General features: G+C 42.7%; 56 protein-coding genes and 1 pseudogene (1 of these 57 running past the window's edge). 45 read left to right on the forward strand and 12 right to left on the reverse strand.

The window, feature by feature from the left end; genetic code table 11:
• Positions 1-40: 40 nt before the first annotated feature.
• Both AC4MCD_RS03095 and AC4MCD_RS03100 read left to right on the forward strand, forming a co-directional pair.
• On the forward strand, positions 41-1,150 hold the full coding sequence (locus tag AC4MCD_RS03095) for an NADH:flavin oxidoreductase/NADH oxidase (RefSeq protein WP_419375226.1): 1,110 nt from the start codon (positions 41-43) through the stop codon (positions 1,148-1,150).
• A gap of 58 nt (positions 1,151-1,208) precedes the next feature.
• Positions 1,209-2,135 carry an AEC family transporter gene (locus tag AC4MCD_RS03100; protein ID WP_419375225.1) on the forward strand — a complete coding sequence of 309 codons (927 nt, stop codon included), beginning with the start codon at positions 1,209-1,211 and terminating at the stop codon, positions 2,133-2,135.
• Between the two features lie 72 nt (positions 2,136-2,207).
• Here AC4MCD_RS03100 and AC4MCD_RS03105 read toward each other — a convergent pair whose 3' ends face one another.
• From AC4MCD_RS03105 to AC4MCD_RS03115, 3 genes are all read right to left on the reverse strand, one after another.
• A complete protein-coding gene (locus AC4MCD_RS03105; RefSeq protein ID WP_159123689.1) occupies positions 2,208-3,005 on the reverse strand; it encodes a tetratricopeptide repeat protein in 798 nt (265 codons plus the stop codon).
• A 274-nt stretch (positions 3,006-3,279) separates the two neighbouring features.
• Positions 3,280-4,005: a CAF17-like 4Fe-4S cluster assembly/insertion protein YgfZ gene (gene ygfZ / locus AC4MCD_RS03110; RefSeq protein WP_312210017.1), complete on the reverse strand. Its 726-nt coding sequence runs from the start codon at positions 4,003-4,005 to the stop codon at positions 3,280-3,282.
• A 115-nt stretch (positions 4,006-4,120) separates the two neighbouring features.
• On the reverse strand, positions 4,121-6,283 hold the full coding sequence (locus AC4MCD_RS03115) for a multicopper oxidase family protein (protein WP_419375224.1): 2,163 nt from the start codon (positions 6,281-6,283) through the stop codon (positions 4,121-4,123).
• A 751-nt stretch (positions 6,284-7,034) separates the two neighbouring features.
• Here AC4MCD_RS03115 and acnD point away from each other — a divergent pair.
• From acnD to AC4MCD_RS03200, 17 genes are all read left to right on the forward strand, one after another.
• Entirely contained in the window at positions 7,035-9,641 is a 2,607-nt protein-coding gene (gene acnD, locus AC4MCD_RS03120) for a Fe/S-dependent 2-methylisocitrate dehydratase AcnD (RefSeq protein WP_419375223.1), read from the forward strand.
• Positions 9,642-9,800: 159 nt separating this feature from the next.
• Positions 9,801-10,022 (forward strand): hypothetical protein, encoded by a 222-nt coding sequence (locus AC4MCD_RS03125; RefSeq protein ID WP_125279096.1) that lies wholly within the window; start codon positions 9,801-9,803, stop codon positions 10,020-10,022.
• Between the two features lie 6 nt (positions 10,023-10,028).
• A complete protein-coding gene (locus tag AC4MCD_RS03130) occupies positions 10,029-10,988 on the forward strand; it encodes a hypothetical protein (RefSeq protein ID WP_312308461.1) in 960 nt (319 codons plus the stop codon).
• A gap of 110 nt (positions 10,989-11,098) precedes the next feature.
• Positions 11,099-11,242, forward strand: a complete 144-nt coding sequence (locus tag AC4MCD_RS03135; protein ID WP_179993182.1) for a zinc ribbon-containing protein — start codon at positions 11,099-11,101, stop codon at positions 11,240-11,242.
• A 120-nt stretch (positions 11,243-11,362) separates the two neighbouring features.
• Positions 11,363-11,941, forward strand: coding sequence for a DUF4126 domain-containing protein (locus tag AC4MCD_RS03140; protein WP_419375333.1), 579 nt, complete (start codon positions 11,363-11,365; stop codon positions 11,939-11,941).
• 196 nt (positions 11,942-12,137) lie between these two features.
• A complete protein-coding gene (locus AC4MCD_RS03145) occupies positions 12,138-12,344 on the forward strand; it encodes a hypothetical protein (protein ID WP_419375332.1) in 207 nt (68 codons plus the stop codon).
• A 128-nt stretch (positions 12,345-12,472) separates the two neighbouring features.
• Positions 12,473-12,694 carry a hypothetical protein gene (locus tag AC4MCD_RS03150; RefSeq protein ID WP_004785142.1) on the forward strand — a complete coding sequence of 74 codons (222 nt, stop codon included), beginning with the start codon at positions 12,473-12,475 and terminating at the stop codon, positions 12,692-12,694.
• Between the two features lie 149 nt (positions 12,695-12,843).
• Positions 12,844-13,092 carry a DUF6868 family protein gene (locus AC4MCD_RS03155; protein WP_419375331.1) on the forward strand — a complete coding sequence of 83 codons (249 nt, stop codon included), beginning with the start codon at positions 12,844-12,846 and terminating at the stop codon, positions 13,090-13,092.
• Between the two features lie 124 nt (positions 13,093-13,216).
• Complete coding sequence (locus AC4MCD_RS03160) at positions 13,217-13,930, forward strand: SIMPL domain-containing protein (protein ID WP_312332738.1); 714 nt, start codon at positions 13,217-13,219, stop codon at positions 13,928-13,930.
• A 747-nt stretch (positions 13,931-14,677) separates the two neighbouring features.
• Entirely contained in the window at positions 14,678-15,133 is a 456-nt protein-coding gene (locus AC4MCD_RS03165) for a hypothetical protein (protein WP_005237111.1), read from the forward strand.
• An 87-nt stretch (positions 15,134-15,220) separates the two neighbouring features.
• Complete coding sequence (locus AC4MCD_RS03170) at positions 15,221-15,886, forward strand: pseudouridine synthase (RefSeq protein ID WP_419375330.1); 666 nt, start codon at positions 15,221-15,223, stop codon at positions 15,884-15,886.
• A gap of 569 nt (positions 15,887-16,455) precedes the next feature.
• A complete protein-coding gene (locus AC4MCD_RS03175) occupies positions 16,456-17,400 on the forward strand; it encodes an SNIPE associated domain-containing protein (RefSeq protein ID WP_419375335.1) in 945 nt (314 codons plus the stop codon).
• Between the two features lie 235 nt (positions 17,401-17,635).
• Positions 17,636-18,031, forward strand: coding sequence for a ribonuclease E inhibitor RraB (locus AC4MCD_RS03180; protein WP_034171734.1), 396 nt, complete (start codon positions 17,636-17,638; stop codon positions 18,029-18,031).
• A gap of 239 nt (positions 18,032-18,270) precedes the next feature.
• A complete protein-coding gene (locus AC4MCD_RS03185) occupies positions 18,271-18,717 on the forward strand; it encodes an SRPBCC domain-containing protein (protein WP_004785131.1) in 447 nt (148 codons plus the stop codon).
• A 124-nt stretch (positions 18,718-18,841) separates the two neighbouring features.
• Positions 18,842-19,180, forward strand: coding sequence for a zinc ribbon domain-containing protein YjdM (locus AC4MCD_RS03190; protein WP_034705280.1), 339 nt, complete (start codon positions 18,842-18,844; stop codon positions 19,178-19,180).
• A 115-nt stretch (positions 19,181-19,295) separates the two neighbouring features.
• On the forward strand, positions 19,296-19,658 hold the full coding sequence (locus AC4MCD_RS03195; RefSeq protein WP_419364647.1) for a 5-carboxymethyl-2-hydroxymuconate Delta-isomerase: 363 nt from the start codon (positions 19,296-19,298) through the stop codon (positions 19,656-19,658).
• Positions 19,659-20,048: 390 nt separating this feature from the next.
• Entirely contained in the window at positions 20,049-20,492 is a 444-nt protein-coding gene (locus tag AC4MCD_RS03200) for a YybH family protein (protein ID WP_180004018.1), read from the forward strand.
• A gap of 113 nt (positions 20,493-20,605) precedes the next feature.
• Here AC4MCD_RS03200 and AC4MCD_RS03205 read toward each other — a convergent pair whose 3' ends face one another.
• On the reverse strand, positions 20,606-21,373 hold the full coding sequence (locus tag AC4MCD_RS03205) for a hydroxymethylpyrimidine/phosphomethylpyrimidine kinase (RefSeq protein ID WP_419375334.1): 768 nt from the start codon (positions 21,371-21,373) through the stop codon (positions 20,606-20,608).
• A gap of 258 nt (positions 21,374-21,631) precedes the next feature.
• Between AC4MCD_RS03205 and AC4MCD_RS03210 the strand changes: the two genes are divergently transcribed.
• Both AC4MCD_RS03210 and AC4MCD_RS03215 read left to right on the forward strand, forming a co-directional pair.
• Positions 21,632-22,279, forward strand: coding sequence for an HAD family hydrolase (locus AC4MCD_RS03210; protein WP_419375329.1), 648 nt, complete (start codon positions 21,632-21,634; stop codon positions 22,277-22,279).
• Positions 22,280-22,426: 147 nt separating this feature from the next.
• Positions 22,427-23,359: pseudogene (locus tag AC4MCD_RS03215) on the forward strand (IS5 family transposase).
• 55 nt (positions 23,360-23,414) lie between these two features.
• On the opposite strand, the gene AC4MCD_RS03220 reads toward AC4MCD_RS03215, so the two are convergent.
• Complete coding sequence (locus AC4MCD_RS03220) at positions 23,415-23,870, reverse strand: hypothetical protein (RefSeq protein WP_419364641.1); 456 nt, start codon at positions 23,868-23,870, stop codon at positions 23,415-23,417.
• Positions 23,871-23,952: 82 nt separating this feature from the next.
• Positions 23,953-24,561 (reverse strand): DUF805 domain-containing protein, encoded by a 609-nt coding sequence (locus AC4MCD_RS03225; protein ID WP_419364639.1) that lies wholly within the window; start codon positions 24,559-24,561, stop codon positions 23,953-23,955.
• Positions 24,562-25,086: 525 nt separating this feature from the next.
• Here AC4MCD_RS03225 and AC4MCD_RS03230 point away from each other — a divergent pair.
• Positions 25,087-25,677, forward strand: a complete 591-nt coding sequence (locus AC4MCD_RS03230; RefSeq protein WP_419364637.1) for a DUF4142 domain-containing protein — start codon at positions 25,087-25,089, stop codon at positions 25,675-25,677.
• An 81-nt stretch (positions 25,678-25,758) separates the two neighbouring features.
• Here the strand turns inward: AC4MCD_RS03230 and AC4MCD_RS03235 are convergent, their stop codons facing one another.
• The 3 genes from AC4MCD_RS03235 to AC4MCD_RS03245 form a co-directional block, all read right to left on the reverse strand.
• On the reverse strand, positions 25,759-27,042 hold the full coding sequence (locus AC4MCD_RS03235; protein WP_004785102.1) for a ribonucleotide-diphosphate reductase subunit beta: 1,284 nt from the start codon (positions 27,040-27,042) through the stop codon (positions 25,759-25,761).
• 138 nt (positions 27,043-27,180) lie between these two features.
• A complete protein-coding gene (locus AC4MCD_RS03240; protein WP_005237071.1) occupies positions 27,181-27,312 on the reverse strand; it encodes a hypothetical protein in 132 nt (43 codons plus the stop codon).
• A gap of 490 nt (positions 27,313-27,802) precedes the next feature.
• The gene (locus AC4MCD_RS03245) at positions 27,803-30,637 is read right to left on the reverse strand and encodes a ribonucleoside-diphosphate reductase subunit alpha (protein WP_419375239.1); all 2,835 of its coding nucleotides are present in this window, start codon (positions 30,635-30,637) and stop codon (positions 27,803-27,805) included.
• Positions 30,638-31,206: 569 nt separating this feature from the next.
• Here AC4MCD_RS03245 and bfmR point away from each other — a divergent pair.
• On the forward strand, positions 31,207-31,923 hold the full coding sequence (bfmR, locus tag AC4MCD_RS03250) for a response regulator transcription factor BfmR (RefSeq protein WP_004785097.1): 717 nt from the start codon (positions 31,207-31,209) through the stop codon (positions 31,921-31,923).
• A gap of 41 nt (positions 31,924-31,964) precedes the next feature.
• Positions 31,965-33,641, forward strand: coding sequence for a sensor histidine kinase BfmS (gene bfmS, locus AC4MCD_RS03255; RefSeq protein ID WP_419375238.1), 1,677 nt, complete (start codon positions 31,965-31,967; stop codon positions 33,639-33,641).
• A gap of 61 nt (positions 33,642-33,702) precedes the next feature.
• Here the strand turns inward: bfmS and AC4MCD_RS03260 are convergent, their stop codons facing one another.
• Positions 33,703-34,059: a hypothetical protein gene (locus AC4MCD_RS03260; protein WP_004785094.1), complete on the reverse strand. Its 357-nt coding sequence runs from the start codon at positions 34,057-34,059 to the stop codon at positions 33,703-33,705.
• A gap of 575 nt (positions 34,060-34,634) precedes the next feature.
• Here AC4MCD_RS03260 and ndhC point away from each other — a divergent pair.
• From ndhC to AC4MCD_RS03350, 18 genes are all read left to right on the forward strand, one after another.
• A complete protein-coding gene (gene ndhC, locus AC4MCD_RS03265; protein WP_004785092.1) occupies positions 34,635-35,180 on the forward strand; it encodes an NADH-quinone oxidoreductase subunit A in 546 nt (181 codons plus the stop codon).
• 6 nt (positions 35,181-35,186) lie between these two features.
• Complete coding sequence (locus tag AC4MCD_RS03270) at positions 35,187-35,867, forward strand: NuoB/complex I 20 kDa subunit family protein (protein ID WP_004785090.1); 681 nt, start codon at positions 35,187-35,189, stop codon at positions 35,865-35,867.
• A 90-nt stretch (positions 35,868-35,957) separates the two neighbouring features.
• A complete protein-coding gene (gene nuoC, locus AC4MCD_RS03275) occupies positions 35,958-37,745 on the forward strand; it encodes an NADH-quinone oxidoreductase subunit C/D (RefSeq protein ID WP_419364630.1) in 1,788 nt (595 codons plus the stop codon).
• Between the two features lie 14 nt (positions 37,746-37,759).
• A complete protein-coding gene (gene nuoE, locus AC4MCD_RS03280) occupies positions 37,760-38,269 on the forward strand; it encodes an NADH-quinone oxidoreductase subunit NuoE (protein ID WP_004785086.1) in 510 nt (169 codons plus the stop codon).
• Positions 38,266-39,597 (forward strand): NADH-quinone oxidoreductase subunit NuoF, encoded by a 1,332-nt coding sequence (gene nuoF / locus AC4MCD_RS03285; protein ID WP_004785084.1) that lies wholly within the window; start codon positions 38,266-38,268, stop codon positions 39,595-39,597. The genes nuoE and nuoF overlap by 4 nt, the downstream gene beginning before the upstream one ends.
• Before the next feature lie 11 nt (positions 39,598-39,608).
• A complete protein-coding gene (nuoG, locus tag AC4MCD_RS03290) occupies positions 39,609-42,287 on the forward strand; it encodes an NADH-quinone oxidoreductase subunit NuoG (protein ID WP_419375237.1) in 2,679 nt (892 codons plus the stop codon).
• Between the two features lie 3 nt (positions 42,288-42,290).
• Entirely contained in the window at positions 42,291-43,301 is a 1,011-nt protein-coding gene (gene nuoH / locus AC4MCD_RS03295) for an NADH-quinone oxidoreductase subunit NuoH (protein ID WP_004785081.1), read from the forward strand.
• Between the two features lie 18 nt (positions 43,302-43,319).
• The gene (gene nuoI / locus AC4MCD_RS03300; protein ID WP_004785079.1) at positions 43,320-43,862 is read left to right on the forward strand and encodes an NADH-quinone oxidoreductase subunit NuoI; all 543 of its coding nucleotides are present in this window, start codon (positions 43,320-43,322) and stop codon (positions 43,860-43,862) included.
• Positions 43,862-44,380, forward strand: a complete 519-nt coding sequence (gene nuoJ / locus AC4MCD_RS03305; protein ID WP_171056685.1) for an NADH-quinone oxidoreductase subunit J — start codon at positions 43,862-43,864, stop codon at positions 44,378-44,380. Before nuoI ends, nuoJ begins: the two co-directional genes overlap by 1 nt.
• A complete protein-coding gene (gene nuoK / locus AC4MCD_RS03310; RefSeq protein ID WP_004280769.1) occupies positions 44,380-44,688 on the forward strand; it encodes an NADH-quinone oxidoreductase subunit NuoK in 309 nt (102 codons plus the stop codon). Before nuoJ ends, nuoK begins: the two co-directional genes overlap by 1 nt.
• Positions 44,685-46,574: an NADH-quinone oxidoreductase subunit L gene (nuoL, locus tag AC4MCD_RS03315; RefSeq protein WP_180105232.1), complete on the forward strand. Its 1,890-nt coding sequence runs from the start codon at positions 44,685-44,687 to the stop codon at positions 46,572-46,574. The genes nuoK and nuoL overlap by 4 nt, the downstream gene beginning before the upstream one ends.
• Position 46,575: 1 nt before the next feature.
• The gene (nuoM, locus tag AC4MCD_RS03320) at positions 46,576-48,189 is read left to right on the forward strand and encodes an NADH-quinone oxidoreductase subunit M (RefSeq protein WP_419375236.1); all 1,614 of its coding nucleotides are present in this window, start codon (positions 46,576-46,578) and stop codon (positions 48,187-48,189) included.
• Between the two features lie 3 nt (positions 48,190-48,192).
• Positions 48,193-49,737: an NADH-quinone oxidoreductase subunit NuoN gene (gene nuoN / locus AC4MCD_RS03325; protein WP_004785070.1), complete on the forward strand. Its 1,545-nt coding sequence runs from the start codon at positions 48,193-48,195 to the stop codon at positions 49,735-49,737.
• A 123-nt stretch (positions 49,738-49,860) separates the two neighbouring features.
• Positions 49,861-50,496 carry a uracil phosphoribosyltransferase gene (upp, locus tag AC4MCD_RS03330; RefSeq protein ID WP_004785068.1) on the forward strand — a complete coding sequence of 212 codons (636 nt, stop codon included), beginning with the start codon at positions 49,861-49,863 and terminating at the stop codon, positions 50,494-50,496.
• An 85-nt stretch (positions 50,497-50,581) separates the two neighbouring features.
• Positions 50,582-50,875, forward strand: a complete 294-nt coding sequence (locus AC4MCD_RS03335; RefSeq protein ID WP_419364623.1) for a cold shock domain-containing protein — start codon at positions 50,582-50,584, stop codon at positions 50,873-50,875.
• A 207-nt stretch (positions 50,876-51,082) separates the two neighbouring features.
• Positions 51,083-51,448 (forward strand): hypothetical protein, encoded by a 366-nt coding sequence (locus tag AC4MCD_RS03340; RefSeq protein WP_419375235.1) that lies wholly within the window; start codon positions 51,083-51,085, stop codon positions 51,446-51,448.
• A gap of 158 nt (positions 51,449-51,606) precedes the next feature.
• Complete coding sequence (locus AC4MCD_RS03345; protein ID WP_058951619.1) at positions 51,607-52,758, forward strand: IS4-like element ISAbe18 family transposase; 1,152 nt, start codon at positions 51,607-51,609, stop codon at positions 52,756-52,758.
• A gap of 103 nt (positions 52,759-52,861) precedes the next feature.
• Positions 52,862-53,443, forward strand: coding sequence for a cold shock domain-containing protein (locus tag AC4MCD_RS03350; RefSeq protein ID WP_180159266.1), 582 nt, complete (start codon positions 52,862-52,864; stop codon positions 53,441-53,443).
• A gap of 45 nt (positions 53,444-53,488) precedes the next feature.
• Here AC4MCD_RS03350 and gigC read toward each other — a convergent pair whose 3' ends face one another.
• Positions 53,489-54,367 (reverse strand): LysR family transcriptional regulator GigC, encoded by an 879-nt coding sequence (gene gigC / locus AC4MCD_RS03355; RefSeq protein WP_180070824.1) that lies wholly within the window; start codon positions 54,365-54,367, stop codon positions 53,489-53,491.
• Between the two features lie 85 nt (positions 54,368-54,452).
• On the opposite strand from gigC, the gene AC4MCD_RS03360 reads away from it, so the two are divergent.
• The gene (locus tag AC4MCD_RS03360) at positions 54,453-55,214 is read left to right on the forward strand and encodes a ferredoxin--NADP reductase (RefSeq protein ID WP_491876577.1); all 762 of its coding nucleotides are present in this window, start codon (positions 54,453-54,455) and stop codon (positions 55,212-55,214) included.
• Between the two features lie 312 nt (positions 55,215-55,526).
• Here the strand turns inward: AC4MCD_RS03360 and AC4MCD_RS03365 are convergent, their stop codons facing one another.
• Complete coding sequence (locus tag AC4MCD_RS03365) at positions 55,527-55,949, reverse strand: hypothetical protein (protein ID WP_005237048.1); 423 nt, start codon at positions 55,947-55,949, stop codon at positions 55,527-55,529.
• Positions 55,950-56,356: 407 nt separating this feature from the next.
• Between AC4MCD_RS03365 and AC4MCD_RS03370 the strand changes: the two genes are divergently transcribed.
• Together AC4MCD_RS03370 and AC4MCD_RS03375 are read left to right on the forward strand one after the other, a co-directional pair.
• Entirely contained in the window at positions 56,357-56,710 is a 354-nt protein-coding gene (locus AC4MCD_RS03370; protein ID WP_491876578.1) for a hypothetical protein, read from the forward strand.
• A 198-nt stretch (positions 56,711-56,908) separates the two neighbouring features.
• Positions 56,909-57,671, forward strand: partial view of a mechanosensitive ion channel gene (locus AC4MCD_RS03375; RefSeq protein ID WP_419374736.1) — the start only. It continues 1,073 nt past the right edge of the window; only the first 763 of its 1,836 coding nucleotides appear in the window; the start codon lies at positions 56,909-56,911; the stop codon falls past the right edge of the window.

The following is a 57,671-nucleotide window of genomic DNA, read 5'->3' on the forward strand; positions in this document are numbered from 1 at the left end:
AAGTTCTGAAAAGCCACTTCACAAAAAGAGGGAATACCGCGTGTCACTACTATTTCAGCCGGTTCAGTTTGGATCATTGCAACTTAAAAATAAAATTGTGATTGCCCCGATGTGTCAGTACTCTGCAACCGAACAAGGTGAAATCACTTACTGGCATGAACAACAATGGGCCAATTATGCCTTATCCGGTGCAGGTCTTTGCATTGTGGAAGCCACCGCTGTACAGCCTGAAGGTCGCATCAGTTATGCCGATTTAGGGCTTTGGAATGACCAGCAGGCCAGTCAGATCAAAACCTTACTGCAAAAAGTCAAATCAATTTCTCCTATGCCTTTTGCCATACAGCTTGCACATGCAGGCCGTAAAGCTTCTACAGATAAACCTTGGGGCGGCAAGGGGCAGTTCGCCCCAGATCATGCACTCGGCTGGCAAACTGTCTCTGCTAGTGATATCCCTTTTCAGGACCATGAACATCCACCTAAGTCTCTAAGTGTGGATGAGATCCAACAAGTGATTCAGGATTTTGCAGCCAGTGCCAAACGAGCGGTTGAAGCAGGCTTTGAACTGATTGAACTACATGCAGCACATGGCTATTTGCTGCATCAGTTCATGTCACCGTTATCGAACCATCGTCAGGATCAATATGGCGATTCATTTGAAAACCGTATTCGTCTGACGCTTGAAGTATTTGAAGCAATTAAAGCCGCAGTACCAGACGGTTTTCCAATTGGTATTCGTATCTCAGCAACGGACTGGATGGATGGCGTAGAAAGCTGGGATGTAGAATCTTCAGTTGAACTATCCAAAGCTCTGGAGAAACTGGGTGCAGTCTATATTCACGTTTCGAGTGCAGGTTTACACGTCGATCAGAAAATTGATGTACATCCGAATTACCAAGTACCTTTTGCTGAAGCGATTAAAAAAGACGTGGATATTCCAGTCATTGCCGTGGGGCTGATTACCGATGCACAGCAGGCAGAAGGCATACTGGAGTATAAACAGGCTGATGCGATCGCGATTGCACGTGCCTTGCTTTATGATCCACGCTGGCCTTGGCATGCCGCAGTAACGCTGGATGAGAAAATAGCAATTTCTCCACAATATTTACGTTCTGCACCGCATGGCTTAAATCAGTTGTTTGAATCGTTTTAAGGCCATTTTTTCTTAGAAAGGTTTATAATAACGCATCTCAAACAACAGGACATTTCATATGATTATTGCGGTAATTGTGCCCATATTTTTATTATTGGCACTAGGTTACCTGAGTGTGAAATGTCAAATTCTAAAAAAAGAACAGGTTGAAATGGTAGGGACCTTTGTCATCAAAGTGGCCTTACCGTTACTGTTCTTTCAGTTTCTAGCCTCTAAAGATCTGCATGAAATCTGGTATTTTGAATACTTTGCGGTCTATACCTCTGTCACTTTATTACTTTATGGTTTCAGCTTCTGGCTGATGCGCCGTCAGTTCCGGAATACCTCTTCACATAGCGCTGTTCTATCCTTGGGGGCAGCGATGTCCAATACCGGATTGATCGGTACAGCAGTACTCACTTTATTGGTGGGACAGCATGCAATGACCTATACCTCTCTGGTGGTCATCATTGAAAGCATGATCCTGATTCCGATGGTGTTGATCCTGGCTGCACTCGGTACCCAACATCAAGCCAATCTGGGTAGTCTTGTGAAAAGTACCATTCTCATGCTGTTCAAGAACCCTTTATTTATGGGGGTGATGCTGGGTATGGCCTGTGCGATTTTTGAAATTCGCCTGCCAATTTATCTGGATCAGGTCTTTGCCATGATTGGACAGACTGCCTCACCTTTGGCGCTGTTCGCGATTGGTGGCGGAATCGTGGGCATGAGCCTGAAATATGTGAATCTGCAAAGTTTCTATTTGGTATTTTCCAGCAATATCCTGATGCCGATTCTGATGTATCTGGGTCTTAGTCGACTGACTCAGCTAAGTCAGGAAATGATTTATGCCGGGACCTTGATCGCAGCACTTCCTATGCCAACGATTTTCGGTATGTTGGGGCAGGCGTATGGCCTCAATGAGCGGACCTTAACCCCTTTATTGATGAGTACTATCGCAGGTTTCGTGGTTGCGAGTGGACTTATTACTTTGTGGTGGAGTTAAACAAGCTGGCTTATAAATCTATAGCCCATAAAAAAGCTCCTGTTGGAGCTTTTTTATTTTGATCAGACCTGATCAACTTTTTTTGGCAGGTGCTTTTTTCTGTTCAGCAATCATTTTATCCACTGCTGCTAGAGATTCTCTGGCCTTAGGAATATTTTCCTGTGCCAGGGCCGCAAAGATCTTTTTCGCTTCAGGCAGGTTTTGCGCAACAATACTACCGTTGGCAAACATATTGCCAATCGCCATCAGGGCAGGGATATAGCCTTTTTTCGCCAGATCCTGAATACTGCTTAAACCTTGCTGGATCGGCTTTTCATTCTTGGTTTTAAAGCCGTTGCTGATGTCATATAAGGCTTTGGCATGAATGGCCGGCATATTACCCTTGCTAATCAGAGGCTGTAATTTTTTCAAAGCCTGCTGGTCAGAAGCTGTTGTCCCTTCAGCAAATAAAAGTATAGCCAGATCTACCGTCGCTTCATCGAAATTGGCTGCCGATGCGCGTTCCAGGTATTGTTTGGCTTTGCCCAAATCCTGCTTAAGACCTAAAGTACCACCGGTATAATTCTTGCCCAGTACATAGTTGGCTACTGGATAACCTTTACTGGCGGCCTGTTCATATAACTGGATGGCCTTCTTTTCATCCTTAGCAGTACCTTGGCCAGTTTGCGTTAAATAGCCTAAGTTATAGATGGCCTGTGCATTTCCCTGGCTGGCCAGTTTGCTTAAAGCATCGTAGGCACCCTTGAAATTCTTGGCATTCACCATCTCTTCAATTTTGGCAAATTGAGGATCGACTGGGGCATTTGAAGTGTTTGCGAGGGCAAATTGACTGGACACTGCAAGAATTGCAGCAAGTACTAATTTTTTCATTGTTCCGATAACCTTAATTTTTCTAACACCTAATTCCATGGTGCGATTTTTGTCGTTTTCATCTACATCATAAGACGATTTCAGGCTTTGTAAATACTGAATATGTGACTAATTACAAATTATTTGAGAATCATATAGGAGATGAATCAATAAAGGCATGTCCGGTTTAAGATGCATTTTATTCAGTTAATCTTTTTCTATTTAACTGTTTATTCTAATAAAAATAAAAAAAGCCAGAATTGAATTCTGGCTTTTGCATCAAGAGAACTGTTGGTTATTGTGGACGTGCTACATCACCACTTAAAGCTTCAGGTAATTCCAGAACCTGTACGTCCAGCTCAGCCAATGCTTCAGGTTTGGCAACCACTAAAGCCTGATAACCCTCATCTGTACCAATACTATTAACCACTTCGACGTCATTGTGCAGCTTGGTCGCAACAGCAGGTGCTTCGCCTGTACCTTGAATCAAATGCAACCAGTGTTTTGGCTTGGCTTTAAACCATAAGCGAGCAATCACTTCCTGACCCAGATAACAGCCTTTGTCATAGTGAATGCCTTCACGTTGATGCAGACGCAATTCCTGTGGCTGGAACAGGGTTGCAGTAGCTGCCTGAATCCAGGCCTGACCTGAGGCAATAGCTTGCTGTTGCCAAAGGGTAATATCCGTTTCAGTTTCAACAAAATCAGTCTGGATATCATTGATAACTGGATAAACCGGGCCAACCTGCTCCAGTTTCATTTTTGAAAAAGCGCCAAACTTTTTAATATGGCTGGCCAGTTCTGCTGCCTGATCTTCAGGGCTGACAATTTCGAAGCTTTCCGGATTAATTTTTTTCAGCCAGATACCAAACTGGATACGTCCTTTCAAGCTACAGATCGCTGTATAGCGAGTCAGGTTTTCAGCCAGAGTTTCGACATTTAAAGTAACTTGACCCTGAAGGAATTTTTGCGCATCTACCCCATTCAGCGTAAATAAGGTAAAAGCAGGAGATGTTGCCATGATCAGCCTCAGTTTGAATACTCAAAATCAATCAAGCTATTGTGCAGCAAGCATTTAATAGAGGCAAACAAAAAAGCCAACAATCGGGATCGTTGGCCTTTTCAGGAGTGTCTAATTAGTGATGATGAGATGAGGTTGGCAGAGGTGAATCACAAGGGAATTTACCTCCACAGACCCGTACCGTTTCCATCATGCCCTGATCTTCATGATCGAGAATATGACAGTGCTGTACAAAATCACCTTCAAATTTCTTGTAATGACTTCGAAGAATAAATTTATAGTTCGCCTTGATAAACAGGGTATCCTTGAATTGTCCTTTCATACCACGATATTGCACATCATCTGTATCATTATCATCAGGCGCTAATTCACTCACATCAACTTCTTTGGATTCGCCATTAGGGCCAGTGACAGTTTTTAAGATTTTAACAATCTGGAATGGATTAACATGAATATGGAAAGGATGGCCACCAAAAGCTTCGGTCGTCAGTTCCCATTCATCCGTCTGTCCAATTTGTAACTGACGCACATATTCACGATCCGGGTCTTTGGCATGAGTCCGACCGACTGATCCTTCGCCATCAAATGCATCTCCAAAACTGAGTAAGTCACCATCTTCTTTATGACGGAAGCCAAATTTAAGGCCATTTGCGAAAGCCAGTTCAAATTTACTGTATTGTTTCGGTCTGGAGGCAACCAGCTTGTCAATTGCTGGAGTCATCAATGATGGATGATCAGTAAAGGCAGTAAGATCAAGCTTGGATAACTGAGTCTGAATCTCTTTGCTTAAACCAATTTTTTTTGCACGCTCTTGCAGGAACTGGGCCGGAGTCTGCGCTTTTGTTTTGCTTGCCTGTACATTGACCCATCCCAGTAGTTGGGCATTGAAAGGATGGTTCGGGGCAAGTTGAGGGGTAATTTGACTCGTTGGGATCGGTGTATTCACTTCATCCTCAATATTTAATTTGGAGTCATAAATGCAGTATTTGTTGGTGGTTGGGAAGGTGACCATTGCATCATGACGATAACCAGGCTGGAACACAGATAGGGTTCTGCGCTGTACCTGAGTCATGGTCAAACCATCTTGAGCAATCGTATAAACAGGTAAGCTTTTTAAACTCTCATTAAACTCTTTTGGATCTGCTTCCTGATATGCCAGACAGGCTTTAAGGGTGTCTGCGGCGCTAAATTTACTGGAGTTTGGCAGTTCTTTAATAATCAAACCAATGGTGTCGCGTACACCACCATGAATCATGCGCCAGCGATTAAAAGCATTCTGTTCAACTTTAATCTCTCCTAAAACTTTACCATTGATAGACGTATAAAAGTTCTGGCCGGCCCAAGAGCCAGGATTAGCGATATCTGTATAATCTTCAAGTAATCCTAAGCCTTTACCTTCGCAATTGTTAGGAATATTGAATTTTACATCCGGGTCAGGGTTAGAGCATCGATATTGAATTTGCTGGAACAACAGGATGTTTTCATTTGGATAGCTATTTTTTTCTTTCCATAAAATGTCCATATCGCCTGTTTCAGTGACTTTGCCATTTTTTACTTTTGGTGTTCTTGAGCCTTCTACAATTAATGGGCCTGCCATACCGCTCGATACCTGAATAGCCGTTGAGCCATGCAGATGGGCATGATACCAGTAGGTGCCTGCCGGATGATTCGGCTCCATTTTGTACTGATAATCAAATTTTTCCTGAGGTTTAAATTTCAGGAAAACATTATCACTATTGCCTTGAGGACTTACCCAGAAGCCATGGGTATGCAGGTTAGTAGTATTGAAACAATGTGGATCGTTCACATTATCCACTTTGTCTGGGCAGGTGGCTTTCTGTTCAGGTGGAAGCTGGTTATTTAGGTTAATTTTCAGGGTTTCACCTTGTTTGACCCGGATCTGAGGACCGACTAAAAGGTCTTCAACAGACTCTCCAGCTTTTTTCTTGTTAAACAAACTGGCATTAGTGAGATAACCTCTGACGAACAGTTGATCCCAGGTACTATTTCTCGGATTGTAAATCTTGCCGGTTTTATAAGCGACGATCAGTTCATGGGTGCCTTTGGAATTTTTTTGCAATAGTGGCGGATTGCTAATCAAAGTATCGGGTGTTGTTGGAGAAGGTTGTGGGTTGTTGGGATTATTGGGAGTGGTTGGTGGGTTAGGGTTGTTGGGAGTTGGCGGTTTAGGATTGGAAGGATTTTTACCTCCATTCCAGCTTGCTGCCAGTACAGTGATCACTGCAGCAACGATACCAATAATGGCGAGTTGTATCATTGTAATCACCCTTATGTGCTTTTGTGATGAGTGTTGTTGTTGTGAAGTAATTCGAGGGTAGATTTACAAAGTTGAGATACAGACTGTTATCACCAAATTAGGGGGAGGGTGACAAACGGTAAGCTAAAATGACGTGTTTAAAGTATTTTAGAAAGAAATGAGTTTCATAAGCCCATGTTTATGCATCAATGCCTTATAAATATTTAACGTATTTCTAAAATTGTAAGAAAGTCTTAAAAAATATATGGAATTGAGAATGCAACTTATTTCGAGGTATGTCTGAACCTGAAAAATGATTTTTTTTCGCCTACACTCATCGAGCCATATCTGCAATGAAATTTACCATTTTCGGTTAAGAGTTATGCTTAACACTGAAATAAAAAAATATAGATTCAGTTTTTTATTAAATGAGCTATTTCTGAAATTAAAAAATTCTAAGCTTTGATTTCATATGAAATTTATCCTTAAACTCATTCCAAGAAATTGATTATTTTTTATGCTGTTATCAACATCTCATACTAAAGAATGAGACAGATTTAGGCCTATTTTTCAGAAAAAATGCAATTTAGAGTCAAAATTCTAAAGTATGGGTCAGTAATTTTGGTAAAAATACCATTTTTAGTATTTAAGCTTTTGAAAATTATAAGATTTGGGAAATGGACTTTCGACAGCGTACAATGCCTTTATTAAAAAACAAGTCATCAAGATATTTTGATGAATAAAAAGAGTAATGAAAGAGGGCAGGCAAGCTATGAACAATAACTACCGGAAACCGTTGCAAGGTACCCAGCTGGAATATTATGACGTGCGTCAAGCCGTAGAAGATATTCAGCCAGGCACATATGCCAAACTTCCTTATACATCTAAAGTGCTGGCCGAGCAGCTGGTACGCCGTTGCGACCCTGCGATTTTAGAACAGTCTTTACGCCAGTTGATTGAGCGTAAACAGGAACATGATTTTCCTTGGTATCCGGCGCGTGTAGTGTGTCATGACATCTTAGGGCAAACAGCACTGGTCGATCTTGCCGGTCTGCGTGATGCGATTGCCGATCAAGGCGGTGATCCGTCTAAAGTCAATCCAGTGGTGCCGACCCAGCTGATTGTCGATCACTCGCTGGCAGTCGAATATGGCGGCTTCGATCCGGATGCATTTGAGAAAAACCGTGCGGTAGAAGACCGCCGCAATGAAGACCGTTTCCATTTTATTGAATGGACTAAAACTGCGTTTGAAAATGTCGATGTAATTCCTGCGGGTAACGGCATCATGCACCAGATCAATCTGGAAAAAATGTCACCAGTCATTCAGAACCGTGATGGCGTGGCATTCCCGGATACCTGTGTGGGGACTGACTCGCATACTCCACATACGGATGCACTAGGCGTGATTTCAGTCGGTGTTGGTGGATTAGAAGCTGAGAACGTGATGCTGGGCCGTGCATCTTGGATGCGTCTGCCAGACATTATCGGCGTGGAGCTAGTAGGACAACGTCAGCCGGGCATTACTGCAACCGATATCGTACTAGCTTTAACTGAATTCCTGCGTAAAGAACGTGTGGTCGGTGCATACCTCGAATTCTTTGGTGAAGGCGCAGACAGCATGTCAGTCGGAGACCGTGCCACGATTTCCAATATGACCCCGGAATATGGTGCAACTGCGGCTATGTTCTATATCGATCAGAACACCATTGATTATCTGACGCTGACTGGTCGTGAATCTGAACAGGTCAAACTGGTTGAAACCTATGCGAAAGAGATTGGTCTGTGGTCATCAGAAATGACTCAGGCAGAATATCCACGTGTATTGCGTTTTGACCTATCGACTGTCACCCGTAACATCGCTGGTCCATCCAATCCACATGCGCGTGTATCAACATCTGACCTGAAAGAAAAAGGCATTGCCGGTGTGGTAGAAAACCGTACTGATGGCTTGATGCCAGATGGTGCGATCATCATTGCGGCGATTACCTCATGTACCAATACTTCAAATCCACGTAATACCGTGGCAGCAGGCTTATTGGCACGTAAGGCTAATGAACTTGGTCTAGTGCGTAAACCTTGGGTGAAATCATCATTTGCACCGGGTTCTAAAGCAGCAGCGCTTTATCTTGAAGAAGCGGGTGTACTGAAAGATCTGGAAAAACTGGGCTTTGGTATCGTGGCCTATGCATGTACCACTTGTAACGGCATGTCTGGCGCGCTTGATCCAAAGATTCAGCAGGAAATTATCGACCGTGACTTGTATGCGACAGCAGTCTTGTCGGGTAACCGTAACTTCGATGGTCGTATCCATCCTTATGCGAAGCAGGCATTTTTAGCATCTCCACCGTTAGTGGTTGCTTATGCGATTGCGGGTACCATCCGTTTTGACATCGAAAAAGATGCCTTAGGCACAGACAAAGATGGCAATCCAATTTACCTGAAAGACATCTGGCCATCGGATGAAGAAATTGATGCTTTGGTAAAAGAGTCCGTGAAGCCGGAACAGTTCAAGAAAGTGTATATTCCGATGTTCGATCTGGGTGAGCGTGAGCAGGCAGCAAGTCCGCTGTATGACTGGCGTCCGCAAAGTACTTATATCCGCCGTCCGCCATACTGGGAAGGGGCATTGGCTGCACCGCGTACTCTGGCAAATATGCGTCCGTTAGCCATCCTTGGCGATAACATTACTACCGATCATTTATCTCCATCGAATGCGATTGTGTTGGATTCGGCAGCGGGTCAATATCTGGCGAAAATGGGCTTGCCTGAGGAAGATTTCAACTCTTATGCAACGCACCGTGGTGACCACCTGACTGCACAGCGTGCAACCTTGGCGAATCCAAAGCTGTATAACGAAATGGTGGTGCGTTCCGACGGCACCATCAAGCAGGGTTCTAAAGCACGTGTGGAACCAGAAGGTGAAGTGATGCGTATGTGGGAAGCGATTGAAACCTACATGAACCGTAAGCAACCACTCATCATTGTTGCGGGTAAAGATTATGGTCAGGGTTCAAGCCGTGACTGGGCTGCCAAAGGTGTGCGTCTGGCAGGTGTAGAAGCGATTGTGGCTGAAGGTTTTGAGCGTATTCACCGTACGAACTTGGTCGGTATGGGCGTGCTTCCATTAGAGTTTAAACCGGGTACAGACCGCAAGACTTTGAAGCTGGATGGGACTGAACTATATAGCGTGATTGGTAATATTGCGCCACGTTCGACTTTGACTCTGGTGATTGAGCGTGCGACTGAAGATGGCAAAAAACAGACCATTGAAGTGCCGGTGACTTGCCGACTGGATACTGAAGAAGAAGTCTCTGTGTATGAAGCGGGTGGGGTATTACAGCGCTTTGCGCAGGACTTTTTAGAAGGAAATGTGGCTTAATTTTTCTAGTTACTAGTAAAAATCTCCCCTAACCCCTCTTTTCTAAAGAGGGGAACTCCCTCCTTTTTTAAAGGAGGGTTGGGGTGGATTAAAGTTGTTGAAATTGTTTAAAAAACGCTCTAATGTGAATTGGGGCGTTTTTTATTTGGGGAAATAATGATGGAAATTTATAAAGATATTGATCGTGATTCAAATATCACTAACTATGAGATCGGTGAAACTTATATAAGAGTGAAATTTAGAGAAACTACTAAAATTTATCAATACAGTTATAGCAGTGCAGGCATTGAAAAAGTGGAGCGTATGAAACAATTGGCTCAGGCTGGAGATGGTCTCAATTCTTATATTAAATTACATGCAAATAGTCTTTATGAAAAATAAAAAAATATGAAATTTAAAAGTAAAAATTTAAGAGCAATCGCAGAGTGCATCATAGGCGATAAAAATTATTTTAATTATAAAAGTAGTATGTATATTTCAGAATTTTTTGAAGACTGTGATTTACCTTTTAGGCATGATGGTTCGACACGTTGGGCGTGGACATCAGACAGATTGGTGGAATTGTTAGAAGAGCCTTGTCCACCAAATATGTTACCACCGAGATTCGTGCATGTATTAAGAACCTTAATGCATAAATCTGAAGCTACAGAAGATGATCCTCAACGTATCAATGCACTCATTGAGCTAAACAAGCCTTTAACTAGAGAAGGGTTTGAGGCTTTTTACGGTGAAGACAATAATTTATATATTAGAAATTTGAGTAATAATCAGACTATAAAACCTGTTGAAAATCCGCACCGAATTTTTTCAGAAGTAGAAATTAAAAAAAGAGAGCAATTAATAAGTTATTTAGAAAAATGCTCTGAAGATCAACTTATTGAAAATATATTACTGCCATTATTTCGAATTTTAGGCTTTCAAAGAATAACTGTAGCTGGACACAAAGATAAAGCATTGGAGTACGGTAAGGATATATGGATGAAATATACTTTACCTACTCAACATATAATTTATTTTGGGATACAAGTAAAAAAAGGAAAGTTAGATTCATCTGGAGTTTCTAAAGTAGGAAACCATAATATTGCTGAAATTTATAACCAAACTACAATGATGTTAGGGCATGAGATCTTTGATCCAGAAACTAATAAAAGAGTTTTAGTTGATCATGCTTATATAATTGCCGGCGGTGAAATTACCAAAGCCGCCAGAAATTGGTTAGGTAATAAATTAGATGCTAATCGTAGAAGTCAGATCATTTTTATGGACAGAGATGATATTTTGAATTTATTTACAGTAAATAGTATTGAAGTACCTAAATTGGACTCTAATTTTACCGATACATTTTAGAAATATTACTTCGCCCAAACGACACTATCATTTACAAAAATGGACAATAGACATTCATCACAACAGAGTTATACTGCTTAGACCATTTTCTAAAACAACGGAGAACAAAGATGGTTACAGCTGGCTCAAAACCGGGAACAGGTTTCTATTTTTGTGTTCAATGCGGACATCGCGTCTTCTTAGAAATTGGTACAGACCGACTACCACCGTGTACCAAATGCCTCGGCACCCAATATAACGATAAGGTTGCCTAAGCACACGATATTCAAAACAGAAGATCCTGTTTTAAATAAAAGCCCTATCACCCCATAGGGCTTTTTTGTTAGCGTATAATTTACATTATAAAAATGGCTTAAATCTCAAGGGCAAGCAGCATGGAAACAATCCTCGGTTTATGTATCGGTATCGGCTTGAGTGCAGCCTCTGGTTTCCGTGTTTTTGTGCCTTTGCTGATAATGAGTATTGCCGCATTGATGGGCTGGTTTGAACCGATGACCGGTTTTGAATGGCTGGCCATGCCGGCAGTCTGTCTGGCTTTAGCCATCGCGACTATCTGTGAAATTGCTGCGTATTATATTCCCTGGGTGGACAATGCCATCGATACGATTGCAACGCCTGCTGCCATGCTGGCCGGAACTCTGACAACGATGGCTGCCAGCAGTGGAGAAATGTCCCAGTTTACAGCTTTGGCAGCAGCGATTATTGTCGGTGGTGGAACAGCAGGGGCCGTGCAAATGAGCAGTGTTGCAGCACGCGGACTATCAACTGCTACCACAGGCGGTGTTGCGAATCCGGTACTCTCAACCGGAGAGTGGATCGGGGCTATTCTGTTATCCATCCTGTCATTGCTTTTGCCAGTGTTAGCTGCCTTGCTGGTCGTAATACTAATCCTCATGACGATTCGCTGGATACGTCAAAAAAAGAAAAGAAAGCTAGAAAATTCCGCCTTATAAGAGTCAGATAAATAAATATTTATCACTCATTTTTAATGAAATATTTGCTTAAAGAAAGGTTTTGATCTTGTTTATAAAATTGCTTGATTTTTATTCAATAAAGTCATAATTTTATTATGGGATTGCAAAAGGCATAATTTTTGTATGGTTTTATTTGTGGTTTAACTTGATAAAAACAATATTAGGGGAACTGTAAATGATTAAATTTATTGTAGATGAACAAGAGTCTGCCCAAGGCGTGCACTATATTCATAACGCAACTGAAGGCTGTGAAGACCTGCCAGAATTTGATAACCAGATTCTGATTGGATATTTTGCCAATTATGATCTGGCTTATAAACGGGCAAGAATGAACTGGCCGAGGGAGAAAGTAGAGGGCTGTCATAAGTGCTGTATAGAATGAGATTTATAGACATATTGGACATTATTTAAAACCCGCTATACAGTGGGTTTTATCATTTATTCTGTTTGAAAATTGATCAATTTAACCCCATATAAAACTATAGATTTATCATGTTTAGGGCTGCTCAATTGCAACATTATCTTGATCTCAATCATGACTCGGGTGTGGCCAATTATGAGATTGGCAATGAGTTTATTCGGGTTCAATTCAAGAAAACCTCGAAAGTGTATACCTATAGCTATAGCAGTGCAGGCTATCAGCATGTGGAAAATATGAAACAGCTGGCCCAGTATGGTGATGGCTTAAATGCCTATATCAATCATCATACCCGTCATCTGTTTGTACGCTAAAAAATGATCGTTGGAAGTTAGAACTGAAACTTTTAGCTCAAAATATTTAAACCATTTCTCTTTAGATCACAGATACAAATCAGTAGTTCCTGAAGATTTGATTGATCTGTTAACTTAATGATAGATGGCTCTACAGGCAGGGAACCACTATGGATCTCAATTTCTGGTGTCGGTTTTTACTTTATACATTGGCTTTAAATTACGGCATCTTAATGCTCTGGTTTTTGCTGATTGTCTTTGCACGAAACTGGGTAAAACGATTGCATGGTCAATGGTTTCAGCTCTCAGATTCGACTTTTGATGCCATTCACTATAGCGGCATGGCCATCTATAAAATCGGGATATTCCTGTTCAATCTGGTGCCGCTGATTGCCATATTTTTGATTGGGAAAAGTTAGGAGATAAAACTTTCCAAAGTTCCAAGAATAAATAAAACTGATAGTCACTTCAGCATTACACGGAGCAGTTTAAGGCTTAAAATGCTCGAAACAGAATAACAATATGAAAAAGGAGTTCGGATCAATGAATCAGTTTAAACCCGCCTTGATTTTAGGTGCTTTAATCGGCTTGGGAATGATTATTGCCGGATTCATTCTGGGCAATAGTGCAGTCAAAATTAAACAGTATGAGCGGATTGTTTCGGTAAAAGGGCTATCGGAACGTGAGGTTAAGGCTGATGTCGCAGTTTGGCCCATCCGTTTTAGTGGCGGTAGTCAGAGTCTGACAGAACTGTATGACACCATGGAGTTGCAAACCCAGCAAATTCAGGCTTTCTTAAAAGGCGAAGGTTTTAAGGCAGAAGAAATTACCACAGGTTCTCCAGTCACTACAGATAAATATGCCCAGCAATATGGCGGTGATGCCAATGTCGCGCTACGTTATACCGCACATCAGACCATTACGGTTTATACCCACAATATTGATGCAGTCCGTGCAGCGCAAACCCGTCTGGTCGCTCTGGGTAAAAAGGGCATTGCTTTTGGTGGTGATGATTCCGGGCAAAGAACTGAATATATTTTTACCAAACTGAATGACATCAAACCGGCGATGATTGAAGAGGCCACGCAAAATGCCCGCAGTGTGGCAGAAAAGTTTGCAGCGGATTCTCAAAGCCGTCTCGGGAAAATCAAGACAGCCAATCAAGGTCTGTTTAGCATTGAGGACCGTGATAGCAATACGCCTTATTTAAAGAAAGTTCGTGTGGTTTCTACAGTGGATTATTATCTGGCTGATTAAATGGCTGGAAAGCTGAATATAGCGGTCTAAAAAATTTAGAGCAGAATAAAGTTTTAAGTGAAGATAAATTCCAGTAATTCTGCTCTTTCTGCAATAAAAGATCTTTATTTTGAGCTAAAAGGTAAAAAATTCTTCCACAGATATATTTAAAGAAAAATATTTTCAAAAATTGGGAAAATTAAAAAATCTTAGGAAATTAATTTTGCCGCAGCTTGGCTACTATAGATCTCAAGGGTGTGATGGGATCGAAAAGAGTAGCATGCTGTGAGTGGCGCAAAACGCGAGTGCAGTACGAACCCAAAAGGTCTCGATTCGGCTTAGGACGCTATAGACCAAAAGTTTATAGGCTATAAGATCATTTCTTACAAAGAGTGATAGTTGAAGTAAACCATCAAGATGTTTTCCCAACACCCTCAAAATTCTCTCCTCTCATAAAAACAATCTTCTCCTCCAAACTGTTGAATACCTTCCTTACCCAGTCACTTATCTTCTTCCTCAAATAGCTGTAAATTCATTTGAGATTTAAATAAATACTATTTTAATCACATATCTAATCTATTTTATTTACAGCCTATTGCTTTCAATTATCCTTTATTTAAATACTATTCTAATGTCACCGGTTGTTTATAAGTATTTGATATAAAAAATTTAAAATATAATATGTTTAATATTTGCTCACAAATTATATCCTTGAAAAATAAAACAGAATGCTATGATAATTTTGCATATAAGAAAGGGGCACGTCCCATGAAAAAATATGAATTAGAAATCAGTTATCCGCATCAGGAAGAAGACGAAGCAGAGCAGCTTGGCAGCTTATCGGCAGAAGAAATTCTCTCTACTTTCAAATCCATTAACTGGCAACAGTTACGGATTTTACAATTACAAATGCAAGCTGCGATTACCACATTTACCGTGACAGACTCCGATACTGAACAGTCGATCCAGATCACGCTGAATGAACTGGCGCCATCAGGTCAGCTTGAGTTCAGGCTGGAAAGTGATATTGAAGTCGAAGCTCAGCATAAAATTCTGGGACTGTTTAGCCTGAAAAACAAAGACTATGTGTCATTTCGCAGTCTGACTATGTCACAGGTTCAGCAATATCTTATGACATTCTTAAATGAAGATCTCGACAGCCTGAAAACCCAGTATCAGTCAGGTCATTCAGTATCTCCCATCAGTGCAGCGTCCAAAGCTTAGTCGGGCACTGCTTCTGCAATAGGGCTGGATTGACAGTATTCCCTGACATTGTTATTTTGCGCATTTTCTCCTGAATGCTTAAAGCACATGCCTATTAACGACAACTTTGTCTACGCACCGCCTCAAGACCCATTGCATATTCTATATGAAGATGATGATCTGGTCGTCATTGAGAAGCCGGCCGGTTTGTTGTCTGTTCCGGGACGTTTGCCTGAGCATCATGACAGTGCTTATCTACGGGTACTAGAGCGTTATCCGAATGCCAAAATTACCCATCGTCTTGATATGGCGACGTCTGGCATCCTGATGTTTGCCAAACATCGCGATGCCGAAGTGGCGGTCAGTAAAATGTTCCAGGCACGTACAGTCAGCAAGCACTATATTGCGCTGGTACAGGGAGAAATTCAGAATGAGGGCAGTGTCGATGTGCCTTTAATTACTGACTGGGAAAATCGCCCACGGCAAATGGTACATTTTGAACTGGGTAAAGCTGCCAAAACACTATATCAACGGCTGGAATATCTGCCTGAGCAAGACATCAGCCGGGTATTACTAACGCCAATTACTGGGCGTTCACATCAGCTCAGAGTCCATATGCTGCATATTGGTCATCCGATTACGGGCGATAAAATCTATCATCCGGAACCAACGCGTAGTCCTCTTAATCGCATGGCCTTGCATGCCAGTGAACTGACTTTTACTCAACCCTTGAGTGGTCATAAAGTTGAAATTCTTGCACCTGCACCATTTTAGTAAAATTTAAGCATTCAAAAAATGAATATAGATTCTGATAAATATTTAAATTTCAGTAAGCTGCAACAGAAATGTCAGAATTTATTTCAATCATCGGAAAATTATGGAGTTGAATTTAAGCAGTTTTCTAGAAAAATTATGTTCTGAATCATGTCTTATCAAGTAATGATTTTTTGAAATCAAAAAAGTGTATCCGGAAAAATTTCAGGAATCATTTAAGGGGGATTTATCACTTTATCTTTAGTTTAACTGTTTGATCTGTCTATTTTTATTAGGTTTTTCTCAAGATTTTCAGCCTATCCGGAATTTGTACTTATAACATTTGATATAAAAATAAAAACCACTCTAATCAATTATTACCAACAGATTCATTTTAAGTAAATTGATAGGCATAAAAATATTAAGGTTTTGTAGGTGAAAAATCATTTAAAAGATCAATTATATTAAATGTTTATGGTCATTTTTTATCTTTGATTCTCTTCATTAAATTATGCAGAATAACTTTAAAGCATCATAAATTTTTAATTTTTTAGTGCCTATATATGGTGCAAGGGGTAAGGGACAGGATGATGCTAAGTGGCGCGCTCTTTGTTCTCGCAAGTGTTTTAATCATTGTATTGCTACGGGTATTCAATAGCTTGAAATTATCAAGAAACAATATTCAGTCTCTACAGGAAAATCTGGATCATTCACGCAGTAAATTAGCCGATTATGAAACACAAGTTGATGAATTAAATTATGAAATGACCCAGCTACGGATGCAACTGGGAAGTGCCAGAACTGAACTGAATAAATATAAAAAATATCAGGATATCTGTGACATCGAACAATACATTATTAACCGCAGCTTGCAGGCTGAAAATTTCGTAGAAGTAACCAAGCTTGATGCTTCCATCATGCTGGATGATCTCAAAGCCTATATCGCTCAGGTCAAAGCATATTTACAGAATTTACAGGCTCAGACCGAAGCTGATATTGAGCAACAGGCCCGAAAAGCGTTACAGGCTTATTATCAGCAGGCCAAAGAACAGCAGTGTTTACAAGAGGTAGTTGAAGCTCTCGAGCATAAGATCAAGGGCTATCAATATGGTTTTGATCTGCCGGTCACGCAGCTTCTGGATCAGCTCATTAGTGACTACAATGATACTGATGCAGCTCGGCATTTATTGACTATCAGAACACAGATTGAGCAGGCCAAAGAACAGCAGCAGGTGGCCAGCTGTAATTATGTCGATGAGGATCGTCGCAAGAGCACCATCGAGATTTTGAGTCTGGCATTTAATAGCAGGGCAGAATTCTATTTGTCCCAGTTAAATACTCATAATCTGGGTGAAATGCTGCAATCCTTAAAAGATGATTATCGCCTGATGAACTATAAAGGACAAAGCTTGAGCCAGGCCATGATTCAGGAGTCTTATCTGAACTTACGTCTGGAAGAGCTTAAATTCGCCGCCGTTTTACTTGAGCTTCAACAGAATCAGGTATCTGAACCATCTGTAGTGATCGCTTCCTAACTACAATTAAAAAATCCAGATCAACCGATGAAATTTTTTAATCTGCAGATTGATATGCAGGTATTTTTAATTAGATGAAAATGCAGCTTTTTTTTCAGATTCTTAAATTTATATTGATAAAATTCAGTTGGTTATTTAGAGAAAGTTAATTTTTTTTCATATTCTGTACTCGATAATTCAAATAAAATAAGTTAAGCTGAATCGAATAATAAAACATCATAATAAGGATATCTCTATGGCACGCGATTATGACAAATTCCCTGACGATGAAAATGGTCATGTACTGTGGCAAATGTATCAGGATGGTGATGATCTGCAGGACGACCATGAAATTGAATTCTCGATAGCCTTTAATAGTGAAGAGCAGGCTGACCGATGTGCATTGCATTTACTCAAAGAAGAACAAAAGATAAGCCTATATCAGGATGAGGAGAGCGATACCCTGGAGTGGACAATTACCATTCATGTCTATATGCAACCTACCTATGAAAATATTGTCGACTTAGAACAATGGTTTACCAGAATTGCCGCTGAATTTCAGGGTGAATATGACGGCTGGGGCTGTATGGCCTATGTCTATGATGATGAGGGCGACCCGGAAGAGGGCGAAAGCAAACTTCGTAGCAGCTAATCAAAATTTCCTTATTCAAGCCCGGTTAAGCCGGGTTTTTTATGGCCTGCGGTATTGGTCGGCTTAACTGTAGTTTTTTGTTATACATCCTATAAAATGGATAGATAACAATTATATTTAGGCCGTACAGTATATTGGGCAGTTATTTAAATACTGAGGCCGATGAGATCGGGATGATCCATCCGAATAATAAATAAAAATAATCTTTCAGTAAGAACAAGAAAAAAAGGTAGGCTGAAATGAGTTATACCCTAAAAATGCATCGCGTATTCAGTGCGCCACCGGAACGGGTGTACCGGGCCTTTATTCATCCAGATGCCATTGCAAAATGGCTGGCACCGCATGGCTTCACTGCCAGAGTTGAGCATGCCGAAGTCAAACCGGGAGGCAGCTATAAAATCACCCTGACCAATTTTGCCACTGGTACCCAGCATCATTTACATGGCACCTATCATGAAGTTATTCCCAACCAGTTACTGCGCTATACCGATTGCTTTTCCACGCCTGAGGTCAAAGGTGAAATTGAAGTCACGCTCATCTTTGAAAAAGTGTCTGTAGGCACCAGCCTGCATATTATTCAGGTGGGTTATCCGGATTTGGTACCACCATCTGCATGTCACTTAAGCTGGCAGGAGTCATTGCAGCTTTTGTCCTGGCTGGTCAATCCACATATTTTAGATGGTTAAGTTCAGTTAATTAAGTCGAGCGGAAGATCCTTTTAAAGCTTGAGCATGAACCCACCCAAAGATGCTATAATTCAGCCTTAATTTTTTGTTTTTTCTTTTATTTTTTTATTTTGTTGAGGTTGCTATGGCTCTACCACAATGCCCAAAATGCCAGTCTGAATATACTTATGAAGATGGTGACTTGTTAATCTGCCCAGAATGTGGATATGAGTGGAAAGAAGGGGAAGCAACTGAGGAAACCGTGGTCATCAAGGATGCGCATGGCAATCTGCTGGCTGATGGCGATACAGTTACGGTGATTAAGGATCTTAAAATTAAAGGGTCTTCTTCAGTGGTTAAAGTCGGGACTAAGGTCAAAAATATTCGTCTATTACCCGATGCAACTGATGGACATGATATTGACTGTAAAATTGATGGCATTGGCGCCATGAAGCTCAAATCTGAATATGTGAAAAAAGCCTAATACATTCTTATACGAATGAGTGCTTTCGGTCTTCGGGTTTGAAGGTTTATGCTTCTTCCTCAAACTCGAAGATCAATCTCTTCTGATCACTATATCATGCCTGGATCTATGCTTTATGCCTCATTTTCATCTTGAATATTCAGATAATATTCAGCAGCTCGAAACCCGACCTTTAATGTTGGCAATTCACCAGGCCTTATTTAACGCCGGTTATATTAATGACCCGAATGATTTAAAAAGTCGGGCGATTGCACAGCAGGATTATGTGATTGGACTAGAGCCGGAGACAGATCAGGCTTATGTACATGCCAAAGTTTCTCTCCTGACTGGTCGTAGTCTGGACATTCGTCAAGCAATTTCCAAGCTGGTACTTCAGGTCATGCAGCAGCACATTGTCTCGCAGCCGGGGTTAAAGATTCAGCTCTGTGTTGAAATTCTGGAAATGGACAAAGAAACTTACACTAAAGCTATTATTTGAGTTTTTTATATTGAAGTGAGGACTAGGAAATGAAGTTTTCTTAGTTCCTCTCTTTATCTTGAATGCGTATGAACTTAATAAAAAATTGAGAAGTATCAAAGCGATTTTGAAATATAAAGAACGATAAATAAAAATAGAGCATGAAAATTTAAATAATCAGTCAAAATTCACCTGATGATTGCAGTTGATCAGAAAATTTTGCCTATGATCAAAAAAATAGTGTAATTTTAGGTATTAGGTCACACTTTTGACCTGATATATGGGGGATGGGTAAAACCAGGACCCATCCACATAATTAAAAATAATGAAAAACAAGAAAGACTGAAAAATGATGAGATGCTTGAAATCTCGGTTTTCAAGTCTGAATAAAACCTTATAGAGAGGTATTCAATGAAAATAATAGGGGAAGAATGTCTAGCTCAGGAAGTCAGGACATTTTTACAAAAATGGGATCAAGCTATTTGTTCACTTGAATTCAGCGAAATTCGTCAACTTTGCCGACCAGATGTCTGTCTGATTGATATTAGCTCCGAGCTGAAAGGGATCGAGGCTTATCAGGCTGCATGGCAACAGTATCGCCCATATATGCGCAACAATGGTATGCGCGTTGAACGGCAAGAGGTCACCATTCAGGTCAATAATGACATGGCTTTCGTATATGGTTATGTCCGGATTGCCTATGCGGCGATGGAGCGATATTTTCCTTTACAGTGGTGTCGCTTCAGCATGGTCTTGAGCAAGCAGCAAGATCAGTGGCAATTGCATTATCAGCATATTTCTGTCCCTGTTCAGGAGAAAACTGAAAAACTGCGTCCTGTGAAATTGGCAGGTTAAGGCACAAGTTTTAAATTTCATTGAAACAAGATCATCACCTCTATTTGTCCATTCTTGAAAAGAAATCACCATAAAAAAGCCTGAATCGTTCAGGCTTTTTTATTTAGGAAAGATTAGAAGCGTTTTGGAATCCGCTGACCATTCGGTACTGGAATTTCCGCATTCTTTAATACACCAAATAACCAGGTTTCTGCATGTTGTACAGCTGTTTTCAACTGTTCACCCAAGGCTAGACGTCCGGCAATGAAACTCGCCAGTGAACAGCCTGAGCCATGATATTCACCTTCCAGACGCGGACAACGGGTTTCGTTGATCAATTCACCCTGAATATATAGACGGTTCTGGATATAGTCGGGAGTATCTTCATGGCCGCCTTTAACCAGAATCGCGTGGGCACCCATCTCAAACAGTTTCTGCGTGGCTTGATCCAAATCCTGCTCACCTGTCAGGGCACGCAACTCGACAGTATTTGGAGTTAAAATCGTAGCTAGCGGAATCAGTTGTTTAAACGCTTTAACCAGTGTGGCTTGATTGCCGAGTGAGCCACCACTATTGGCTACCAGCACGGGATCCAATACATACTGATAGTCCGGATGCGCAGTTAGAAATTCTGCCAGTGCCTCAATATTTTCAGTCGTTCCCAGCATGCCTGATTTAATACAGCGAATCGGCAGATCATTTACCACAGCATTGGCCTGAGCCAGCAGTAATTCCTTTGAAGTTGCTTCAAAACCAAAGACCTGTTGCGAGTTCTGGATGGTCAGGGCTGTACAGGCAATTGCAGCATGAGCACCACTTTGACCGATGGCTTCAATATCTGCTTGAAGGCCTGCTCCACCTGAAGGATCTAAACCTGAAAAGCAAAGTACGGTAGGTCGCAAAATGATGTCCTTCATTCACTAAAATTGCCTTAGTATAGGCAAATTTATTCAAACTCTCGATATTAATTTCTATCACTTGCAAGAACTGTCTGTCAGGCAAAATTTCATATGTTTTATCTGATTAAAATACAGGATTAATTACCCTGAAAATGGGCGTTCTTGGCTTGTTTTTATGGCCTAATAATTGCTTTAGAATAGACAAATCTGGCTATACTCACGATATGAATTGATGTCGGTTGCAAACATAGGGGACAAGATGTGATTCAGAATATTTTAATTGATTTGGATGGTACATTAACTGACCCAAAAGTGGGGATTACGACTTCTGCCCGCTATGGTCTGGAAAAGGTGGGTCATCCGATCAGTGAAGACACGAATATTGACTGGATTATCGGGCCTCCTCTAAAAGCTTCACTAGCTAAAATTTTGAATGTGGATGCGGATGATACCCTGGCTGAACAGGCACTAATGGCATATCGTGAACGTTTCGCAGTGACTGGCTTATATGAAAATCACGTCTTTGAAGGCGTGACTGAAACTCTGGCGGAACTTAAACGCCGTGGTTATCGCCTGTTTCTCGCAACAGCAAAACCAACCGTTTATGCCAAACAGATTCTGGAACATTTTAATCTGGCCCAGTATTTTACTGAGATTTATGGCAGTGAGCTGAATGGTGATCGGACCAATAAAGGGGAACTGATTCAGTATATCCTGGAACAACAAGGCATGCAGGCTGATCAATGCATTATGGTGGGGGATCGTGAGCATGATATTTTTGGTGCCCGCCATAATGGGATTGAGTCGATTGCAGTCAAATACGGCTATGGTTCAGAAATTGAATTACAGCAGGCACAGCCTAAATATACGATTGAGAACTTTAGTCATTTATTAGACTATTTAAAATAATTTTTTATTTTCATTAAAAATAAAATGCTTCTATGTTTAGGAGCATTTTTTATATTCATTATTAACAATAATTTTTAACTTCACCTTTTGAATGGCTTTGTTGCACAAACCTATCTGTAAAGGCTTTTTCAGCGATATAATTTTCAAATGAAGAAGCCTACACATAAAATCTACCGCACAACCAATTGGCCCGCATATAACCGAGTACTCATGAGTCGCGGAAATATTGCCATTTGGTTTGATCCTGCTACGCAATGGTATGCTCCATCAAAAGGCAAACAAGGGCGAAATCAAACCTACTCCGACGCAGCTATCCAATGCTGCTTAATGATTAAATCCTTATTCCGTCTATCTTTACGTATGGTCACTGGCTTTGTGCAAAGTCTGATTGAACTTTGCGGATTAAATTGGACCGCACCAGATTACAGTACGCTTTGTAGAAGACAAAAGCATATTGATATTGCAATCAACTAGCAAAAAAGTAGTGAGGGGCTGCATCTACTTGTAGACTCTACAGGCATGAAGTTTCTAGGTGAGGGCGAATGGAAACGCAAGAAACATGGAGCTGAATATCGTCGCCAATGGCGTAAACTACATATTGGTATAGATGCCAAAACCCTACAAATACGCGCTATTCAGCTCACAACCAATAATGTCAGTGATTCACAGGTGCTTGGTGATTTACTTAATCAGATTCCACAAGATGAGCAGATTGACTCTGTTTATACCGATGGAGCTTATGACACCAAGCAATGCCGTCAGGTCATTGCAGATCGGCAAGCACATGCGGTGATTCCACCTAGAAAAAATGCGAAACCATGGAAAGATAGAAAGAGTAGCTCGCTAGAGCGAAATGAATTACTTCGAACAGTTAAACGTTTAGGCAGGACATTATGGAAAAAATGGTCAGGCTATCATCGCCGCAGTTTGGTGGAAACCAAGATGCATTGCATCAAATTATTAGGCGATAAATTAATGGCAAGAAGCTTTCCTAGTCAGGTGAATGAAATTCATGCACGTGTAGCAGTCCTCAACCGATTTACGGAATTAGGTCGACCACTTACCCAAATTACGCCTTAAATTTGGCTCAATTAGGGGCGCTTTGCATTTCAAATCTTTGTGCAACAAAGCCCATTTAAAGTGTTAAAAACCAGATAGAAGCAGCAATGACGACAATTAAGATAACCAGAAAGATTTTTAGATTGGTTTTAGGATAAGTGGTGCTTAAGCTCGCTTTCGTAACTTCCTGACCTGCGGGATCATACAGAATCACCTTTTGTGCACTATTTTCATAACCTAATTCTAGCAGGGCACGCTGTTCAAGAGCTGTCAGACCCTCTTCAGGCATATCCATAACTTGCAGCAGCGTTGTAGAGCCCCAAAGTTTTTGAACAATTGGAGTAGATACCAGCTGTTTTAGGGTGTCTGAGGCAGCATTAAAGTCGGCAATGATGCTGCGTTCATGCGCATAGGGAACGGGAGGGACCATTGTTTGCACAATCGTGCCCTCATTGTCCATCAGTTGCATTTTATCTTTATAAATTTGCACCCATATTGCATTGGGAAGTTTGGATAACTGATCTTGCAGCATGAATTGTCTACGTATTGCTTTGATATTAAATTAAATAATCTATAAACATATCCCGTATCAAGACGGGATATGTAATGTTCCATTACTTGGCAGGAGCACCATATTCATTATTTTCTTTTTTGGTATCACTTGCCCACCAGATGATGAGTAAAATGACTCCTATCCCTGTCAGTACAAGCAATTGCCACCATCCAGAGCGTCCAATGTCATGCAAGCGACGTGCCCCTACAGCCAGACTTGGGAGCAGAAGCGCTAAATTTAGCAGGCCATTCACCAAAGGTTTGGTGCCTAAAACTGCATCAATGACTTCACTAATAATACTTAAAATTACACAAAACAGCATAAAGAACCAAAATTCTTTACGGCGTGCACGACCTGAAAAGTTTGCATAATTGGTTAGACATTTTACGAACCAGTCGATACTGCTGTAATTCTCTTCAGCCTGATCCAAATTGGAATATTTGTTAATCTGATTGCTAATACTTTCTCCCAGATGAATCGAGCTTCCCAGAGCCAGATAAATATCTGCTGCATGGCCGGTTGAGTTAACAATAAAATCAACCCGGTCACCGCGTGATGGAGGGCGTTGTCCACGCCAGTCTGCACCGCTAAAACTGTAGCGGTTGTTATCATCCCCTGTGATAAAACCCGTATTATCTTGAATAGAAAAATCCAGGATGGAACCTTTCATAAGCCCTCTCTATTTATCTTCTGGCTATTATGGATTTGTATAAATATTATTCATATATGGCCGATAGTAGCATAGGAAATTTATTTTGAGATCAAGCTTTTATAAAAATATTTAGGTAATAAATTTTCACTATCTAAAGCTAGAAATTCTGATTAATAAGAAGTTGATTTAGCAGCTAATGAATAGTTCAATTAAATTTAGCTTTTCTTAATTTGTTGAATAATAAGGAATGATTCAATAGAGGAAAAACTGAAGTAAATTTAATAAAGCTAAGAATATACTAAAATTTATAAAAATAATTTAAATCAATGACTTAATTAATTTTAGTATTTTACTCAATATGAATATATTGCGAATTTTTACGTAGAGTTTGAATAAGAAACTAATCGTCAACAGACTTTGCTTAAGCTAATAAATGCTTATATATTGATCTCATAAAACAACTTAAACATTACACTGTTTTTAAGCTAATTCACCTATTTTATAAAGGCATTTTTAATTAATAAAACATTAAAGGGTGCCATGATGAAAGCTATTCCAATGAAGAAGATGATTAACTGTGTTGCGATGAGTGGTGTATTGCTATTCACTGCTGGGCAAACAATGGCAATGAATCAGCAATCTTCAACTGCTGCTCAAGCAAATTCTAAAGCATCAAATGACAGCCGAATGCATTTAACCGAGAGTCAAGTGATTAAGGTTGTAAGTACGGTCAATAACGGTGAAATCAAACAGGCAAAAACAGCCTTGCCAAAACTTAAAACAGATGACGCACGTAAGTATGCGCAAATGATGATTAGCGAACATACAGCGAATGAGAAAAAATGTCAGGCTCTGGCAGACCGTTTAAAATTAACTCCGCAAGCAAGCAGTCTCAGTACGACATTGCAAAGTGATAGTGACAAGATTGTTACTGACCTGAGCAAGCCATCTGCAGCTGATAAAGACTATATGATGAGCCAAGTTGAAGTACATCGTAAAGCCCTGAACACTTTGGACACACAATTGATTCCAAATGCGAAAAATGCGGAATTAAAAAGCATGTTGACGCAAACCCGTACTGCGGTAGCGACACATCTGAAAAAAGCTGAACAAATCGTTGAAAAGATGAAATAAGTTAAGCATTCATCCAATAAAAGAACCGCCATTTTAGGCGGTTTTTTTGATCATAATACTTTATATATTATGTGATATTTCTTACCAGCTTAACGCACCACCAGTTTGGTAGTCTGTTACGCGAGTTTCGAAGAAGTTCTTCTCTTTACGTAGATCCATCATTTCTGACATCCACTGGAATGGATTGTTCACACCAGTAAACTGTTCAGGCAAGCCTAACTGGCTCAAGCGACGGTTACAGATGAATTTCAGGTATTCTTCCATCATGCCAGCATTCATGCCCAATACACCGCGTGGCATCGTGTCACGAGCATATTCGATTTCAAGCATGGTACCTTCAAGGATCATTTGAATCACTTCTTGCTGGAATTCAGCAGTCCACAGATGTGGGTTCTCGATCTTGATCTGATTGATCATGTCGATACCGAAGTTCAGGTGCATAGATTCGTCACGCAGGATGTACTGGAATTGCTCAGCAACACCATTCATCTTGTTACGACGACCCATAGACAGAATTTGGGTGAAACCGCAGTAGAAGAAGATACCTTCAAGGACACAGTAGAATGCGATCAGGTTGCGAAGCAAGATCTGGTCGTTTTCTGGTGTACCGGTTTTGAAAGTAGGATCACTTAGAGATTGCGTATATTTCAAGCCCCAAGCTGCTTTACGTGCTACTGATGGAACTTCACGATACATGTTGAAGACTTCGCCTTCGTCCATACCTAAAGACTCGATACAGTACTGGTAAGCATGCGTATGAATCGCTTCTTCAAATGACTGACGCAGGATGTACTGACGGCATTCAGGGTTGGTGATGTGACGGTAGATCGCCAATACCAGGTTGTTTGCAACCAGTGAATCCGCAGTAGAGAAGAAACCAAGTGAACGCATCACGATGGTACGTTCATCTTCAGTCAAGCCATTTTCAGACTTCCACAACGCGATGTCGTGGTTCATGTTGATTTCTTGAGGCATCCAGTGGTTGGCACAACCATCCAGATATTTCTGCCAAGCCCATTCGTATTTGAATGGCACTAACTGATTCAAGTCAGCACGGCAGTTGATCATACGTTTATCATCAACTTGTACACGCTGTGCACCCATCTCAAGTTCCTCAAGACCTGGCGCAACGTCCAGCTGGTCTAGGGAAGCAGATGCTCTTGCCAGTGAATCGGTTGAATTTGATCCTGCGCTTCGAGGGGCTGCAGCGGGTTGTGCAGCTGCCACATTCGACGATGTGTTGCTTGCATCAGATACCATCTGCGGATTAGCCGTTTTTTTCGGCTCGACGGGCGTAGGCTGCTGTTCAGGTGCAGCCGGTTTTTGCGAATCATCTTCGAAATCGTCCCAACTTAGGATAGACATATCAATTCTCTCTAGTTGCTTTATATCTTTTATTAGACATCCAGCAGTGCTGAGATGTCTTACTATACGCTCAATTTGTGTAAACAAAATTAAGTTTTGTCGATGAATGCTCTGAATTTGTTCAGAGATAAATCCCCACTACTTATTTTGTTTACGCTGTTGCTGGCGAACTTTAAACCAGAAATAAGCAATCGGTGCGTAAAAGGTAACGGCAAAGGAAAGGATCAATGCCACAAGTCCTAACATGTAGTTGTGAGTCATATGGGGCACCAAATTTCCTTTTTGTTCTAAGTTGTGGATTCCAGACTAATCTAGAAATCCACGTTTAAGTTTTAAATCATCATTTGATTTTGCGAATCTGTTTGATTGTCGTTTTTGGATGAGCTAAAGCATAAGCTTTAGTCACGAAGCAACCGTCAATAGCACTTTTATAAATCACGCGCTTGGACATCATCTATTCCTCCTTCTTCAAAGAAAATGACTTGTACTGGCTCGAGATAGTTTTCAGTGCTACAATCTAACTCGCATTGATTATGCCAGCCTCGTTGTGACCATTTTGGTATCACTTCGAGATTAAAAGCCCCTACGAGTTTTGATCGGCCTGTAGTGGGCTTTTTTATTGTCTAAATTTCTTGAATCCCCCTCTTGCGCAGCAGTGCTGCTCACCTTTTGCAAAGGGGGACTTGCATCCCGCCATTTGCTTCGAGGAATCTCCCTCCTTTGAAAAAGGAGGGTCGGGGTGGATTAGAAACCCGTCAGATTACTGACAAGCCTCACAATCAGGGTTGTCAATTGAACATGCTTGTGGCACTGGCGCTGCTTGAGTGAAACCTTCTTCCTCTACAGGAGCTTCAGGTTTTTTCTCTTCAACCACTGGCGCTGCAACTACAGGAGCCGCAACAGTCGCAGGTTTAACTGCATTTAATGCGCCAGTGTTAATAGTTGATTTCTCGGCAGAAGTTGCACCTAAAGCACGTAGGTAATAAGTGGTTTTCAGACCACGTAACCAAGCCATCTTGTAAGTGATGTCCAGTTTTTTACCGTTTGCACCCGCGATGTACAGGTTCAGAGATTGCGCCTGGTCGATCCATTTTTGACGACGAGAAGCAGCATCAACAATCCAGCGTGGCTCAACTTCAAACGCAGTCGCAAAGATCGCTTTTAATTCTTCAGGAATACGAGAAATCTTTTGTACTGAACCTTCGAAGTGTTTCAGGTCGTTGACCATCACTGCATCCCAAAGACCACGTTCTTTCAACGCACGTACCAGGTACGGGTTGATCACTGTGAATTCACCAGACAGGTTAGATTTCACATACAGGTTCTGGAATGTAGGTTCGATTGACTGAGACACGCCACAAATATTCGAAATCGTTGCAGTTGGGGCAATCGCCATCACGTTCGAGTTACGCATACCGTCTTTTTGAACTTTGGCACGTAAAGTGTCCCAGTCCAGACGTTGTGTACGGTCAACTTCAAACATACGCTCTGGACGAGTTTTCGCAACCAGGTCAAGTGAGTCGATTGGTAAGATACCTTGATCCCACAGTGAACCTTTGAATGTTTCATACGTACCGCGTTCAACAGCAAGGTCACTTGAAGTTGAAATTGCGTAGTAAGAAATCACTTCCATTGATTCATCAGCAAACTCAACCGCAGCATCAGAACCGTAAGCCATACCCATTTCATATAGTGCATCCTGGAAGCCCATGATACCCATACCGACTGGACGGTGTTTCAGGTTTGAGTTACGTGCTTGAGGAACTGCGTAATAGTTGATGTCGATGACGTTATCGAGCATACGTACTGCAGTTTTTACTGTACGAGCCAGTTTTTCACGATCCAGCTTGCCGCCTTGAACGTGTTGTACCAGGTTGATCGAACCTAAGTTACATACAGCGATTTCTTCTTTGCTGGTGTTCAGGGTAATTTCTGTACACAGGTTAGAAGAGTGAACTACACCCACGTGTTGTTGTGGTGAACGCAGGTTACATACGTCTTTGAACGTGATCCATGGGTGGCCTGTTTCGAACAGCATAGACAGCATTTTGCGCCACAAATCTTTTGCACGGATTTTCTTGTGCAACATATTTGTTTCTTTGGCAATGCTTTCGTAGTAAGCATAACGCTCAGCGAATTCTGCACCAGTCAGATCATGAAGATCAGGTGTTTCAGAAGGAGTGAACAGTGTCCATTCAGCATCTTCGAATACACGTTGCATGAACAGGTCAGGAACCCAGTTCGCAGTGTTCATGTCGTGAGTACGACGACGGTCATCACCCGTGTTCTTACGAAGCTCAAGGAATTCTTCGATGTCCAGATGCCAGGTTTCCAGGTATGCACATACTGCACCTTTACGTTTACCACCTTGGTTTACGGCAACAGCAGTATCGTTGGCAACTTTAAGGAATGGCACCACACCTTGAGACTTACCGTTTGTACCTTTAATGTAAGAGTTCAGGGCACGAACTGGAGTCCAGTCATTACCTAAACCGCCTGCCCACTTAGACAGCATTGCGTTATCACGCATCGCACCATAGATGTCATACAAGTCATCATCAATCGTAGTCAAGTAGCAGCTAGACAACTGTGGACGTAACGTACCTGAGTTGAATAGGGTAGGTGTAGACGCCATGTAGTCGAAGCTAGACAATAAGTTATAGAACTCGATTGCGCGGTCTTCGCGATTGTCTTCGTTCAGGGCAAGACCCATAGACACACGCATGAAGAACAATTGTGGCAATTCGAAACGCACGCCATCTGAGTGGATGAAGTAACGGTCAAATAGGGTTTGCAGACCTAGGTAAGTGAACTGGTTTGAACGTTCTGGTTGAATCGCTGCAGCCAGCTTAGCCAGGTCAAAGTTTAACAATTCAGGTGAAAGAAGCTCTAACTCAATCCCTTTTTTCAGGAAAGTTTCAAGCGCATCACCTTCATTAGTATCAGTTGATAAACCCAAGAACTCTAAACCGGTAGCCACCAGGTCATCACGCAATAGACGTGCAGTCACATAAGTATAGTTAGGTTCTTGCTCAATACGGGTACGAGTTGCCATCATCATTGTTGTAGAGATGTCAGACTCTTTTACGCCGTTATAAAGGTTTTTTACGGTCTCATCGACAATCGCCTGTACGTCGATTCCTTCAAGGCCTTCAGCAGCGCGAGTCACAGTCGCAGTCAATTCGCTTAGGTCAAGCGGCTTTAACTTGCCTTCTGCATCAGTGACTTGCAGTGTAGGGTGATGGTTGGCACCTAACTGTTTGCGCGCTTCAGAACGTTGTTCACGGTAGATGACATAGGCACGTGCAACTTTCTGTTCGCCAGTACGCATCAGCGCAAGTTCAACCTGATCCTGAATTTCTTCGATATGGATCGTGCCACCCGATGGTAAACGGCGTTTGAATGTATTCAGAACCATTTCCGTTAATTGTTCGATACGGTCGTGTATACGGCTCGAATCTGCACTTTGCTGGCCTTCTACTGCCAAAAATGCTTTTCCAATTGCAACAGAAATTTTTTCTGCATCAAAAGCGGCAACATCACCGGTGCGTTTAATCACCTGAAGTTGACCCGGAGTGGACGTGATTACGCTCATGTTAGCATAGCTCCATTGTCATCTATTTTTATGTTTATGGACCGTTTGAACTGGGCAAAAATCGTGCCACAGTGTTCGAGGAATAAACACAAGACCTAGTGGTTATAAAATTAATTGAACACAAGATACGGGAAAATTTAGGGTAGATCAATATTGACATTTTGCTAAATATTTTTCTGAAGTTTTATCTTAATCTTTTGCAAAAAGATCCCAATTTTTATTGATTCTTGCATAAGCCTTATCCGGCAAGGCATAGCATATCAAAGCTGGCAAAAAGTGCTTATAGATAACATTGTGGATAACTAAAAAGGCCTGAATCAACTAGTCACATTTTGTTCAGATTAAGCTGTGATCGATGCAAATAAGCCGACAAACGGTAGTTAAATGCACATTCGAGTGAAATGTGCACGATAAAATATTACAAAATGCTACTTTGGTGTATTGGTTTGGTGAACGCTATCTTGTTTACAATGTAAACGTGTGTATATTGCAAGCATATTAAAAACGTATCTATTGGATTTCAAAAGGATACGTCCGTAGCATACGTCCATCAAATAAAGGGGCAACACATGAGCCAAGAAGAAAAGTTACCTAAAATTCTAATTGTTGAAGATGATGAGCGTCTTGCTCGTTTAACACAAGAATACCTCATCCGTAATGGTCTTGAGGTTGGGGTAGAGCCGGATGGCAACCGTGCTATTCGTCGTATTATTGCCGAGCAACCAGACATGGTGGTTCTAGATGTTATGTTGCCAGGTGCTGATGGTTTGACCATCTGCCGTGAAGTTCGTCCACATTATCATCAACCGATTTTAATGCTGACTGCACGTACTGAAGATATGGATCAGGTCTTAGGTCTGGAAATGGGTGCAGATGACTATGTCGCTAAACCGGTTCAGCCGCGTGTCCTGCTGGCTCGTATCCGTGCTTTATTACGCCGTACTGACAAAGTGCCTGAGGATGAAGTGGCTCAGCGCATCGAGTTTGATGACCTGGTGATCGACAATGGTGGTCGTTCAGTGACCTTAAATGGTGAGCTGGTTGACTTTACCAGTGCAGAATATGACCTGTTGTGGCTGCTGGCTTCAAATGCGGGCCGCATCTTGTCACGTGAAGATATCTTTGAACGTCTACGCGGCATCGAATATGACGGCCAAGACCGTTCAATTGATGTGCGTATTTCGCGCATTCGTCCAAAAATTGGTGACGATCCTGAAAATCCAAAACGTATTAAAACAGTACGTAGTAAAGGTTATCTATTCGTCAAAGAAACTAACGGTATCTAATCGGTGCCTTTAGCCGCCTGAATAAACAGGATAATTAATAGGTGTTTAAACACAGTATATTTTTGCGGATATACGCAGGCCTGGTCATGCTTGTGGTCCTGGTGGCAGTATTCAGCTATCTGCTGGTACAGATCATCAACTACCAGCGTGCGCAGGAATATCGTGAATCCCTGACTGATGGTATGGCATATATCATCAGTGAGGGGGTTGCGAGACAGCCTAATCTGCAGCAAAAGATGGATTGGGTTTCAGATGCGTCTGATCTGTTGGAATTGCCAATCTACTATGTCGAAGCTAGTAAAATGGATATTACCCGAGCGGAAGGTCGACGTCTGGCTGACCGTAAGGCAGTCGTGCGTTGGGATGCCAAAACCGGGGTAGCTTATATTGTCATTGGGCTACGCGATGATCCAAGTCATTATCTTTATATTAAGGCGGATAATATTACTGAACGCCAGATGAAGGCTTTACCGGTCTTTATTCTGGACTATCTGGTGTACTACCCAGGTCAGGAAAAAGAATACCTGAAGCGAATTCAGGATTATTTCTCTTATCCAATCTCGATTGAAAATGTCCAGAGCCTGCCACTAGATTCCGAGCAGATCGGACGTTTGCGTCTAGATCACAGCATTATTCTATATCGTGATAGTGCCTCAATTCGCGGTACTACAATTTCGATCATTTCTCCTATTCCTAGCTCGACGTCTGAAGTGCTGGTCATGGGGCCAGTGCCGTTATTTAACTGGATGCCATTCCAGTTAGCTGCCGGGATTACCTTGCTCAGCCTGTTTGTCTTAAGTCTGGGGATTTATGGTCTGCTGGTGCCAATGCAGCGTAAACTGCGTGAAGTGAGCTATGCCCTGAACAAGATGAAAACCGGGAACATGTCATTGCGTCTTCCGGTAGAAGGTAGTGATGAGATGGCGACGCTGGCTTCCAGCTATAACAATATGTCGGATCATATTCAGCGTCTGATTGAAGCGCAGCGTGAATTGATGCGTGCGGTATCGCATGAGCTGCGTACACCTGTTGCCCGTATCCGTTTTGCAGTGGAAATGATGGCAGATGAAGACGACTATGATTACCGCTTGCAGCAGGTTGAGCAGATTGACAAGGATATTGAAGCCTTAAATACTTTGATTGATGAAATCATGACCTATGCCAAACTGGAACAAGGCATGCCTTCAATTGAATTTGAAGATATTGATCTGTTTGAAGTGCTGGATCAGGTGGCAGTCGAAACCGATGCTTTAAAAACAGGCAAAGAAGTCGAAGTGCTGCCTATGCCAGTACCTGTAATCGTAGAGGCTGAACGACGTTACCTGCATCGTGTGGTGCAAAATCTGGTAGGGAATGCAGTACGCTACTGTGAGCAGAAAATCCTGATCAGTGGCGGACTAGACGCTAAGGGTATGGCGTATATCTGTGTAGAAGATGATGGTCCGGGGGTTCCGGAAGCTGACCGTGCCCGTATCTTTGAAGCTTTTGCCCGACTGGATGATAGTCGTACTCGTGCTTCAGGGGGATATGGTTTGGGCCTGTCTATTGTTAGCCGGATTGCTTACTGGTTTGGTGGAGAGATTCAGGTCGATCAAAGTCCGACACTGGGTGGTGCACGCTTTATCATGATTTGGCCAGCTAGCCGTTACGGTAAAAAAATCAAGCAAAAACCGATCGAAAAACTGGAAAAAGCTGAAGTGTCAGATCAGTCAGAATAAGAGTTTAGGTGAGAAAAAACGATACATAGGTATCGTTTTTTTTATGGCTATTTAAAGGGGATTATTCATGGATGGTAGCATCCGGTTCAATCAGTGGTTTGCCTTCTTTCAGACTGTTTAAGGCATCAGAATTGAAGTTGATCAGCAGCTTGTTGTTTTTAACATCTACCTGATAGCTTTGGATTAGTTTCTGGTCGCCCGACAAGGTTTCAAGCTTGTACTCATCGGCAATATTCATAATACCGTCCAGGTTAATGCTGGAAGAGGCATAGTCTGTCTGGAAAAGTTTATGAATATCCCCTAAGTCAAAAATTGCATTGCTGGCATCCTGATGTTTTTGGATATAGCTTTCTACATGTCGCATCAATAATTGAGCAAAGAAAAAATAATCGGGTTTATGGGTAAATCGTAGAGACATGCATGGACTCCTTATTGTTACTTTATAAATGTCATAGTGTGTTTAAAAATAGAAATATCATAATCTGAATCAAACTGTTGGACGTGTTGCAAAAATACACAATTGCTCTTTTAAGGCTTACCGAGAGCGGGTAGAAAAGGTCGGCTTCTAATTGAATGACAACATTCATGTTAAACATCTTTTAAAAACACACTGATTTTTTCGGAGCATTAAGCAAAGGTGAAATATTTTTGATTGATTCTTTATAAGTTTCTTTTCATGGGGTGGGTAACCAGACACTGTAAAAGGAGTGAGGCCTAATTAAGCAAAGCTTTAAAAGTCTATCCGGGTTTAGAAAAAAATAATGGAAATTTAAACTTTAATTTAAAAAAACGATCGGTTGAGATTCTTTGAGCTTAAAGCCAGAATAAAATTAGGAATGTCTAAAAAATCATCCAAAAGACTAAGGCTTATAAACTAGCAAGTGAAATCCAAAATCAGGTACAATTGGCGGGATTAATTTTGTGTTTGGTGTATTTGAAGGCCAATACATACATTCTTTGTTAATAAATCGGCCTGCCAGGAGTTATCCCCGCATGAGTGCCATTACTCCATACGAATGGGCAATTATTGCCTTCGTGATCGGCGTTACATTTTTATGCGTCTTTATGCTCACTGTCCCATTACTCCTCGGGGGTAAATCATGGGGCCGTGCCAAGCAGGAGCAGTTTGAGTCAGGCGTAGTCAGCGCAGGTGGAGCTCGTATCCGCTTGTCTGCGAAATTCTATTTAGTTGCAATTTTCTTTGTAGTCTTCGACCTCGAAGCACTTTACCTGTATGCATGGGCATCTTCTGTTCGTGAAGTAGGTTGGATTGGTTTTGCAACTGCAGCTATCTTTATTTTGGTTTTACTTGTTGGTTTGGTTTACGAATTATCGACAGGCGCACTGAACTGGGCACCTTCAGACAGACGTAAAGCAGCAGGATACAAAGCTAAAATTGGTTCGCCAAATATGGATCTTGCAGAAATTACGCGCTTCAACTCTGTTGAAGAATTGGTTATGGATCCAACTGGTCAAATCCCAGCTCAATCATCTGGTCTTGTGAAAAAATCACAAGTTCAACCCTCTGATAAGGAGTAACTCGGGATGAAATATACATTAACCCGTGCGAATCCGAATGCTGATGAATATCCACTTCAAGAGCGTATCGTTGTAGAAGATCCGCTTCTAGAAGAAGAAGTGAATAAAAATGTGTTCATGACTCGCCTAGAGGATGTAATGCACACAGCAGTGAACTGGGGTCGTAAGAACTCAGTTTGGCCATTTAACTTTGGTACATCTTGCTGCTACGTTGAATATGCAACGACTTTGACCGGTGTACATGACTTGTCACGTTTCGGTGCCGAAGTTATCCGTGCTTCACCGCGTCAGGCAGACTTGATGATCGTAGCAGGTACATGCTTCGTGAAAATGGCTCCGGTAATTCAACGTCTGTATGAACAGATGCTTGAACCGAAATGGGTTATTTCAATGGGTGCGTGTGCAAACTCAGGTGGTATGTACGATATTTATTCAGTCGTACAAGGTGTGGACAAGATTATTCCGGTAGATGTATACGTTCCGGGCTGCCCACCACGTCCTGAAGCATTGATCCAGGCATTAATGCTGTTACAAGACCAAATTCAATTAGAGCGTCGTCCGCTGTCTGCGGTAATCGGTGATGATCTTAAGCCAGTGTATAAGCCAAAGATGATGCCGGAACGTGACCGTAAGAAAGACCAGCGTGTGGCTGTGAAGAACTTACGCTCTATGGATGAAATTAAATAATTTAAACGACCGGTTTTTTGTTGTGCACCCGCTATGGGTGTAGTTGTCGTTTAGGTTGACTGAATTTGTATTAAATAGGAAGCCAAGCCAATGGCTGAAACTGACATTGCTATGCCAGAATCAACAGCAGTTGATTCACGCCCAGCATTTGCCATCATTGAAGAGCTCAAAACCAAGTTTGGTGAGAACTTCTTTGTGCAAACGACTTTCGAGGATTTCCCGACAGTTTGGGTTGAGCGCGCACGTGTACAAGAAGTATTGATGTTCTTGCGTACCGTGCCACGTCCATACGTGATGCTATTCGACTTGTCTGCAGTAGATGAGCGTTTACGTACGCACCGTGACGGTTTGCCTGCGTCAGAATTCACAGTGTTCTATCATTTATTATCTTTAGAGCGTAACTGTGACATTCGTATTAAAGTTGCATTAAGCGACAGCGATCTGAATATTCCGACCGCAACGAATATCTGGCCAAATGCGAACTGGTATGAGCGTGAAGCTTATGACATGTTCGGCATCAATTTCGAAGGGCATCCAATGCTCCGTCGTATCTTGTTGCCAACCTACTGGGAAGGTCACCCGCTACGTAAAGAATATTCTGCACGTGCAACTGAATATACTCCGTATATCCAAGACAAAGCCAAGCAGGACTTTGAACAGGAACATCTACGTTTTGTGCCAGAAGACTGGGGTCTGAAGCGCGGTAATGCAGATGAAGATTTCATGTTCCTGAACCTGGGTCCGAACCATCCATCTGCGCATGGTGCTTTCCGTGTGATCTTGCAGCTGGACGGTGAAGAAGTTAAAGACTGTGTGCCTGACATCGGTTATCACCACCGTGGTGTGGAAAAGATGGCTGAACGTCAAACCTGGCATTCATTCATTCCATATACAGACCGTGTCGACTACCTCGGTGGCTGTGCACAGAACATGCCTTATGTGATGGGCGTGGAACAAATGGCGGGTATTACTGTACCTGACCGTGCCCAGTGTATCCGTGTCATGATGTCGGAACTGTTCCGTATCAATAACCACTTGCTGTACATCGGTACTGCGATTCAGGATGCCGGCGGTATGACTCCAGTATTCTATATGTTCGCTGACCGTCAGAAAGTGTATGACATTGTGGAAGCGATCACCGGTTACCGTATGCATCCAGCATGGTTCCGTATCGGTGGTACTGCACATGACTTGCCAAACGGTTGGGAAAAACTGGTTCGAGACTTGCTCGACTGGATGCCTAAGCGTTTGAACGAATACTATACTGCAGCACTGAAAAACTCTGTATTTGTGGGTCGTACCCGTAATGTGGCTCAATACGATGCGAAATCTGCATTGGCATGGGGTGTAACAGGTACTGGTCTGCGTGCGACAGGTATCGACTTTGATGTTCGTAAATACCGTCCATACAGTGGTTATGAAAACTATGACTTCGAAGTGCCAGTTGAGTACGAAGGCGATGCATATGCTCGTGTGATTGTTCACTTCCGTGAAATCGAACAGTCACTGAAAATCATTAAGCAGTGTCTAGAGAATATGCCATCTGGTGCGTACAAAGCAGACCATCCACTGGCTGTTCCACCACCAAAAGACAAAACATTACAAGATATTGAAACCTTGATTACGCACTTCTTGAGCGTTTCTTGGGGTCCTGTAATGCCTGCAGGTGAATCATCTGTGATGGCAGAAGTGGTGAAAGGTGCGTCGACTTATTATCTGACTTCAGACAAGTCAACCATGAGTTACCGTACCCGTATTCGTACACCAACTTTCACGCATTTACAGCAAATGCCTTCTGTGATTAACGGCAGTCTTGTATCTGACTTAATCATTTATTTAGCGACAATCGACGTCGTAATGGCTGACGTGGATCGCTAAGGGGTAAACGCATTATGATGATTTTGACTGATAAAAAGCCACGTGTGAATGTTGAAGGGATTTTGACTTCGGAAGAAATCCATGAAATTGAACATCACATTGGGCATTACCCGTACCCACGTGCAGCGTGTCTTGATGCGCTGAAGTGTGTACAACGCCGTAATGGCTGGGTAGACGATGCTCAAATGAATGCCATCGCGCAAATGCTCAGCATGAGCCTTGCCGATTTGGAAGGGGTTGCAACGTTCTATAACCGTATTTACCGTCAGCCAGTGGGTCGTCACGTAATTTTACTGTGTGACTCTATTGCATGTTTCTTGATGGGTGCGGAGACTTTAGCAGAAGCATTCCAGCGTGAATTGGGTATCCAGTTCGGCCAAACCACAGCGGATGGCCGTTTTACCTTGCTTCCAATTTGCTGCCTAGGTAACTGTGACAAAGGTCCAACCCTCATGATTGATGAAGACACTCACGGTCTCGTGGAAGTGACATCAATTAAACAGTTATTGGAGAAGTATGTATGAATACCGAACCAAAACCAATTTATGGCGACGGTAACCCGGAAACGCATCCACTGACTTGGCGTCTAAGCAAACAGGCGAATGTCCGTCACGTTGATGACTACGAAGCGCTTGAAGGCTATGCAGGCTTTAAAAAAGCCCTGTCTATGACACCGAAAGAAGTGCTGGAAGTTGTAAAAGCTGCAACCGTAAAAGGTCGTGGTGGTGCAGGCTTCCCGGCAGGGATCAAATGGTCGCTGATGGCACCAAATGACAATTCAGGTCCACGTTACCTGATTTGTAATGCCGATGAGATGGAACCAGGTACCTTCAAAGACCGTCTGTTGATGGAAGATCTTCCTCACCAGTTGATCGAAGGTATGCTGATTGCAGCTTATACCCTTGAAGCAACTCAAGGTTATATCTTCATCCGTGGTGAATACATCGAAGCAGCGAAGTACCTGAACGAAGCACTTGAACAGGTTCGTGCCAAAGGTTATCTGGGTGACAACATCCTGGATTCTGGCTGGAGCTTCGAGTTACACGTACATACCGGTGCGGGTCGTTATATCTGTGGTGAAGAAACTGCATTGATTAACTCGCTTGAAGGTCGCCGTGCAAACCCGCGTACCAAACCGCCATTCCCGCAGGTTGCAGGTGCTTGGGGTCGTCCTACGATCGTGAACAACGTAGAGACCTACAACAACTTGCCAGCCATCATGTTGCGTGGTCCAGAATGGTACATCGGTTTGTCTGCAGGCAAATCGAAAGATCCGGGCACAAAAATTTATGGTGCTTCAGGTAAGGTGAAATTCCCGGGTCTATGGGAACTGCCATTCGGTACCACTGCACGTGAAGTGATTGAAGAACATGCCGGTGGTATGCGTGACGGCCTGAAGCTGAAAGCATGGTTACCCGGTGGTGCATCAACTGACTTCCTGGCTGCTGAGCATATCGATCTTCCGATGGATGCGGAAAGCATCATGAAAGCAGGTTCACGTTTAGGTACCTGTCTATTGATGGTGGTTGATGAAACCCAATGTATGGTTTCAGCGACTCGTAATCTCGAAGAATTCTTTGCGCGTGAATCATGTGGTTGGTGTACACCTTGCCGTGATGGCTTACCTTGGGCGGTGAAAGCGCTTAAAGCACTTGAAGATGGTACTGGCAAGAAAGAAGATATCGATCACTTACAAGAACTGACTCGTAAGCTTTGGATTGGTAAAACTTTCTGTGCTCACGCACCAGGTGCTATGGAACCGTTAATGGGCGCACTCAAACATTTCCGTGGCGAATTTGAAGCGAAAGTCGTAAATGCTGCCGCTCAAACCCGCAACGTAGAACAAGCTTAAGGAATTCGACTATGGCTACAATTCATGTCGATGGAAAATCGTATGAAGTCAACGGCTCGGAAAACTTGCTGCAAGCATGTTTGAGTCTTGGCATCGACATCCCATACTTTTGTTGGCATCCATCCTTAGGTTCTGTCGGTTCTTGCCGTCAATGTGCTGTGACTCAATACGCGAATCCAGAAGATACGCGTGGTCGTTTGGTCATGTCATGTATGACACCGGCTGCTGACAATACCTACATCTCGATTGAAGACAAAGAAGCGAAAGATTTCCGTGCTTCTGTTGTTGAATTCTTGATGACCAACCACCCGCACGACTGTCCAGTCTGTGAAGAGGGGGGGCACTGTCACCTGCAAGATATGACAGTAATGACTCAACACGACCGTCGTCGTTACCGTTTCACCAAACGTACGCATTACAACCAAGAACTTGGTTCATTCATTGCGCACGAGATGAACCGTTGTATCGCATGTTACCGTTGTGTTCGTTATTACAAAGACTATGCAGGCGGTACAGATTTCGGTGTATATGCAAACGCTTCTCGCGTTTATTTCGGTCGTCCGGAATCAGGCACGCTAGAATCTGAATTCTCTGGTAATCTGACTGAAGTATGTCCGACTGGTGTATTCACCGATAAGACTCACTCAGAACGCTATAACCGTAAATGGGACATGCAGTACGCACCAAGCGTATGTCATGGCTGTTCTTCAGGTTGTAACATCTCTCCAGGTGAGCGTTATGGCGAGCTTCGTCGCGTTGAAAACCGTTTCAACGGTGAAGTGAATCAATACTTCCTGTGCGATAAAGGCCGTTTCGGTACCGGTTATGTAAACCGTAAAGACCGTCCTCGTCAGCCACAGTTCCGTACTGGTACAAATGTAGAAACAGTTTCTGTTGATACAGCATTGGATACCGTAATTGCGAAAATCCAGGGCAAAAAAGTACTGGGGATCGGTTCACCACGTGCATCACTTGAAGCTAACTTCGCATTACGTGAATTAGTTGGTCAAGACAACTACTCAACCGGTATGGCTCAAAAAGAGCAAAATCTGGTTGAACTGGCTGCATCGATTATGCAAACCGAGGGTGTTTATAACCCGAACATGCGTGAGATCGAAAGCTATGATGCGGTACTGATTCTGGGTGAAGACCTGACTCAAACTGCACCACGTATGGCTTTATCTGTTCGCCAAGCTGCGAAAAATAAAGGCAAGGAAATGGCTGCAGAGCGCCGTACCCAAGAATGGCTGGCTGAACCTGTACAACGTATTGCCCAAGATGCGAAATCTCCGATTTACATTCTGGCTGCAACACAAACACGTTTGTCTGACGTTGCGGAAGGTGAAGTGGTTGCTTCTCCAAATGACATCGCACGTTTAGGCTTCGCGATTGCTGCGGGCGTGAAAGGTGAAGTCATCACTGGTATTGATGACGATGCCAAAGCATTTGCACAAACCATTGCAGATACGCTGAAAGCTGCCAAGAAACCACTGATCATCTCTGGTACAAGCCTACAAGACGCAACCATCATGGAAGCTGCTGCACAAGTCGCACAAAACCTGGGTAATGCGGGCTTGACCTTGACTGTTCCTGAAGTGAACTCAATGGGTCTGGCAATCTTCGGTGGTCAAAGCCTTGAGCAAGCATTTGCACAAGACTATGACACTGTCGTAATTGTAGAAAACGATCTATATCGTCGTTTACCAGCAGCTCAGGTTGATGCTGCGCTTGCAGGCAAACAGGTGATCGTATTGGATCACTCTGAAACTACGACTGTGAAGAAAGCCAACATCGTATTGTCTGCTGCTTCATTTGCTGAAGGTGATGGTACTGTCGTTTCTCAAGAAGGCCGTGCACAACGTTTCTACCAAGTGTATGACCCTAACTACTACAACCCGGAACTGGCAATCAAAGAATCTTGGCGCTGGTTACACGCACTGGAAACAGGCGTACAAGGCAAAGCGATTTCTTGGACGGTACTGGATGATGTCATCGAGTCAGTAGCAAGCAATGTTCCTGCACTTGAAGGTATTCTGGATGTAGCACCAGATGCAGGCTTCCGTGTCCATGGTCTGAAAGTGGCACGTGAACCACGTCGTTATTCAGGTCGTACTTCGATGCGTGCGCCATTATCTGTACATGAGCCGAAACAGCCAACCGATATCGATTCTGCATTAACATTCTCTATGGAAGGTTATGTGGGTAATGAAACACCATCTCCACTGATTCCATTTGCCTGGTCTGCAGGCTGGAACTCACCACAAGCCTGGAACAAATACCAGGATGAAGTGGGCGGTCACTTAAAAGGCGGTGATTCAGGCGTTCGTTTATTCGACCGTTTACCAAAACGTCCAGCGCGTAGTTTCGTTGCACCAGCACCTGTGCTTGTAAATGCTGAAAGCTTCCGTCTGGTACCAATGCATCACATCTTTGCATCTGGTGAGTTCACCATTAAAACTCCGGCAATGGAAACACGTATTCCTGAGGCAGTATTTGCAGTGGGCGAACAGGATGCTACACGCTTGAACCTGCAAGACGGTCAGAAGATCACTGTGAAAGCAGGCGAGACTTCAATCGTTCTTCCTGTACAAGTGATTGAATACTTACCAACAGGTTATATTGGCTACCCAATTGGTCTTGCACCAACGGTATCTCTTGCAGAGCCTGTTTCAGTCGCGGTAGGAGCGTAATTCATGGAACAAGAATTAATCCGTCAAACGCCGCTGTGGGCTGAAAACTGGCCAATCGCCTATTCAGTACTTCAAGCGATCGTGATCTTACTGGTTGTAGTACTGATCGCTGCGTTGATGTCTTTTATTGAACGTCGTTTACTCGGCTTGTGGCAAGACCGTTACGGTCCGAACCGTGTAGGTCCGGGCGGTATGTTCCAGATTGTTGCCGACATGCTGAAAATCATGTTCAAGGAAGACTGGACACCAAAATTTGCTGATAAATTGACTTTCCGTATGGCTCCAGCAGTTGCGATGGCAACTGCGGTGCTGTCGTTCATGGTTATTCCTGTATCACCTTACTTAGGTGTTGCAGACATGAGTATCGGTCTGTTGTTCTTCATGGCAATGGCAGGTATTGCGGTATATGCAGTACTGTTTGGTGGTTGGTCTTCTAACAACAAATACGCATTGCTTGGTGGTCTACGTTCAGCAGCACAAACTATTTCTTATGAAGTGTTCCTGGGTATTTCCCTGATGGGTGTAGTGGCAATTGCCGGTTCATTCAACATGCGTGAGATCGTAGAAGCACAGAAAGATGTATGGTTTATTATTCCTCAGTTCTTAGGCTTCCTGATCTTCGTGGTTGCAGGTGTTGCGGTAACTCACCGTCACCCATTTGACCAACCAGAAGCGGAACAGGAACTGGCGGAAGGTTACCACGTAGAATATGGCGGTATGAAATGGGGTATGTTCTTCGTTGCGGAATACGTAAACGTAGTACTGATCTCTGCATTGATCGTAACCCTGTTCTTCGGTGGCTGGTTAGCACCATTTGGTCTTGATTTCCTTCCACCAGCATTCTGGTTCATTATTAAAACAGCATTCTTCGTAATGATGTTTGTATTGGCGCGTGGTTCTTTAATGCGTCCACGTTATGACCAGGTGATGAACTTTGGTTGGAAAATTTGCTTGCCATTGGCGTTGGTTAACCTTTTGGTGACTGGTGCTGTGATTCTGTTGAATCAGGCCTAAGACAGCAGGGAGAACAAAATGTTTAAATTTCTAGCTGGATTCGGGTCAATCGTTCGTACGTTGTTCATGGTATTTACCCATGCAACGCGCAAACGTGACACCATTTTATATCCGGAAGTGCCAGCCGAAGAAATCGTGCCACCACGTTTCCGTGGTCGTATCGTATTAACGCGTGACCCAGATGGCGAAGAGCGTTGTGTGGCATGTAACCTGTGTGCGGTTGCATGTCCGGTAGGCTGTATTTCATTACAAAAAGCAGAACGTGAAGATGGTCGTTGGTATCCGGAATTTTTCCGTATCAACTTCTCTCGCTGTATTTTCTGCGGTATGTGTGAAGAAGCATGTCCTACGACTGCGATTCAGATGACACCAGATTTCGAATTGGGCGAATATGTTCGTCAAGACTTAGTCTACGAAAAAGAACACTTGCTGATTTCTGGTCCTGGTAAATATCCTGACTATAACTTCTACCGTGTCACCGGTATGGCAGTTGCTGGTAAGGACAAAGGTCAGGCACAGCGTGAAAGTGCACCTGTTGATGTACGGAGTCTATTACCATGATGTGGCCATTTTATTTAATGGCCCTTGTGGCCATCGTCTCTACGGTTCGTGTGGTGACTAACACGAATCCGGTACATGCTTTATTAAGCCTGATCGTTTCGCTCCTTGCTGTAGCAGGGCTGTTCCTGATCGTGGGTGCACCATTTGCGGGTGCACTTGAAGTCATCGTTTATGCTGGCGCGATCATGGTGTTATTCGTGTTCGTGGTAATGATGCTGAACCTGGGCGAACAGACTGTTGCTCAGGAACGCAAATGGTTGACTTCATCGGCTTGGGCTTATCCGGCATTGATGAGCTTCCTGATTGGTCTGATCCTGGTTTGGGTACTTAAATCAGATTACGTGCAGCCTTCAATGGTGATGGGCACAGAAATGGTCGGTCCTAAAGCGGTAGGTCAATCACTCTTTACGCAATATTTATTGTTGGTAGAAGTTGCCGCGATGTTATTGCTTGCATCACTTGTTGCAGCATTCCATTTGGGTAAACGTGAACCAGGTGCAGAAGAGGAACAACAATAATGGGCAACATCCCTTTAGAGCATGGTTTGATCGTTGCATCCATTCTTTTTGCACTGGGTTTTTACGGTGTAATGGTGCGACGCAACCTGCTATTCATTTTAATGAGCCTTGAAATCATGATGAATGCTGCTGCTTTGGCATTCGTCCTGGCGGGCAGTGCATGGGCACAGCCTGATGGTCAAATCATGTTTATCCTGATTCTGACCCTTGCTGCGGCAGAGGCATGTATCGGTCTTGCGATCGTCCTTCAGTTCTATCATCGCTTCCATCATCTGGATGTGGATGCTGCTAGTGAGATGCGCGGATGAGTTATTTATATCTAACAATTTTATTCCCGCTCATTGGCTTCGTCCTTTTAGCGGCAGGGCGTCATAAGCTTCCTGAAACAGTTGCAGCCATTATTGGTGTAGGGGCTGTGGGGTTATCGGCATTGTTTGCACTCATTGCGGGTATGGACTTTGTCAACAATGGTTCTACCGCAGTAGTACAACCTCTTTGGACCTGGTTCAATGTCGGTGGTTTTGCACCGGGCATCAGCCTGCACCTGGACGGTTTGTCTCTGTTGATGCTGGGCATGGTGACAGGCGTTGGTTTCCTGATCCACATCTTTGCATCATGGTACATGCGCGGTGAACAAGACTTCGCACGTTTCTTCTCTTACTTCAACCTGTTCGTTGCAAGCATGTTATTGCTGGTACTGGGTGACAACCTGGCGTTGTTATTCCTGGGTTGGGAAGGTGTAGGTCTGTGTTCTTACCTGCTGATTGGTTATTACTACCAAAATCCTGCAAACGGTGTGGCAGCGATCAAGGCATTTACCGTTACCCGTATTGGTGACGTATTCCTGCTGATTGCCATGTTCTTGCTGTTCCAGCAATTCGGTACGCTGAATACTCAGTACATCGTTGAAAATGCTGCGACTGTGATGACTCAAAGCTCATCATTGACTATCTGGACTGCGTTAATGCTGTTCCTGGGTGCTGCTGGTAAATCTGCACAGATTCCACTGCAAACCTGGTTGGCAGATGCGATGGCTGGTCCTACACCAGTTTCTGCATTGATCCACGCTGCAACAATGGTAACAGCGGGTGTTTACCTGTGCTGCCGTCTGTTCACAGTATTTGAACTTGCGCCTGAAGTAATGATGTTCATCTCGATTACTGGTGCAGTGACATTACTGGTAGCTGGTTTTGCTGCATTGGTACAAACAGACATCAAACGTATTCTGGCTTACTCAACTATGAGTCAGTTGGGCTACATGTTTATGGCTGTAGGTGCTGAAGCATACCAGGCGGGTCTGTTCCACATGCTGACTCACGCATTCTTCAAGGCATTATTATTCTTGTCTTCTGGTGCAGTGATTCTGGCTTACCACCACGAACAAAACATCTTCAAGATGGGCGGTCTGTTCTACAAGAACAAATTCCTGTTTGCATGTTTCGCCATTGGTGGCGGTGCATTGGCTGCAATTCCATTCATCACTGTGGGCTTCTTCTCAAAAGATGCAATCCTGGGTGCGGTATGGGTACAAGGCCAATCAATCGCAGTTTACAGCACACTTTACTGGGTGGGTGTAATCGGTGCGTTCCTGACTTCGATCTATACATTCCGTCTGATCTGGGTTGTATTCTTCGGTAAAGAAAACACACCTTACCACGCAATCAAGGGTGTAACTTACTGGGGTCCATTGGCAATTCTTGCAGTACTTTCGACTTTCGTGGGTGCGGCATTGAAAGCGCCTGTAGAAAGCATTTTAAATGCGGCTAAACTTCCTGCATTTGAAATTCCGGAAGCACTTGAACATGGCATGCATACTGCAGAATACACAGCAGTAGGTATTGCACTGGTAGGTCTTGCAATTGGTGTGGTGCTGTTTGCTTTTGCTTACAACGCTGTGAAATCTTTTGCTAAAACTTCTCTGGGTGCGGGTCTTGCCAACATCTGCCGTAATGCACTTGGTTTCGACAAGCTGTATGACATCGTTTTTGTGAAGCCTTATTTGTTCTTCGCGAAACTGTTCGGTCGTGATCCGATTGATGGCTTTTGGCTGGTGCTGCCTGCACTGGTTAAAGGTGGTCATAGCTTTACTAGTTCGCGTCAAACAGGTTCACTGCGTGAATATGCATCTAGTATGGGGCTTGGTGTCGTTGTCCTACTGATGATCTTGCTCGTGATTCAGGTAGTGGGGAAATAAAATGGAAGCTCCAAACAATATTATTTTGCCGGCTCTGATCCTCATTCCGTTCATTGCAGGTTTTATTTGCTGGTTGGTCGATAAACTCGACCAACACCTTCCGCGTTATATCGCGCTGATTGGTATGTTAGTGACGCTGGTCTTGACCATCGTCCTTTGGCAGTCGGGTACTTATAACTATGAACTTGGCGGTGCCGCTCCTACGTGGGCAGCCGAGTTTAAATTGCCTTGGATTCAAACCCTGGGCATTAACATTCACCTTGCGGTGGATGGTTTATCTTTACTGATGGTTGGCTTGACTGCACTCCTGGGTGTGCTGGCAGTAGGCTGTTCATGGGGTGAGATTCAGAAAAATGTTGGTTTCTTCCACCTGAACCTGTTATGGTCTCTGGGTGGTGTAATCGGTGTATTCCTGGCAATTGACCTGTTCCTGTTCTTCTTCTTCTGGGAGATGATGCTGGTGCCGATCTACTTCCTGATCGCACTTTGGGGTCATAAAGGGGCAGAAGGCAAGTCACGTGTATATGCTGCAACCAAGTTCTTCATTTACACACAGGTGGCTGGTTTAGTCATGCTGATTGGTATCCTCGGTCTGGTAACTGTAGGCTACACCATGACTGGTCAAATCCGTTTTGACTACAACTACCTGCTGGGTGTAGCGAACATGCTGGATACACAAGCGCCAGCAGTTGCTTACGCATTCATGATCTGTTTATTCATCGGTTTTGCGGTAAAACTTCCAGTTTTCCCATTACACGGCTGGTTACCAGATGCGCATGCACAAGCACCGACAGCGGGTTCTGTTGACCTTGCAGGTATCTTGATTAAGACAGCTGCTTACGGTCTGATCCGTTTCGTGATTCCATTCTTCCCGGCGGCTTCTGCACAGTTTGCAGACATCGCGATCATTTTCGGTTTAATCGGTATCTTCTACGGTGCTTGGTGTGCTTTCCAGCAAACCGATATGAAACGTTTACTTGCGTATACATCTATTTCACACATGGGCTTCGTTTTACTTGCGATTTATGCAGGTAACATCCTGACTTTCCAAGGTCTGATGATCATGATGCTGGCTCACGGTCTGTCATCTGCAGCGCTGTTCATTATGTGTGGTCAGGTGTACGAACGTGTTCATACACGTGATATGCGTTTGATGGGTGGTATTCGTGGTCAGTTCCCATACCTTGCATTCTTCCTGATGTTCTTCATCGCGGCGCTTGTCGGTATTCCAGGTCTAGGTAACTTCATTGGTGAGTTCCTGATCCTGATGGGTTCATTCGGTAAATTCCCAGCATTTACAATCCTCGCTGCAATCAGCCTGGTATTTGCGGGTCTGTACGGTTTGATTCTGATCCATAAAGCGTTGTTTGGTGTTCCAAACGAAGAGCAAAAACAGCACTACACAAATCCGTTAAAAGATTTAAATGCACGTGAAGTGCTAATTTTGCTGATCTGTGCATTTGGTCTAGCATGGCTTGGTCTATACCCACAAAGCTTCCTTGACGTTTCTAACTCAAGCATGGCGTGGTTAGCGAATAGCTACATTCCTGTGTCTGAAGCAGCTGATGCTGTGCAGCAAGCTGCCGTTTCAGCTGAAAATGTGGAGATCCAATAAGCCATGAACTTCACAATGTCTTTTTCTGAGCTTATGCCTTTAGCACCTGTGATGATCGTGTCATTGACTGCGATCGTTGTGATGTTGCTTACTGCAATTAAGCGTAACCATAACTTAGTTGCGACTACGACAGTCATTGGTTTAAACCTAGCGGCGTTGTACATTCTGTTCGTTCTGTTAGCGGGTCAATTTGCACCTGCTAATGTAATGAACCTGTTCCTCGTAGATCCGTTTACGATGCTGTATCAGTTTGTGATTATTGTGGCTGCACTAGCGTGTAGTACCTTGTCACATGCTTATATTGAAACCTATAAAGATAATCGTGAAGAACTGTATATCCTGATGCTGACCTCCGTTGCGGGTGCGATGCTGATGGTGGCAAGTTCTCACTATGCATCTTTCTTCATTAGCCTTGAGCTCATGTCGATCCCTGTATACGGCTTATTGGCGTATACACATCAGCGTTCTCAATCGCTTGAAGCAGGTGTGAAATATCTGGTGCTTTCAGCAACTGCATCTGCAATGTTGTTGATGGGTATGGCATATGTTTATGCATATACAGGTTCTCTAAGCTTTGTCGCTGAACCAGGCAAACTGTTAACTGCATTCAGTCAACCTGCTGTAGTAATTGGTCTGGCACTGATCGTATTCGCTGTGGGCTTTAAACTGTCACTGGCTCCATTCCACAAATGGACACCAGACGTATACGCAGGTGCTCCAGCACCAGTTGCAACTTTCCTTGCAACTGTGTCTAAAGTGGCAATGCTGGGTCTGTTCGTACGTTATGTATTGTCTTCTGGCTTAATCCTGTCAGATAGCTTCGTAACTATCATCAGCGTGATTGCAGTACTTTCCATCATTGTAGGTAACTTGCTTGCAGTGAAACAGGTGAACTTGAAACGTATCTTGGCATACTCTTCAATTGCTCACTTCGGTTACGTACTGGTTGCGATCGTATCTGCACGTAATACTGACTTTTTACAGGTTCAAGGTTTCGCGACTTTTGAAAGTGTAAACGTCTATATCATCACGTATGTATTGACTACGATTGGTGCTTTCGGTGTGGTAACGCTGATGTCTAGTCCGTATAACAATACAGATGAAGCAGGTAGCCTGGCGGAGTACCGCGGTCTGTTCTGGCGCCGTCCAGTATTGACTGCTGTATTAACTGTGATGATGCTGTCTCTAGCAGGTATTCCATTAACAGCGGGCTTCATCGGTAAGTTCCTGGTAGTGAAAACTGCGGTAGCAGGTGAGTCTTGGTTCCTTGCTGCGATGGTCATCCTGGGTTCAGGTATTGGTCTGTACTACTACCTGCGTGTGATGGTTGTCATGTATATGACTCCACCAGAAACACCACGTCTTGACGCTGTAAATCACTGGGGTCAAAAAGTCGGCGGTATCATGGTATTGCTCGTTGCATTACTGGTACTGGTGATCGGTGTTTATCCGGATCCAATCATTGCACTGTCTCGCTATGCATTCTTCGCAATGTCGCCTGAATTACAACAGTTTATTTTCACTTTGGTTCAAAGTGGTTTTAACTAATTCAGCGCAAGTTTGAAGTTATTACAAAAAAGCCTCCACGATTGGGGGCTTTTTTAGTTAAACAAATCCGGAAAAGTCTTTATAATAGCGGAAATTTATCTTTAACCTTCTAGGTGTTCTCCCGTGGCAATCCATGAAATCCGTCATCCTTTAATTCGACATAAACTCGGTTTACTGCGTCGTGCTGACATTAGTACCAAGAACTTCCGTGAGCTTGCTCAGGAAGTGACTATGCTTTTGACTTATGAAGCGACCAAGGATCTTCCTGTCGTTGAACATGAGATTGATGGCTGGAACGGACCGGTGACTGTAGACCGTATTGCAGGTAAGAAAATTACTGTTGTGCCAATTCTACGTGCAGGTATTGGTATGCTGGACGGTTTCCTGAATCTGATTCCAAGTGCCAAAGTTTCTGTACTGGGCCTGGAACGTGATGAAGAAACCCTACAGGCACGTACTTACTATAAAAAACTGGTTCCAGATGTACAAAACCGTCTTGCTATGATCATTGATCCAATGCTGGCGACTGGCTCTTCTCTGGTAGCTGCGATTGACGTATTGAAAGCTAGCGGCTGTAAAGATATTCGTGTGATGGTATTGGTTGCTGCACCTGAAGGGATTAAGCGTGTTGAAGAAGCTCATCCAGATGTGGTGATTTTCACTGCGGCGATTGATCATGGCTTGAATGAAAATGGTTACATCGTTCCAGGTTTGGGCGATGCGGGTGACAAGATTTTTGGTTCAGTTCAAAAAGACTAATATTTTTGAAAATGAACAGAAAAGGGGCTTTTACAGCCTCTTTTTTATATACTGAATACTGACAGATACAGAGTAGGGGACGTTTATGACTTCCGAGCAATACCAAGGAAAAGTAAAACAGTACAATCCAGAAAAAGGATTTGGTTTTATTTCTTCACCTGAAGGTGAGGTATTTTTTCATATCTCGGATTTCCCCACAGATTCAGGTGAGCCGAAGCGCAACGACCGGGTAAAATTCAATGTGGTTCAAAATGGTGATCGCTATAAAGCCATTAAAATTGAACGTGTAGAAGATAAATCGAAGAAAGCCAAAAAAGCCAAAGCAGTAGCAGTCAATACTTCGATTACATCAGCACTATTGTCGAATTTAAAGCGTTAATTTTTGCTTGGAAAAAACATACAAAAGGAGGCTCTAGAGCCTCTTTTTTATTCGAGTTATAAGTTTATGTAAGTTGTAGGAATCTTGTGTAATCAGAACCTTATAGAATGTTGTGAAAACAATAAAATACCCACCAAAGTTCAACAATATCCTTTAATCCCTTCCATATAAACTACGCATCTGTTGAATGATCTAGGGACACATATCATGTTTACAGATGGAAGAATTAAAACCTATGATGCTGTACGTGGGACTGGGAGTATTGAACTGTCAAATAATGCACAGGAGCTTAATTTTCAGTTAGACCAACTACCTTCACCTGAAATCGCGCCTCAAGTCGGAGAACGACTTAAATTTAGAATCATTGAAGAGCAAAATACGATTCAGCTGGAGAATATGGTACGTCTGGATATCAAGCATCAGGAAGAGTTCGTTTCTGAAGTAGTTGTATTACCATCTCTAGCTTCTACTTCTGCAATAGTCAATCCGGCACGCAATACTATTTTCTTTAGTCCCACACTCTGGTTGATTCTGGTAACAGCGATTGGATTTATAATTTTTGGAGAAATTTAAGTTAGGTTCTCATTTATTAAGATATTTGTCTCATCCTTCAAATAAAAAAAGCATCTTACGGCACTGCTGTCCCATAGTTTGCTTTAAATAAAAAAACCTGAGTCCTAACAGTTAAAATATGAGTGCAAACAAACACTTTAACGACCAGGATTCAGGTTTTGTCACATCAGAATACCGTATTTCATGAGCTAATTAAACCTGTTGTGCGACAGGATTTTGAACAACTTGCTAAAGTACACCATGTTGGACAGAAATTTAGAGCAGCTTCCCGGTGGGATCAGTTTATTGCCATATTGATGTCTCAATTCTCTTGTAGGCAAAGTCTGAGAGATATTCAATCCAATTTGGAGTGCCAACAGGAAAAGCTAAGTCATCTCGGAGCAAAGTCTATTCCCCGAAGCACGCTGGCACGAATCAATGAGCAGCAGCCTGCTGCCTTGTATCAACAGCTATTTTACAAGTTGCTTAAATACTATGAACACTCAAAAGTCGCTCATAAATTTCGCTTTAAGAATCCCTTGTATTCCTTGGATGCCAGTCATATTGACCTGTCGCTTTCCTTATGTGAATGGGCCAAAGTTCACGACTCAAAAGCCAGCATGAAACTCAGTATAGGATTGAATCACAGCAATGATATTCCTGAGTTTGTTGCAGTTGAAAATGGCAAAGAAAATGACATGGTACAAGGCCGCAAATTCCAGTTTCCTGCTGGCAGCATTGTAGTTTTTGATAAAGGCTATGTCGATTACCAATGGTATGCAAATCTGACTGCTCAAAACATTGGATTTGTCACACGTTTTAGGCCTAAATCTGTGTATCAGGTGATCCAGCAACATCCAGTGCTTGAATCCAAAGGTATTCTAAAAGATGAAACCATTCAGCTGAATAGCGCACATGCCCTAAAAAGAAAAGCCCCAGTGTTAAGAAGAATTGAATATAGAGATCAGCAAAGTGGCAAGCACTTTAGCTTTCTCAGCAATAACTTTCATTTAGCCGCCTCCACCATTGCGGCGATTTATAAAGATCGTTGGAAAGTTGAGCTGTTCTTTAAGGCGATTAAGCAGAATCTCAAATTAAAAGCGTTTCTAGGCCGCAGCAGGAACGCAATTCAGACACAAATCTGGATTGCGATGATCGCCTATTTATTGGTGAGTTTCGCTCAACATTTAGGAAAAACAGGTTGGACAGTTCAACGTTTACTCAGAATAATTCAAGTGAATTTGTTTGAAAGAAGAACTTTAAAAGCTTTATTTTCACCCGATAAAATACCCATAAAACAAGAGGAAGCTCATTTGAGCTTCCTCTTATGAAAAATTGTGGGACAGCAATGCATCTTACGGTGCTTTTTTATTTTTAGAATTTAAAACGCTTTTTGAATACAATAGTTAAAAATATCAAACAATAGAGTGAATTATGTTTTTAGAGGGGAAGATCAAGACCTATAACGAAGAACGAGGTTTTGGTTTTATTGAGATAGCGGGTGAGTCAAAAGATTTATTCTTCCATATTAAAGACTTTCCAAATAAGAATGTGCCACCAAAAGTTGGGGAAAGGTTAAAGTTTCTCAAAGTACAGGATGCAGGCAAGTTTAAAGCAGACAATATTGTGCGTTTGGATCTCAAAACGGAAACCCCTCGACATACGCCTCAGTCACGAGCATTAGAAAATAAGCCTCGTATTACTCAACGAAAACAATCTCAAGAGAAGAAAAGTAGCTTTAGCACTTACATTGGACTTCTAATTATGATTGGCTTAGCCTATGCGGTTTATAACAAATATCAGGATTGGCAAAGCAGCAGAATACAGCCAGTAGAAGTGCAACGTATAGTTGAAGAACCACAAGTACAGCAGAATTTTAGCTGTGATGGACGACAGCATTGTAGTCAAATGAGTTCATATGAAGAAGCTTTATACTTTTTAAGAAATTGTCCAAATACCAAAATGGATGGTGATGGCGATGGGATCCCATGTGAAAGCCAATTTGGACATCGGTAAATAAAAAAAAGCGCCAAAAGGCGCTTTTTTTATTGAAAGTGAAATTTATGCTTCACAGAATTTCATAAAGGCTTTAAGACCTGGTCCTTGATATTTTTGGCGGTGTACCAGCATAAATAAAGGACGGGTGAGTGACCAGAATGGAGTATTCAGAATGACCAGTTGACCTTTTTCCTGCAAAGGTTCAATCGCCAGCTTGGAAATACAGGACATCCCTAAACCACCTGCCACAATCTTCAGAATCGCTTCATTATGGCCTAATGTCAGACGGATATTGGCGTCGGGTACATCTTTTAGAATGGCATTATCAAAGACTTCACGAGTTCCTGAACCTTCTTCACGTAAAATCCATTCAACCGATTTAAAATCTTCAGCAGTGAGCGGATGGTTTAGCTGAGCCAGAGGATGATCCGGTGCACAGCACACTGCAAGTTCATCATCGCGCCAATGAATACATTGCAGTTGTGGTAAATGGCAAGAACCTTCAATCAGGGCCAAATCTAGCTGGAACTGATTTACGGCTTCGATCATCTGGCGGGTATTGCCGACCTGCAGTTGCAAGTGAGCCTGTGGCTGAATTTTCAGGAAATCTGCCATCAGGTCCGGCATCAGATAGTCGGAAATGGTCAGCGTCGCACCGAGACGAAGGTCAATGCTTTGCAGTTCACCTTTGGCTGCCTGCTCGAAAGCTTCACAGCGGCCAAGGATTTCAAGAGCTTGCGGGAGAAGAAAACGACCTAAGTCATTGAGCTGTAAACGCTTACCAAGACGGTCGAATAAAGGCGCGCCAAGACCATCTTCTAAATCTGCTAAAGCCATACTCGCCGCACTTTGGGTGAGTTTGACTGCATCACTGGCTTTGGTGACGGTGCCTTCTTGAGCAACTGCTACAAAAACAGCCAACTGGCGTAAAGTCATGCGCATGAATAGAGCCTTAACATTTAAAAAATATTAATAAATTATGCTGTCATGCTACCATGAGCATAGTCTTTGATGCCACGTTTGAATCATGTCTATTGAAAAATTTAGCTTAGAAAAGGTTTTATCTGTACACCGTTGGACCAATACGCTGTTTAGTTTCACCATGACCAGACCTGCGCATTTCAAGTTTACGGCAGGACAGTTTGCGCGTATTGGCTTGAAAGTGGGGGATGAACTGGTCGTTCGGGCATATTCAGTCGTGTCATCACCATTTGATGAAACGCTGGAATTTTTTTCGATTGTGGTTCCTGAAGGGAAATTTACTTCGAATTTACAACATCTTAAAGTAGGTGATGAACTCTACTTAGAGAAAATTCCCTATGGCTATCTGACTCTGGCGCGTTATCAATTGCCATTGCCACAAGATTTATGGCTGCTTGGCACTGGTACAGGTCTGGCACCATTTTTATCCATGCTGCAAGACTTTGAGACCTGGAATAAATATAAACATATTAACCTGGTTTATAGCGTCCGTACGCAAGACGAACTGGCTTATGTCGACCGTATTCAGGAAATTGCCGAGAGCTTTGGCGAAGGTCATACAGGTTTTAAATTTATTCCAATTATTACCCGTGATCCTGAAGCAGCACTTCACCATCGTTTACCGATCTTGATTGAAAATGGGGAACTTGAACGGGTAGCAGGACTCCAGCTTAATCCTGAAACCAGTCATGTGATGCTCTGTGGTAACCCGGAAATGGTCGAAGATACCAAAGAAGCGCTAAAAGCACGTGGTCTGACCATGAACCGCCGTGGTGAAGGAAATATTGCGGTAGAGAATTATTGGTAATTCCTTTAGAGTTCCTCCCTTTCTAAAAGGGAGGTTAGGAGGGATTGAAGTTAGATTATTTGTCAGTTCTTGAATCCTCCCCAACCCCTCCTTTGCAAAGGAGGGGCTTTTACCTCTCCCTTGCGCAGCAGTGCTGCTCATCGCTTAAAAGGAAAGGGAGTTACATCCTTCTTTAAATTAGAAATGGATTAAAACTGAAAATATTTTCAAGTTAAAAAGAATCCCCCTAAATCTCCCTTTGTTAAAGGGGGACTTTTATTTTTTTAGGTACAAAAAAACCTCCGTCATGGAGGTTTTTTTCATACTGTCATATTAGTGAACAAACATATCCATAAAGTCACGGATTTCCTGAATGGCAGTATCTGTATCGGTCGTTAACCAGGTCGGCTCAAAGAAACCGGCATAATGTTCGATTCGATCCGCAGGCACAACTAAACGTACCGGACAATCTTCTTCCAGTAGGCGCCATGGAATAATCGGAACGTCATTATCTAGCCAGGCCGCAACATTCCGTACATCAATGACCATGGCATTAATGCAGTCCGGAAAAGGCATCACCGACATTTCTTCAGTACGGCGGCGGAAATATTCCAGATCCTGCCAGCGTAGCATAAAGCTCGGTTTGCTAAATTCAATGATTCCAATCAGATGCTGATCACGAGTGTAGTGCAAAGCACATTGATGTGTGACGTCAGTGTCAAGATCAAGCGATACACTCTGTTGACGATACGCCATAAAACTCGGGTGCATGAAAAATAAGGTGGATAATTATAACGTATTTTGCGCAAAGTAGCAGGTATATTGAAAAACGGTATTTTTACAGCATGTTTTAGCCCACTTAAAATGTGCTTAAAATTTAATAAAATCATAGTGGTATATTATTTATTTTATAGACGATTTAATTCCTGATAAATCAGCTAAAAACCGCCAGCATCAACTGTCTGGGAAGAGATTATCTAACCATAAAAGCATAGTATATTCAGGCCAGAAAATACCTCTTTTTGAAACTAATACCAAGTTCATCAGACTCATACATATAACTTACATCCATTCACTATCTCACCATCTTTTGTCACAGAAGCTGTGATAACTGCTTGTTATGATAAAAATCTACTTATGAATAAGAAAGAGTGAGAATGGTCATGGTTGATGATTTTAATAAAAAACCACCTTTACATGATCAGGCAGCAATTACGCAGAAGAAGCGCATTCCTGTCTATATCCTGATTTTGGTCGGTATCTTTTTACTGGCAGTCCTGTTCTATATGTTTGCAGATATGAAGCCAGATGCGCCTGCGACCCAGCCTAATACACCAGTACCAGCGACTGAAGCCCCTGCCAATAATGCTAGTCCGGCGACTACTCCAGGCGGTGAAAGCAATGAAGCAATGGCTACCGCAGATGATGCGATGACAGAAGCAACAGCCACTGTAGGCGAAATGTCACAAGATATAGCAGAAGCTACTGCAACTGATGTTCAACAGGCCACCCAATAATTGGAATTATTAAAAAAATCTCTGGTTCATGACTAGGGCTTTTTTGCAATAGGTGGTGATGTTTTTCAAAGTTCTGTATCTCCAGGCAAGCTAAGCACAGGAAGTCTAAGCTTTATAAGCAATCGGAAAGAGCTGAAGATTTCAAAAATAAGCTCGTGAATTCAGATAAATAGCGTAATAACAAAGAGGGCAGAAAACATGAATGATTATATGAGAGGCCCACGTGGTGGCTATGATGCCATGTACTACTGGGATCAGTTTCATCCAATTCTTAGTGCAATTGCCATATTAGTCCTAGGTTGGATTATTGCATTACTCGTCTCGGCAGGTGTTAAAAAAATCTTGCAAAAACTAGGGACCAATACACACTTAAATGCAGCGACAGGACATCGCTCTAATGTCGAGAGTATTATCGCTCGTGTTGTGTTCTGGATTATTCTGATTATTGCAGTCATCGGTGCGCTTAACGTACTGAATCTGACAGCAGTGAGTGGACCGTTCAGTAATATGATCCAGCAGGTCCTGCTCTTTATTCCACAATTGCTGGCGGCTGTTGCTGTAGCCTTTATTGGATGGATTGTGGCGAATCTGGTCAAAGTCGGCTTGCAAAAAATGCTTGATCGCACCCAGCTGGATGAAAAGCTGAGTGCTGAAGTCGGTGTCAGCCCGATTAGCCAAAATATCAGTGAAATTGTTTACTGGCTGATTTTACTGCTGTTCTTGCCAATTGTCTTGTCGATTCTAGGTCTACATGGTTTATTACTGCCTGTGCAGAACATGCTGACGGATGTCGTAAGTTATCTGCCTAATATCTTCATTGCTGCAGTTATTGTATTTGTCGGATACATTCTGGCAAAAATCGTTCGCGGTATAGTTGAAGGTTTGCTCAACAGCCTGAATATTCAACATCAAGCTGAAAAAGTCGGCATTTTCAAAAACTCGAATGTCGCTCAACTGATTG

The organism is Acinetobacter sp. CAU_H_78, from assembly GCF_058599365.1.

Bases quoted from the DNA above. Each gene is read 5' to 3' on its own strand.
- AC4MCD_RS03100 (WP_419375225.1), top strand. From the start codon at position 1,209: ATGATTATTGCGGTAATTGTGCCCATATTTTTATTATTGGCACTAGGT.
- AC4MCD_RS03105 (WP_159123689.1), bottom strand. From the start codon at position 3,005: ATGAAAAAATTAGTACTTGCTGCAATTCTTGCAGTGTCCAGTCAATTT.
- ygfZ (WP_312210017.1), bottom strand. From the start codon at position 4,005: ATGGCAACATCTCCTGCTTTTACCTTATTTACGCTGAATGGGGTAGAT.
- AC4MCD_RS03115 (WP_419375224.1), bottom strand. From the start codon at position 6,283: ATGATACAACTCGCCATTATTGGTATCGTTGCTGCAGTGATCACTGTA.
- acnD (WP_419375223.1), top strand. From the start codon at position 7,035: ATGAACAATAACTACCGGAAACCGTTGCAAGGTACCCAGCTGGAATAT.
- AC4MCD_RS03125 (WP_125279096.1), top strand. From the start codon at position 9,801: ATGGAAATTTATAAAGATATTGATCGTGATTCAAATATCACTAACTAT.
- AC4MCD_RS03130 (WP_312308461.1), top strand. From the start codon at position 10,029: ATGAAATTTAAAAGTAAAAATTTAAGAGCAATCGCAGAGTGCATCATA.
- AC4MCD_RS03135 (WP_179993182.1), top strand. From the start codon at position 11,099: ATGGTTACAGCTGGCTCAAAACCGGGAACAGGTTTCTATTTTTGTGTT.
- AC4MCD_RS03140 (WP_419375333.1), top strand. From the start codon at position 11,363: ATGGAAACAATCCTCGGTTTATGTATCGGTATCGGCTTGAGTGCAGCC.
- AC4MCD_RS03145 (WP_419375332.1), top strand. From the start codon at position 12,138: ATGATTAAATTTATTGTAGATGAACAAGAGTCTGCCCAAGGCGTGCAC.
- AC4MCD_RS03155 (WP_419375331.1), top strand. From the start codon at position 12,844: ATGGATCTCAATTTCTGGTGTCGGTTTTTACTTTATACATTGGCTTTA.
- AC4MCD_RS03160 (WP_312332738.1), top strand. From the start codon at position 13,217: ATGAATCAGTTTAAACCCGCCTTGATTTTAGGTGCTTTAATCGGCTTG.
- AC4MCD_RS03165 (WP_005237111.1), top strand. From the start codon at position 14,678: ATGAAAAAATATGAATTAGAAATCAGTTATCCGCATCAGGAAGAAGAC.
- AC4MCD_RS03170 (WP_419375330.1), top strand. From the start codon at position 15,221: ATGCCTATTAACGACAACTTTGTCTACGCACCGCCTCAAGACCCATTG.
- AC4MCD_RS03175 (WP_419375335.1), top strand. From the start codon at position 16,456: ATGCTAAGTGGCGCGCTCTTTGTTCTCGCAAGTGTTTTAATCATTGTA.
- AC4MCD_RS03180 (WP_034171734.1), top strand. From the start codon at position 17,636: ATGGCACGCGATTATGACAAATTCCCTGACGATGAAAATGGTCATGTA.
- AC4MCD_RS03185 (WP_004785131.1), top strand. From the start codon at position 18,271: ATGAGTTATACCCTAAAAATGCATCGCGTATTCAGTGCGCCACCGGAA.
- AC4MCD_RS03190 (WP_034705280.1), top strand. From the start codon at position 18,842: ATGGCTCTACCACAATGCCCAAAATGCCAGTCTGAATATACTTATGAA.
- AC4MCD_RS03195 (WP_419364647.1), top strand. From the start codon at position 19,296: ATGCCTCATTTTCATCTTGAATATTCAGATAATATTCAGCAGCTCGAA.
- AC4MCD_RS03200 (WP_180004018.1), top strand. From the start codon at position 20,049: ATGAAAATAATAGGGGAAGAATGTCTAGCTCAGGAAGTCAGGACATTT.
- AC4MCD_RS03220 (WP_419364641.1), bottom strand. From the start codon at position 23,870: ATGCTGCAAGATCAGTTATCCAAACTTCCCAATGCAATATGGGTGCAA.
- AC4MCD_RS03225 (WP_419364639.1), bottom strand. From the start codon at position 24,561: ATGAAAGGTTCCATCCTGGATTTTTCTATTCAAGATAATACGGGTTTT.
- AC4MCD_RS03230 (WP_419364637.1), top strand. From the start codon at position 25,087: ATGAAAGCTATTCCAATGAAGAAGATGATTAACTGTGTTGCGATGAGT.
- AC4MCD_RS03235 (WP_004785102.1), bottom strand. From the start codon at position 27,042: ATGTCTATCCTAAGTTGGGACGATTTCGAAGATGATTCGCAAAAACCG.
- AC4MCD_RS03245 (WP_419375239.1), bottom strand. From the start codon at position 30,637: ATGAGCGTAATCACGTCCACTCCGGGTCAACTTCAGGTGATTAAACGC.
- bfmR (WP_004785097.1), top strand. From the start codon at position 31,207: ATGAGCCAAGAAGAAAAGTTACCTAAAATTCTAATTGTTGAAGATGAT.
- AC4MCD_RS03260 (WP_004785094.1), bottom strand. From the start codon at position 34,059: ATGTCTCTACGATTTACCCATAAACCCGATTATTTTTTCTTTGCTCAA.
- ndhC (WP_004785092.1), top strand. From the start codon at position 34,635: ATGAGTGCCATTACTCCATACGAATGGGCAATTATTGCCTTCGTGATC.
- AC4MCD_RS03270 (WP_004785090.1), top strand. From the start codon at position 35,187: ATGAAATATACATTAACCCGTGCGAATCCGAATGCTGATGAATATCCA.
- nuoC (WP_419364630.1), top strand. From the start codon at position 35,958: ATGGCTGAAACTGACATTGCTATGCCAGAATCAACAGCAGTTGATTCA.
- nuoE (WP_004785086.1), top strand. From the start codon at position 37,760: ATGATGATTTTGACTGATAAAAAGCCACGTGTGAATGTTGAAGGGATT.
- nuoF (WP_004785084.1), top strand. From the start codon at position 38,266: ATGAATACCGAACCAAAACCAATTTATGGCGACGGTAACCCGGAAACG.
- nuoG (WP_419375237.1), top strand. From the start codon at position 39,609: ATGGCTACAATTCATGTCGATGGAAAATCGTATGAAGTCAACGGCTCG.
- nuoH (WP_004785081.1), top strand. From the start codon at position 42,291: ATGGAACAAGAATTAATCCGTCAAACGCCGCTGTGGGCTGAAAACTGG.
- nuoI (WP_004785079.1), top strand. From the start codon at position 43,320: ATGTTTAAATTTCTAGCTGGATTCGGGTCAATCGTTCGTACGTTGTTC.
- nuoJ (WP_171056685.1), top strand. From the start codon at position 43,862: ATGTGGCCATTTTATTTAATGGCCCTTGTGGCCATCGTCTCTACGGTT.
- nuoK (WP_004280769.1), top strand. From the start codon at position 44,380: ATGGGCAACATCCCTTTAGAGCATGGTTTGATCGTTGCATCCATTCTT.
- nuoL (WP_180105232.1), top strand. From the start codon at position 44,685: ATGAGTTATTTATATCTAACAATTTTATTCCCGCTCATTGGCTTCGTC.
- nuoM (WP_419375236.1), top strand. From the start codon at position 46,576: ATGGAAGCTCCAAACAATATTATTTTGCCGGCTCTGATCCTCATTCCG.
- nuoN (WP_004785070.1), top strand. From the start codon at position 48,193: ATGAACTTCACAATGTCTTTTTCTGAGCTTATGCCTTTAGCACCTGTG.
- AC4MCD_RS03335 (WP_419364623.1), top strand. From the start codon at position 50,582: ATGACTTCCGAGCAATACCAAGGAAAAGTAAAACAGTACAATCCAGAA.
- AC4MCD_RS03340 (WP_419375235.1), top strand. From the start codon at position 51,083: ATGTTTACAGATGGAAGAATTAAAACCTATGATGCTGTACGTGGGACT.
- AC4MCD_RS03350 (WP_180159266.1), top strand. From the start codon at position 52,862: ATGTTTTTAGAGGGGAAGATCAAGACCTATAACGAAGAACGAGGTTTT.
- gigC (WP_180070824.1), bottom strand. From the start codon at position 54,367: ATGCGCATGACTTTACGCCAGTTGGCTGTTTTTGTAGCAGTTGCTCAA.
- AC4MCD_RS03360 (WP_491876577.1), top strand. From the start codon at position 54,453: ATGTCTATTGAAAAATTTAGCTTAGAAAAGGTTTTATCTGTACACCGT.
- AC4MCD_RS03365 (WP_005237048.1), bottom strand. From the start codon at position 55,949: ATGGCGTATCGTCAACAGAGTGTATCGCTTGATCTTGACACTGACGTC.
- AC4MCD_RS03370 (WP_491876578.1), top strand. From the start codon at position 56,357: ATGGTTGATGATTTTAATAAAAAACCACCTTTACATGATCAGGCAGCA.